Origin of the sequence: Klebsiella spallanzanii, assembly GCF_902158555.1 — a bacterium.
GTDB classification, from domain to species: Bacteria; Pseudomonadota; Gammaproteobacteria; order Enterobacterales; family Enterobacteriaceae; genus Klebsiella; species Klebsiella spallanzanii.
On the sequence record NZ_CABGGS010000034.1, the window covers coordinates 397,726 to 453,798 of the forward strand.

Here is a 56,073-nt window from a genome sequence, read left to right on the forward strand (position 1 = left end):
TAGCCAAATCCGGTATCGGTCAGAGTATTAGGGATCACCCTGACAATCGGCGTTTCAGCGCCAAACAGGGAGGACAGTTTTTCCAGCGTCACTCCGGCAATCAATGAAACAACCGTCGTTCCCCCCGTCAATTGCGAACGCGCACGGTCAGCCACCGCCGCCAGATCGTCCTGCGGACGGATCCCCAATACCACCAGAGAAGCGTCCGTTAATCCGCGCCCCTCCGGCAGCGAATAGAGGTTTTGCAGATAATCAACTCTCGTACCATCAATATCCTCCAGCGAGATCTCTTCCGCCCGCAGCGTGCCGTTATTTAATGAGGCGCGAATAATCGCCTCCGCCATCTGCCCGGCCCCGATAAAATGAACCTTTGCCATTATGCCTCCTGCTCTTCTGACTGATAAAAACGCAGCCGACAGACCGCGTCACCACGGGCCAGCGCGGTCTGTACATCTAACTTCAGTCCCGGGAATGCGTCGGTTAACGCATGGTCGCCTTCCATACAGATATCGCACAGCGTCTCAACTTCACGGGCATCGCGCCCCTGCTGTCGCCAGCAGTTGACGTAAGGGCAATAGTGAAACAGGACGATAAATTCCGTGCGGCTGGCACTGACGGGCTCCATCTCATAAACCTGAGATTCAAGACCGCGAGTAAACAGCCTGGCGAACGCTTCCAGATCTCGTTCATCGTGCATCTGCGCGCGTATCTTATGCCCAATATCCCGGCCATAATGACGAATCGCCTCACGGGCAAAATCATCAGTGATGTTACGCTGGCGGCTTTCATCAAGCAGATAACCGATAGTTGCGGCCCTTTTTTCGGTAATCGCACGCAGTGCCAGAGTGACTTCATCAGTTAAGGTTGCCACGTTATGCGCCGGTTTTGCGGTGATTTCGCTCATGCACTTATTCCCAGTCGGTATTGACTTTGACGTCATTGGCTCCCGGTAAGGCGTACACATCTTCGGCGTACCACTTACGTGAAAGCTCGGCGAGCGTGCCGTCCTTTTTCAGGGCCGCCAGTTGGCTATCAATCTCTTTGATCAACTGTGGATCGGTATTCTTTTTATATAAATAGACGTTAGGGAATAAGCCGACAGAATCCGAAGCTTTAAGGTTAAGATTGAGCGCCTTATTTAACGCCAGCAGCGCGCCAATAGGATAAATTGCCGCATCGTATTCGCCCGAAGCCACAGCTTTAAAAATATCAGCGGCAGACTGTTCACCATTCGGTTGCAGATTAATTTGCTGCGTCGGGTGCTTTTTATTGTAGTTTTCAATCACCGTATAGCGCGCATCGGTGGTATGAATCGGCACCAGTTTTTTCTTACCGCTGGCAAGATCGCCAAGATTATGAATATCGTTCTCGTTATTACGCACGATCAGACGTAAATCGCTGATCCCGGTCGGTTCACCGGAGTAGTCGTATTTTTCTGCCCGCTCTTTAGTGAGATAAAAGTGATCCGCCGCGAGGGTATAGGCCCCGGTAGATAAGCCGACTATCATTGCATCACGCGAGACCGCATTAAAATGAAATTTATAATTGGCCAGCCGCTGATCCAGCACCTTTAACAGATCGCCATCATAACCGGTAATAATATTGTTATCGTCAACAAAACTAAAAGGAAAACCGTTAGCATTCACCACCACTTCTACCGTTTTCGCCGTCGGGCTTTTTTCAGCAGCCTGCACAGCGCTAATTCCCATTGCCAGGAACAGAGAACTCACCAGTAACGTTTTATTTTTCAAAATACTTTCCCCAAAATGATAAAGTTGCCACTCTTTTTTGTACATCTCCTCGCCAGCGTGCACTCAGAGATATTTCTACGCTGCGCAATGCCCGGGCGATCGCCAGACACAACACGATGTAAATCACCAGCACCACGCAATATGCTTCGACAAAGTGGAAGCCGCGTGCGGCGGCAATGTTGGCTTTCGCCATCAGGTCGATAACGGTGATGGTATAAACCAGCGAGGTATCCTTAATCAGATCGATCAGCACGCTGGTGAAATTAGGCAGCGCGGATACGGCTGCCTGCGGAAAGATAATCCGCCGAAACTGGGTAAACCCGCTGACGCCAATCGACCAGGCGGCCTCCCGCTGCCCTTTATCAACCGCGTTCCATCCGGCGCGAAATGTCTCGGCAAAATATGCGCTAAAGATCAGTGACAGCGCGGTCACCGCCGCCACTAGCGGTGAGAGCTTATAGCTGAACATATTCTCCTGCGGGCCGCCAAACAGTCCGGCGGCAATCCACGGCCAGACATAAAAAAAGAAATAGAGCATCACCAGTACCGGTACCGAACGGCCAAAGGAGATGAATATCTTCGCCACATATTTAACGCCGGGTGTCTGGCGAATAATTACATATGCCAGCACTGCCCCCAGCAGGGTAGAAAAAAGTAGTGATAAGAGCGTTATCGCCAGAGTCACCGGTAGTGCGCTCAAAATAAAGGTAAAATTATCCCGAATGAATGCAAAGCTAAACATGTTAATCTGTCACTCCAGCAGGAACTGATATTTCTTTTCAATACGGGTGGTAAAATAGAGAATAATACTATTCAGCAACCAGTAGACGATTATCACGCTAATAAAGGCCGCAACCTGTTTAGCACCATAGCTATTTTGCGAGATCTTTTGTGCCCGACCAAAAACATCGACAATACCAATAATATTCACCAGAGAGGTCATCTTCACCAGATTGATTAAAAGATTACCAAAATTGGGAATGGCAATAATTAATCCCTGGGGGAAAATAATTCGCCGAATGCCAATGTGCCAGGGAATATTCAGGCTTCGAATCGCCTCCTTTTGGCCAATATCTATTGCATTCCATGCCGAGCGGATCATTTCGGCGAAATAAGGACTGATGCTGACCGAGATAGATAAAATGGCAAAGGTGGTATCGCCAACCAACAGCGGTGGAAGCGCCAGCGCCGTCAGAATCAGTTTGCCACCGAAGAAAAACAGCAGGATCAGCAGCGCCAGCGGTGCCCCGCGCAGAATATCGGTATACCCCTTTGCAACAATCCTGAGCGGCGTAAATCGACTAAATTGTAGCACCACAATAATCAGCGCCAGCATCAGCCCCAACAGCAATGATGCGAAGGTCATCCCGAGGGTGATCGGTAAATTCTCCAGCAGTTTGGGGATAATCTGGATGATATCCTGCCAGCTAAACAACGCGTTATTGTCCATCTTTAGCCTCAACCATGGTAGTGCAAGCGAGCCAGAAACGCCCGGGTTCGCCCCTGCTGCGCGGCACCAAATATCTGCTCCGCGGGCCCCTGTTCAACAATTTCGCCGTTTTCCATAAACACCACCCGAGAAGCCACCTGGCGGGCAAACTCCATTTCGTGAGTGACGATAATCATCGTCTGCCCCTCGGCGGCAATCGTCTGTATCAGTTCCAGCACTTCGCCGACTTTCTCCGGATCCAGCGCCGAAGTCGGCTCATCCAGCAGCAGTACAGCGGGGTTGATTGCCAACGCGCGGGCAATACCGATGCGCTGCTTTTGCCCACCGGAAAGGCTATGAGGATAGTGGTCTTTCTTATGCAGTAGCCCTACCTGTTTTAATAACCGTTCGGCAATGTTTTCAGCCTCCTGGCGCGATCGTTTTTTGGCATAAATCAAGCCTTCGGTGATATTTTGCAGTGCGGTAAGATTATGAAAAAGATTCCACGATTGAAAAACCATTGCGGTTTTGGCGCGTAGCTTTTCAATTTCCTTTTTACCCGCCTCTGCACAGTCCAGCGCCACATCATCTATTTTAATTTGTCCGCTATCAGCAGGTTCTAAAAAATTAAGCGTCCGCAACAGCGTTGTTTTTCCTGAGCCGCTAGGGCCAATAATGCAAATAATTTCGCCGGGATTTACGCTCAGTGAAACATCTTTGAGTACCCGCTCACCGGAAAAACTTTTACTGATTTTATCGAGAGTTATCATAATGAGATATTCGTGAATATATTTTCCAATCCGCCGCTTATAGACGTTTGTTGCTGTGTAAAAACTATATTGCTGCGGTTCAGGGGATAGCAAACAAGAAAAAAACATATCTAAAGTCGAAAAATAACTTTTTATATATTTGTTATGGTATTAAGTCCGGATTGTAACCAATGCATCACCATTCAGTGGGGTTAACACTGAAACGCCAAAATCATTCAATTTTTCTGAAAAAGATGCGCAAATTGTTTCGATTTTAATCACCGCATGCTCGGTCTATTATTTATCACATCGGGGCAACAACGCTCCAACACTGACAAAACACATAAGGAATACGACCATGAAATCCATCAAAACTTTCGTTGCAGTTGCTGCTCTCTCTATGATCTCTTTCGGTTCTTTTGCACAAAGCGTTAGCGCCAGTGCCTCAACTCTGGACCGCGCAGAAGCAAAAATCGCCGCTCAGGCAGCAGAACAAGGCGCGTCATACAAAATTACCAGCGCTCAGTTTAATAACCGCGTGCATATGACTGCTGAACTGACTAAATAAGATCGACAACATTGCCGGGCCGCCAAAAGAACAGGCGACAGCGACAACACGATGAAATAAGGAATTAAATATGAAAAAAATCAGCGTGGTCACCGCACTGCTTTTGGCCGCTACACTGTCATCTACCGTGATGGCCGCAGAGAATAGCTTTGCGCGACCAGAAGCAGGTTCAAATATAGATACCTCAGTACATCAGAACCATATTGATGTCAGCCATGCTTTCGATAAAGAGAGCCTGACGGCGGGTAATCTTCAGTAAGACATAGCAAAAGGGGCGCGCGGAAATATCCTCTGCGCTCCTTATTTTTTCTGCCAATTTGCCCACGGACTCTCTGTCGGGGCATCCGCAACGTCTGACGCCACATCCGTCAGCGAATCGATATACAGCTCCTCCACCTCTTTGCGCGCCCACGGCGTGCGGCGTAAAAACTTCAGGCTCGACTTAATACTCGGATCGCTTTTAAAGCAATTAATATTGATGCGCTTCGCCAGTTCAGCCCAACCATATTTAGCGACCAGCGCGTTGAGCAGGGCTTCCAGCGTGATACCGTGCAGAGGATCTTTTACGTGCTGCATGACCGTGTTTTTACCTGAATAGAAAAATTTCGCCCACCATACTGGCTCACGACGCCGTGCGCAACCCGACTCCCTCTCCTCTTAGCCAAAATTCGCAAAAGCACAGAACCCTGCGCAGACATAAATTAGAAAAGAACGTTATTGGTTGATTATTTTCGCTTAAGGCAAGCTGGTTTCAACCACCCGACTGAGGAATCGATCATGCGCTGTTGTTGTCCCCGAACTCTGAATCTGACTAAACGAAAATGCCTGAAAACCGCCTTCGGAGAACACAATGAACGCGACTACCTTACCGATACTGGATCTTGCCCGCTACGCAGACCCCGCTGACAAAGCGGCGTTCCTTGCCGACCTGCGCCACGCGGCGCGCGATATTGGCTTCTTTTATCTGATTAACCACGGCGTTGATGCCTCGCTGCAGCAGGCCGTCCAGCAGCAGTCCCGCGCTTTTTTTGCCCTTGCTGATGAACAAAAGCAGCAGGTGGCGATGATCCATTCCCCGCACTTTCGTGGCTACAACCGCGCTGCATCGGAATTAACCCGTGGTCAGCCGGACTGGCGCGAGCAGTTCGATATCGGTGCCGAGCGCCCGGCGCTCACGCTCAACGAACGCGCCCCGCGCTGGCAGCGCCTGCAGGGGCCAAATTTATGGCCCGAAGCCTTGCCCTCACTCAAACCGACATTGCTAACCTGGCAGCAGGAGATGACCCAGGTTGGGATCACGCTGCTGCGCGCGTTTGCCGAAGCACTGCACCTTCCGCAGGATGCCTTTGATGGCCTGTATGGCGATAAACCCAACGAGCATATCAAGCTGATCCGCTATCCGGGCCAGCAGGAGACGCAAAGCGCCCAGGGCGTCGGCGCGCACAAGGATTCTGGTTTTCTCAGCTTTCTGTTGCAGGATGAGCAAAAAGGCTTGCAGGTCGAAGTGTCACCCGACCGATGGATTGACGCCACGCCGCTGGCGGGAAGCTTTGTCGTGAATATCGGCGAGCTGCTGGAGCTGGCGACCAACGGCTATCTGCGCGCAACGGTGCACAGAGTGGTGTCGCCGCCTGCCGAGCAGCAGCGTTTGTCGATTGCTTTCTTCCTCGGCGCGCAGCTGGATGCTGTAGTCCCCGTTTATACGCTACCTGCCGAACTGGCCCGCGAAGCCCTCGGCCCGGATAGCGACCCGCAAAACCCGCTGCTGCGTGAAGTGGGCTGGAATTACCTGAAAGGACGTCTGCGCTCGCATCCTGATGTCGCTGAACGCTACTACCAGGATGTTTTTCGCGAACGCGCCGAGCAATTGATCGTGTAGACATAACAACAAACAAAAGGAATAAGATGATGAAATATGCCGCATTTAAACTGGCAGGGGTCGCACTGTCTCTCTCTCTGGCCTGGACTTCAGCCCAGGCCGCCGCGCTGCGAGTTGCCGCCGACCCGGTACCGCACGCTGAAATCCTGAACTACATTAAAAAAATCGATCCCAGCCTTGATTTGAAAATTGTCGAATTAACCAGCGGCGTGAATGCCAACGAGCTGCTGGCCAACGGCGATGTCGATGCCAACTATTTCCAGCATGTGCCCTATCTGAAGGATCAGGAGAAAGCGTTAGGCAAGACCTTTGCCGTCGCGGCGACCGTGCATATTGAACCGCTGGGTATCTACTCGCGCAAACATAAAGATTTTAAATCGCTGCCTGAGAATGCCACCGTAGCGGTGCCGAATAACACTACCAACCTGAGCCGCGCGCTGTTCCTGCTGCAAAGCCAGGGGCTGATTAAGCTGGCGGCAAAATTCACCGACCCGGCGACCACGCTGGCGACGCCGAAAGATATCGTCGAAAACCCGAAGCATCTGAAAATTCTTGAGATTGAATCACCGCAAATCCCGCGTTCGCTGGATGACGTCGACCTGGCGGTGATCAACGGTAACTACGCGCTGGAAGCCGGGCTGGTTCCGGCAAAAGACGCGCTGGGTCTGGAAAGCGCCACCAATAACCCATATGCCAATATCCTGGTGACCACGCCTGAGCTGGCGAACGATCCGCGCATCAAGGCGCTGGCCAAAGATCTCACTTCGCCGCAGGTCGCCGAATTTATGCGTAAACAATATAACGGATCGGTGATCCCGGTAGCCCCTCAGTCATGATTGAGGTTGTCGGGCTGAGTAAAACCTATGCCGGAACAGGCCGACCGGCGTTAAACGATGTCTCTCTGCAGGTGCCGAAAGGAGCCGTTTACGGCATCCTCGGACGCAGCGGTGCAGGCAAAAGTACGCTGATACGCTGCCTGAATTTGCTGGAGCGGCCCACTGCGGGCCGCATTATTGTGAACGGGAACGATATTACCCGGATGGATAAAAGCGCACTGCGCGAGTATCGGCTGCGCACCGGCATGATCTTCCAGCACTTTAATTTACTTCATGCCCGCAGCGTGGCCGACAATGTGGCGGTACCGCTGGAGATAGCCAAAGTGCCAAAAGCCGCCCGCCAGGCGCGCGTTGCCGAGCTGCTGGAGCTGGTGGGGCTGGCGGATAAAGCCGCCGCCTTCCCGTCTCAGCTTTCCGGCGGGCAAAAACAGCGTGTGGGCATTGCCCGCGCGCTGGCGGCAAGGCCGGATGTGCTGCTGTGCGATGAGGCGACCAGCGCCCTTGATCCCGAGACCACAACCTCGGTGCTTAGCCTGCTGGCGGACATCAATCAACAGCTGAACCTCACTATCGTACTGATTACCCATGAGCTGGAGGTGGTGAAAACCTTATGTGACCACGCGGCGCTGCTGGAGCACGGTGAAATTATTGAAAGCGGCAGAATTGCCGATCTGCTGGTGGCCCCCTGGTCGCGGCTGCGGCAATCGCTGCTGCACGATCCTCAGGCGGAGCGGGACTTCCTCGCCCGCCACGGTTTTCGCGGGAGGCCCTTATGCGGAGTAGCATGAGTTGGGAAGATCTTTGGCCGCTGTTGCTTCAGGGCACGGTAGATACCGTTTATATGGTCGGTCTGGCGGCGCTGTTTACCGTGCTGCTCGGGCTGCCGACCGGCGTGCTGCTGTTTGTCTCACGCCGCAACGGTCTTGCGCCCATGCCGAAGGTCAACGCCATATTGGGCGCGATTATCAACTTTGGGCGTTCTCTGCCGTTTATCGTTCTGCTGATTGCACTGATCCCGTTCACCCGGCTGATTATCGGCACCACTCTTGGCAGCACCGCTGCGGTAGTGCCGGTCACTATCGGCGCTTTTCCGTTCTTCGCTCGCCTGACGGAAAATGCGCTGGATGAGGTGGATTACGGGCGTATTGAGGCGATTTTATCGATGGGCGGCAATATCTGGCACGTCATCTTTAAATCGCTATTGCCGGAAGCGTTACCGACGCTGCTGGCGGGCATCACGTTGACCATCGTGATGCTGATCGGTTTCTCTTCAATGGCGGGCGTAATTGGCGGCGGCGGACTGGGGGACCTGGCGATTCGTTACGGTTATCAGCGCTTCAATAACGAGGTAATGGTCGGGACAGTACTGATTCTGGTCGCCCTCGTGCAGGGCGTACAGATGGTCGGCGACCGTCTGGTGCGCGGTTTAGCGCACCGACGTTAGCGGAACATGCGGTTTTCGCTATTGAAAACCGCTTTCGCTAATAAGGGTTTGAATCAGTTCCGCAGCCGAAAGCTCACGAATAAGATTAACGCCCTGTCCCGCCCAGTGAGCGCCGTACCGATTATCGCCGTGGGCCTTTGCCGCCGTCGCCAGCGCTTTCCCGACATCGTAAGCCACGGGATACGCCGGTACCGCGTGCAATTCTTTCATCTCGCGCCAGCCATTCGCAATACATCTTGCCGGACGCCCGGAAATCGCCGAGGTTAAAAAAGTCTGCCCATCGGCACAGTCTTTAATGGCCTGCCGATAACCCGCATCGGCGGCAGATTCCGGGCACAGCAGGAACGCCGTTCCGAGCTGTGCGCCCTCTGCGCCAAGGTTCATCACACTGTTAATTCCCGCGCCGTCCATAATGCCGCCTGCAGCAATGATCGGTAATTCCACCTGCTGTTTCAGCGCCTGAACCAGGGTAAACGTACTCATCTGTCCGTCAGCAGCCTGTGGGTCAAAAATACCGCGATGACCACCGGCTTCGTAGCCCTGCGCAACAACCATATCAATCCCCTGCGCTGAGGCCTGTTGGGCCTCTTCAACGCTGGTGACGCTCGCCAGGGTAACAATGCCCTTTTCACGCAGTTGGCGAAGTGTTTCTCGATCCGGAACGCCAAAATGGAAGCTCACCACCGCCGGGGCGAGGTCGAGCAGCAGCTCTGTCATCTGTGGATTCTGCTGAAAACTGAGATAAATTTCCGCCAGCGTTTCGGGGGGATGACGATTAAAACGGGCAAACTCGGGGCGCAATTGCTCAATCCACTGCGCCTCACGCTGAGGATCACGGATCGCAGGGTCGTGGCAAAACAGATTGACGTTAAACGGTCGCGTCGTTAACTGCCGGGTCCGGTTAATTAACGCTTCAGCCTGAGCCACCGTGGACGATCCCAGCCCCAGCGAGCCAAGCGCCCCGGCATGGCTCACCGCCGCCGCCAGCTCCGGCGTCGACACGCCCGCCATCGGGGCCTGAATAATGGGATAATCAATATCAAGCTGCTGCGTAAGCCGGTTGCTCATAGAGTGCCCTGTTAAAATTTGTGCGTTCAGGCAATAAAAATCTCTTTTAGAGATGATAAGATCAACATTATTTTCAAATTAAGAACAAAAATATGAACCACACCACATTACAGATTTTCAAAACGGTGGCGGAAGAACAGAGCGTCACCCGCGCGGCAAAGCTGCTGGGGCGGGCACAGTCCAATATCACGACCCGCATTCACCAACTGGAAGAAGAGCTGGGAGTCGAACTTTTTGCCCGCGGCAATAAGAAGATGCTGCTGTCGCCCGCCGGGGAGAACTTTTTGGGCTATGCCGTGAAGATCCTCAGCCTCGCCGAAGAGGCCAAACAGTCGCTGCATCCAGCCACGCCGGGGGGGAATTTACGTCTGGGATCGATGGACGCCACCGCCGCCAGCCGTTTGCCGCAGATCCTTCCCCGCTTTCACGCCCAGTGCCCGGAGGTGATTCTTACTCTCAAAACTCAGCCGACCCGCCAGCTTATCCAGCAGGTACTGGACGCCTCGCTCGATTGTGCGCTGGTGAGCCTGCCGCAGGCGGCCATCCCACCAGACGACCTTGAGTACCAGCCAGTCTTTAAAGAACAGCTGGTCATGATGCTCCCCGCCGACCAACAACGTTTTCGTTTTGCCGCTTTTCCGGACGGCTGTACCTATCGGGCAACAGGCGAGGCGTTTCTGGCTCAATCAGAGGAAGCAGACATTAAAATCCAGGATATCGGTTCCTATCACGCGATGCTCGCCTGCGTCGCCACCGGCGGCTACGCCTGCCTGCTACCGCAGAGCGTTCTTGATACGCTGAAATTGCCAGAAGGCAGCCTTGTACGCCCGGTTGGCGAAGCGCTAACTCAGCTAATCTGGCGCAAAGGCTATTCTTCTCCTGCCCTGAATTATCTACGCCAGCTTCTTCTATCAGCGTCCAACCTTTGAGTGCGTTCTGGCCCCTGCCGCGACCAGAGCGGCGGCGGCCAACAGCGCGACCGTCGCCGCACTTAGCGAAGGATTAAACGATCCGCTGCGGGCATACAGCGCCCCGGCAACCAGCGGGCCGATAATTTGCCCTACGCCATAGGTCGCGGTCATGGCGGCAACCATATTAAACGACACCAGGTGGTTCAGCCGTCTTCCCTGCGACAGCGCGATGGTCACCGTCCCCAGGAAGGTGAAACCAACCAGCAGCGCGCTCAGTATGCAAAAGGGTAACGAATGGCTCCACGCCGGAAGAATCACACCCGCGGCCTGGATCAGTAAATTGAGGGTAAACGCGCGACGGTAGCCGAGTCTGATAACCAGCCGATGCCAGATGAAACAGGACGGTACAGCGGCAAGTCCGAAGATGGCCCAGATCTGAACCGGGTCGATAGCCTCAAGGGAACCGCTGAGAAACAACGGAAGATAGGTGGCGGTGATAATATAGCCGAAACCGGCCAGGCCATAAATCAGCAGCAGTTTCCACGCTTCACTGACTCCCCCCTCTGCCCGCTCATTCTGTACGTTCTCAGCAGGTTTATAAGCGATAAGATAATTGGCCGGACTCAGCAATAAGCGCAGGGCCAGCACAAACAGTATGCCAGCGCTAATCGCGCATATCAGCCATATCTGCTGACTGGAAAGCGCAAGCGCCTTTCCCAGGGAGATAAATTCAGCCGACAGAAATATCCCCATCCCGACGCCGGAATAGAGTACCGGCGCGCCGTTATGGTGCTTCATATGCTGTAGCAGCCACAGCGAAGCGGCAATCAGCGTAACCGCACTCAACAATCCGGCAATGCCGCGTACTACGATAATCGCCAGCGGAGAAACCAAAAACGCCAGCAAAGCCATGCACAGCAGCGTTAGTAGCGCGGAAAGCAGACTTAACCATCTGGCATCTGCAGGTCTGGCCTTCGCCAGCAACAGCGCTCCGGCCAGATAGCCAGCGTAGTTTGCCGAAGCGGCAAGATTGCCTTCGCGCAGCGAGAGTATCTGCTCATTCAACATCAGCGGCAGGATCCCGGTATAGGCAAAACGGCCATAGCCCATACCAATAATCAGTACCACCGAACCGGCCAGCGCCAGTAGAAAAGCCTTTAGCTCCGGCCTGAGTTCGAAAACATTCACCCACCACCCCCAAATAATTCTCAAAAAAAGAATCATAAATAACTATAATTCTTATTTTATTATGATATCGGTTAACCCGACGCGCAAGTGACCCCATGCAGCAGCTCGAAACTCTGCATGACGAGAGACTTTACGGGAAACAAACGAGGATACTTCGGTGTGAAACGAAATGTGATCGTGATGAGAAAGCTCTTCACGGCAAATGTCTACTGTAAAAGCAGAATGTACTACTTTACGAGACGGACGTCAGGATGGTGCGGACTCGCCGCCTCATGAAATATATCGCTGAGCCAGCCGGGAATTTCCGCTTCCGTGAGGTCATCCGGGATGATGACCCCGTGCAGCGGCGAATATTTGCCTTCGCTGAGATCGACGCGGAAGACTAACCAGCGCCCAGCCTCGCGTTTTACACCAACGTGGCGACCAAATACGTTATAAATCAGCATGGTTGGACGACTGTTTCTCCTCACGCAGCCACGGGGTGACGGTGATCCCTGTCAGTAATCCTTCCGGGCTTAGCAGCCGCGTGACGGTCTGCCCCCACGGCTCCATACGATTATCGACCAGCAGGCGATACCCTCTGGCTTTCAGTACGTCGGTTGCCGAGTCGATATCGCGTACTTCAAACTCAATCCAGGCCTGCGGCACCGGCAGGTAGTCTGGCCAGATATCAGCGTCAAAACAGGAGCGCGCCGCCTGCGCCAGCGGCCACAGGGCAAAATGTTTTACTCCGCCCAGAGCGTCGTGCTCAGTCAGCAAATACTCTTCGTTACCAGGCATGGGTTTTAACGGTAACCCCAGCGCGCTGACGTAAAATTCGCGACTGGCTGCGGCCGGTTGCGTTATCGGCCCAAAGCCCGCGACAAACAGAACATCCATACCGGCTAAATCGTATTCCATACCCTCTCCTGTCATGGTCCGTGATGTATTAACAAATTTTATACTCTGTTACGCACCGCTTTCCCAGATTCCTCTTCTCTCATTACTATTTTTAGTGTGTTTGCCTGAATCATTGAGAAAGCGCATGGTCTGCTCGTCGCACCCGAGGCCGCTGCGCTATGCTTAGCGTCCCTTTGGTTTTAAATACTTAGCGTTATGGCCACTTCCTTCAGCACTACTCAGCTTAATCTGCGTATTATTTCAATCGTTGTCTTTACCTGTATCTGCTATCTCTCCATCGGCCTGCCGCTCGCCGTGCTGCCCGGCTATATCCATTATCAGTTGGGATATAGCACCTTTATTGCCGGGGTCGTTATCAGCCTCCAGTACATTTCAACCCTGGTCAGCCGCCCGCATGCTGGTCGCTATACCGATATCTGGGGAGCGAAAAAAGTCGTCAGCCTGGGGATTGTTTGCTGCATGCTCAGCGGATTATTCACGCTGCTCGCGGTACTCCTGCAATCCGTTCCGCTGCTGGCCGTCGCCGCGCTGCTGATTGGCCGAATTTTCCTCGGCGTCGGGGAAAGCTTTACCGCCACAGGCGCAACGCTGTGGGGAATCAAAACCTTGGGGGCTATCCACACGTCAAGGGTAATCTCGTGGAACGGCGTGGCGACCTACGTGGCGATGGCGGTTGGCGCGCCGCTGGGCGTGATGCTTAACGGCTATTTTGGCATCAGCGGATTTGCCATCGTGGTGATTCTGGTAGCAGTGGTTGGCCTGCTCTACGCCCGCACGCGGCAGGACGTCAGCGTGACGGCGGGTATCCGGGCGCCGTTTCATGTGGTGGTGCGTAAAATCTGGCCCTATGGGATGGGGCTGGCACTAAGTACCGTGGGATTCGGGGTTATCGCGACCTTTATTACCCTCTATTTTTCCTCCCATGACTGGCAAGGTGCCGCGTTTACGCTCTCCTTATTCAGCATCGGTTTTATCTGCATCCGTCTGGTATTAGGCAACACGATTACGCGCTATGGCGGCGTACCGGTGTCGTTAATCTGTTTCGTGGTCGAATGTCTGGGCTTGCTCATTATCTGGTATGCCCCCTCGGCGTGGATTGCCGGCGTTGGCGCGTTCCTTACCGGTTCGGGCTTTTCGCTGATCTTCCCGGCCCTTGGCGTTGAAGCAGTCAAGCAGGTAGAAGAGCAAAACCAGGGAACGGCCCTGGGTACCTATTCGGCATTTCTCGATCTGGCGTTGGGATTAACCGGCCCAATTGCCGGTTGGGTGGCCGGTTATTACGATCTGGAGACTATTTATTTGTTGGCGGCGGTAGTGGTCGCGCTGGCATTTATATTGATTTTGCGAATTTATCTGCAACAACGCGCTGGTTTGCAACGAACCTGAGGAATACTCTTCGACCGATGAGCGCCGCAAAAATTGGTAAAAATCTAAACAATATTTGACTGCAATTCGGCTTCCATGCCACCATCGCGTCAGCGCCCGGCAGGCGGCGCGATGGTGGTACGGGTGAATATCAGAGACCTCATGCTTAAGGTCCATGCCCGTCCTCAACCTGATTCTGGCGGGAATAAAGACATGCACCAAAGTTTTAATCAGCGCGTTCATTTCTATTACTGCATTCTGGTGGCGCTGAAAATACACGCAAAATCGAAGAAATCGGGCGGCGTCCGGGGGAAAAATAATTTCCTGCTGAAATGGCTGCGTAAAGCCCAGGACAACAATATATTCCACCCGGATATTACCAGCGAGATTGAATGGCTGCGCGGCAAAATCATTCAGGCTGGATATGATACTGACCTCGAGCCAATGCTGGACTTTGTCTACGCCACCGCCAAACGCGCGGAAGATCTCAAAAACGCCGACTGAGATTGCTGACCTCTCCGGAGAATTGCCCGGTGGCGGCTAACGCCTTACCGGGCCTACGAAAACCGAGCGACCTGGCCGAAGAGTTTATGACGTTAACGCTTTTTACGGTGCGTCAGCAGATACACCGCCGGGATCACCAGCATCGACAGCAGCGGCGCAGTGATCATCCCACCGATCATCGGTGCGGCAATACGCTGCATCACTTCTGACCCCGTACCGCCTCCCCACATAATCGGCAGCAGCCCGGCCATAATCGTCGCCACGGTCATCACTTTCGGGCGCACGCGCAGCACCGCGCCTTCATGAATCGCCTCGTTGAGCGTTCGCTCATCAAGCTGCCCGCGTCGTTTGGCTATCGCCTGGTTTAAATAGAGCACCATAATCACGCCGAATTCCGCCGCTACGCCCGCCAGCGCAATAAAGCCAACGGCGGCGGCCACCGACAAGTTATAGCCCAGCAGCCACAGCAGCCAGACGCCGCCTACCAGCGAAAACGGTAAGGTGCCCATGATCAGCAGCGCGTCTTTAACCTTACTGAAGGTGACATAAAGCAGGATGAAGATAATCATTAGCGTAAACGGCAATACGATTTTCAGCTTCGCCGTGGCGCGCTCCAGATACTCATACTGCCCGGACCAGGTCAGCGAGATGCCCTCCGGCAGCTTGACCTGTTTGCTGACTTCACGTTGCATCTCGTCAACGGCGGATTTGAGGTCGCGTCCGCGAATATCCACGTAGATCCAGTCCGACAGGCGGGCGTTTTCGCTTTTCAGCATCGGCGGCCCGTCGGTGATGGCAATATCCGCCAGCTCGGACAGCGCCACCTGCGCCCCGCTGCTGGTCACCACCGGCAGGTCGCGCAGCTTTTGCAGCGAGTCGCGCATTTCGCGCGGATAGCGGACGCTTATCGGATAACGCTCGCGCCCCTCAATGGTTTCGCCGATATTATCCCCACCGACAACGCTGGCGACCACCGATTGCAGTTCCTTCACCGACACGCCATAGCGGGCCGCTTTCACCCGATCGATATTAATATCGATATAGCGACCACCATCGAGGCGCTCAGCCAGCGCCGACGTGACGCCCGGTACGTTGCGTACGATACGTTCAATTTCCTCAGCGGTTTTTTCGATTTCCGCCAGGTTGTTGCCGTTCACTTTAATGCCGACCGGGCTTTTAATACCGGTCGCCAGCATATCCAGGCGGTTGCGAATCGGCGGTACCCAGACGTTGGCAATCCCCGGCACTTTCACCGTATTGTCAAGTTCGCTGATGAGCTTATCCATGGTCATTCCGGGCCGCCATTCGCTTTTCGGCTTGAACTGAATGGTGGTTTCCAGCATGGTCAGCGGTGCCGGGTCGGTCGCGCTATCCGCCCGACCGGCCTTACCGAACACGCTTTGCACCTCAGGGATGGTCTTGATCAGACGGTCGGTCTGCTGCAGCAGGCGTCCGGCTTCGCGGCTGGAAATCCCCGGCAGCGTGGACGGCATATACAGCAGATCGCCCTCGTCAATTTGCGGCAGGAATTCGCTGCCAAGCTGCGCCAGCGGCCACAGCGTGGCAACCAGCAGCAGACCGGCGGCGCCCAGCGTCGCTTTTGGCCACTGCAACACTTTATCCAGCAGCGGTTCATAGGCGCGAATCAGCCAGCGGTTGAGCGGATTGGCGGTTTCATCGGGGATTTTGCCGCGAATAAAATAACCCATTAACACCGGCACCAGCGTAATTCCAAGCCCGGCAGCCACCGCCATCGAGTACGTTTTGGTGAAGGCCAGCGGCGAGAACATCTTGCCTTCCTGCGCCTCAAGGGTGAATACCGGAATAAACGACAGAGTGATAATCAGCAGGCTGCAAAACAGCGCGGGCCCGACTTCCGATGCCGCATGCTGGGTTATCTGCCAGTAATCTGCCGAAGACGGTTGACGCTCAGGATGATCGTGCCGCCACTGCTCCAGCACCTTATGCATATTTTCAATCATCACGATTGCCGCATCGACCATCGCCCCGATGGCAATCGCAATCCCGCCAAGCGACATCATATTGGCGCTGACGCCCTGATAGTGCATCACAATAAACGCGCCGAGGATCCCCAGCGGCAGCGTGATCATCGCCACCAGCGCGCTGCGGAAATGGAACAGAAATAGCGAGCAAACCACCGCAACGACAATAAACTCTTCGATAAGCTTATGGGTCAGGGTTTCGACCGAATTTTTAATCAGTTGCGAACGGTCGTAGACCGGGACGATTTCGACGCCTGCAGGCAGGCTTTTTTGCACTTCCGCCAGCTTAGCTTTTACTGCATTAATGGTGGTCAGCGCATTTTTGCCCGAACGCATAATGATAATCCCACCCGCCACTTCGCCTTCACCGTTGAGTTCGGCGACGCCGCGGCGAATCGCCGGACCGCGGCGCACGCTGGCAACATCGGAAAGCAGCACCGGCACGCCGCTACGTGCGGCAATCACCACCTGATTAAAGTCTTCAACAGACTTCAGATAGCCGGTGGTGCGCACCATATACTCGGCTTCTCCCAGCTCCAGCACCGAGCCGCCCCCTTCCTGGTTAGCGCTCTGGATGGCGCTAATCACCTGCTCGTGCGTCACGTTCAATGCCCGCAGCCGGTCAGGATTAAGGACAACCTGATACTCTTTCACCATCCCGCCAACGCTGGCGACCTCTGAGACGTCAGGTACGGTTTTCAACTCATATTTGAGGATCCAGTCCTGAATCGCCCGCAGATCGCCGAGGCTGTGCTTACCGCTTTTATCGGTGAGCACGTATTCAAACACCCAGCCGACGCCGGTGGCGTCCGGCCCTAACGAAGCTTTCGCTTCCGGCGGCAGGCTGCTCTGGATTTGGCTCAGATACTCCAGCACGCGGGAGCGCGCCCAGTACGGGTCGGTGCCGTCATCAAACAGCACGTAAACATAGGAATCGCCGAACATCGAAAAGCCGCGTACGGTTTTCGCACCCGGTACCGATAGCATGGTGGTGGTCAGCGGATAAGTGACCTGGTCTTCAACAATTTGCGGCGCTTTGCCGGGATAGCTGACGCGGATGATCACCTGAGTATCGGAGAGATCCGGTAACGCATCCAGCGGTGCCTGCTGTACCGACCAGACACCCCAGGCGGCCATGAGTAGCGTCGCCAGTAGTACCAGCAGGCGGTTGCGCAATGACCAGCGGATAACGGCGGCAATCATGGCTGCTCCTTAGCGCCGTTCATCGGCATGATTGAGGTAACCCGCGCGCCGTCATCGGTCAGTGCAAAGCTAAACATGACCGATTCACCCGCGCGTATTTGCTGATGCTGCTGCGGCGTGATGGCAAAATCCATGGTCATCGCTGGCCACTTCAGTTCCGGGACCGGCTGATGCTCAATGGTGACCGATTCATCATTCAGCGCTTTGATAACGCCGTGCGTCGAGTACGTTTTAGCCTCCTCGCCCTCCTGAGCGGCGATTTGCGGCAGCGCGCTGCGCATGCTCGCTTCGGAATCAATCAGGAATTGACCAGAGGTGACCACTTTCTGGCCCTCTTCGAGGCCGGATTTAATCTCAACCACACCGTTCTGCGTACGCCCGGCGGTCACTTCGACCGGACGGAAATGACCTTCGCCGTCAGCAATCAGCACGCGATTGCTGGTGCCTGTCGCAATCAGCGCTTCTTCCGGGATAGTCAGAACGGCACTACCCTGATTCGCCTCAGCCAACTGGACGTTTAAGTACATTCCCGGCTTCAGTTGATGCTGAGGATTATTGAGCACCACGCGGGCCTTCAGCGTGCGGGTGGTGGCTTCGAGATCGGGAAGCAATTCGCTGATGGTCCCCTGAAACGCGGTACCAGGCCAGCTGCTGGTGGTCGCCGTCACGTGGCTGCCAACGCGCAGCAAGCTGGCCTGGCTTTCTGGATAATCAATCACTATCCATACCGGGTCGAGGCTCGCCAGCTCAAACAGCGGCTGGGTTGCGGTGACCTGCGCACCGGTGCGCACATCAAGCTTGCTGACATAGCCGTCGTGCGGAGCGCGAATGGTAATGCGGGTTTGCGGTTTGCCGCTGCGCTCAACGCTGCGGATTATCGCTTCCGGCATAAATTGCAGCTGAAGACGGCCGCGCGCGGCGGCGGTCAGCCCGCTATCGCCCAGCTGTTTCACCGCCAGATACTCCTGCTGCGCCGCCGCCCACTGCGGGATCCATAGCTCGGCCAGCACTTCGTTTTTCTTCACAAACTGCTGGGAGGCATTGACGTAGAGCTTCTCAATCAGCCCGTTGGCCAGCGCAGGAACGATTTCAACGCTGCGCTCGTCAATGGCGACGGTACCAAAAGCATTGAGCTTCAGCGCCAGCGTCTGGCGAGAAACGTCCGCCGTACGTACTCCCAGGTTTTGCTGTTGGCGTGCGCTGATCTGCACGCCCTTTGTATCATCGCCGCCGCCTTCATCGGCATAGCGCGGCACCAGTTCCATATCCATAAATGGCGATTTTCCCGGCTTATCAAAACGCGTACCGGGGGTCATCGGATCGTACCAGTACAGGACTTTGCGACCCGTTTCCGTCGCGGTTTCGCTGATGGAAGGTATCGAGGCGTTGCGGGCCCCCAGCCAGTACCCGCCCACGGCGGCGACAGCAACGGCCAGTGCGACAAGAGAAATAGCAGATTTAAGCTTCATTATTTAACATCCTGTGGAATAAGGTAGCGAATGGCAGCCCACGTATCGGCGAGCGCTTTCTCGGCATTGTTGCTGGCGATCTCCCCGCTCAGCAGATCGCGACGAGCAGATAGCAGTTCCGCCAGCGCAGAGCTGCCCGCGCGATACTGGGCATTGACGAGGTTCACTTTCTTGCGTAACAGCGGCAGGACTCCGCTTTGCTGGCGGTCGTAAATGGCTTTTGCGGCGTTATATTGTGAGATCAGCTGATACTGCTGCGCCTGATGTTCGCGCATCAATAAGGTCAGTTGATCATTCGCTTCGTAGGTGCGGGAGACATCGGCGGCATGGTCCTTATCCTGACGCTTGCCCTGGAAAATGGGCATATCGACGGTAAACATAACGCCGACCATATCGTCGTAATCATCCCCACGCCGGGCGTAATACACTTCAACGCCAACATCAGGGATCGCCGCCACTTCAGACTGCCCTGATTTCGCTTTCGCCAGATCGGCTTCCCGCGCGGCCTGAATCACTTCCGGGTGGCGCTTTATTCCTTCAATTAAGGTGGCTTCATCGGCCGGAAGGCGCTCGATGCGCGGCAGCGGGCCGGAAACATCGCGGACATCCTTACCGGTCAGTTGCATCAGGCGCGCCTGAGCGACCTGCACATCGCGACGCGCGTTATCCTGCTCATTTTTCATCGTATTCAGCGCCAGCTGAACGTCAAGCACGCTGCTGGGGCTGGCGCTGGCGCTACTGACGCCCGCCTTTTGTACGCCGATTTGCCGGGAGGTTTCGTTAATCAGCGTCTGGACCGAACGCAGCGATTTCTGCGCCACGGCGAGCGCCAGCCACGCCTGGGCGGTTTCTCGCTGCAGCCGGGCGCGAATCACATCGGCATTAGCGGCGGTTCGTCGCGCTTCGGCGGTTATCGAGTCAGCTTTACGTTCACGCTTGGTGCTGCTGACGTAGTCCTGCATCACGCCGACCCTCTGCATAGTCATGCCTTCACGGGTCAGGCGGCTGCCGTTGTTTCCGCCCAGCGGGACGTTCTCAATACCAAATTTCAACTTCGGGTCGGGAAGCTGCATGGCGGAATCCGCCATGTTTTCTAATGCGTTAACCTGATGATCGTTGGCAGACAGCTCGGCGGAGTAGCTTTCCGCTGCCGACAAGGCCTCCGCCAGCGTGGTCGCCCAGCCATTGGTGGAAATCAGCGACAGCAAAAGTGGCAGCCCCCAGGCCGCCTTATTTAAAATGTGCATAATGACTCCGACGTTATTGCGCAGTAATAGAAACGAGCGCGTAGCCGGAGTCAGTTTGACGGAAGGTAAAATTGACCTTTTGCCCTACCGCTAACTTTTCACCCTGGTAATCACCGAGCGTAAAGCTCATGGTCATCGCGGGCCAGCTCAGTTCCGCAACCGGAGTGTGGGCAATAGCGACAGCATTGTCGCGCCAGGCTTTAATCACTCCGCTTGCCGAATAAAGCGCGGTGGAATCATCCTGTTTATTCATTCCCGGCATATCCGCCATCGCGGACATATTATGCTGATGCATGGCGCTATCTTCAGCGCTGGCGGAAAATGAAGCGGCGGAAAAAGTCAGAACGCTGGTGATAATCAGAAAAATTGAGGATGAACGCATAATAAAATCTCCGAAAAAAACATAAAGTCGCCCGCAGACCGGGCAGATCTGATGGATGTTTTTAACGGTGTTTTATTCTCTGAAGCGACAGAAGCGTATTTCGGCCGGTGGGCCGGTGACCGGCGGCGTGTGCCAGTCCATACGTTCAGCGCAGCTCTCCTGCTGTGGGGAAACCACTAATAAAGCAGTTTCGCCGGGCAGCGCATTTAGCTGTAGCGAGGTAGAGGAATTAGGCTGGGCGGTATCCGGGTCGCAGTGCTTCTCACAGATGACTTTCTGACCGGCATTTTCCATACCCGGCATGCTCATCATGCCATCGACAATATGGTGAGTCTGGACCTGCGGCGCGACCGGTTGCTGTTGGCCACCGTGGTGCGCCGCAACGGCAAGCTGGAAGTTGAGCAGTAACCAACAGGCAATAACAAGCCCAGCGCGGATACGAAGCCTGCGCCGGGTTACTTGTTTAAATAAGGCCTGTAGTGACGGAATCATAGTTATATTCGCAATAAGACGACCGACGAATTAAATCACACTCGCCGGCAGAGTTAAATCATATTTCAGAAGGAAAACGGGGCATTAAATAGAATAAAGTTTCTCTATAAATATTTACACAGAACAGAGACGTAATGATTTGACCTTCCCCTTGGGGGAAGGTGTATGGGGGCAAGCTCATGTATTTAATTAATATCAAAAATGTTATTTATATGTGATTAAGATAATAGCATCGGGCACTTTCATAACGATAAGTGACGTTGTCACTATAATTTATCATATTGTTTCTGTTGCTTTGCGAGATAAGCATTGCCGTCTATGCTGATGGGCAAGTTTCTCATCACCGGAGCGCACTATGGCAGACTGGAATCCTTCACTCTATTTGAAATTTGGCGCTGAGCGCACACGGCCCGCTGCTGAACTTCTCGCCCGTATAGCCCATCACCCAGTGACGCTGGCGGTTGATTTGGGTTGTGGGCCGGGTAACAGCACCGCTTTACTACGCGATGCCTGGCCGGAGGCCAGGATTATCGGCGTTGATAATTCACCGGCAATGCTTGAAGAGGCCTCTCAGACGCTGCCTGACTGCCGGTTTGTCGAGGCGGATATCGCTACGTACCGTCCTGAACGTCCAGCTGACGTGATTTACGCCAATGCCTCACTGCAATGGCTGACGGATCATCAGCGGCTGTTTCCCTATCTGGTGAGCAACCTTGCACAAGGCGGCGTGCTGGCAGTGCAAATGCCCGATAACTGGCAGGAGCCTTCGCATACGCTGATGCGGCAGGTCGCGCAAGAGTTGGGCCATCCCGCCAGCGGCCGACATCCGCTGCCAGGCGTGCAGGAGTATTACGATATCCTGACCGCCAGCGGCTGCGAAGTGGATATCTGGCGCACAACCTATTACCACCCGCTGGCTTCACATCAGGCCATTATCGACTGGCTGCAGGCCACTGGGCTGCGACCGTTTTTGCAACCGCTTGATGAACAACAGCGCGAAGCTTTTCTTAAACGCTATCTGGAGCTACTTGAACAACACTATCCGTTACAGTGTAACGGAAAGGTGCTACTGTTATTTCCGCGCCTGTTTATTGTTGCACGGCGTGTATCGGGTGGCTGAGAAAGGGGTCACGGCGCCAGAGAAGGCGCCGTATCGTCTGATTTACCAGGAAAGGTGATGTACCAGGGAGAGATCCCAGGCGGTAGCCAACAGCGAAAGAAACATAATTAAATTAACAATCGTCTCGATGCGTTTTTCCATTTTTGCTTCTCCTGAGCCGTTTTCACCGGTTTTACAGGGAAAATCTTAATAATTTCTTAATCTCAGACTTTCAGAGCGTCATGCGGTAACGAACATAGTCATCAGCTGGCGTAAATTCATCATAAAGACGTCGGGCTGGATTGTCAGTTCTGGTGTGCCAGTACAAACGCGACCACCCTTTTTCTTTGCCTTCTCTTTGCAGAGTCTGCATTAGCGTTCTGGCGATGCCCCGCCCGCGCATCTGCGGGTCAACAAACAGATCTTCCAGATAGCAAATGGGCGTCTTCACCCATGTCCCTTCGTGAAGCACGCAAATCGCAAACCCAACGACCTCACCATCCGCCACGGCGACTCGCCCCAACACGGGCGAGGCAGAATCAAGCATACGTTGCCAGGTATATTCAGTGACGTCCTGCGGCTGCGGGCTGCCGTAAAATTCGGTGTAACCTTCCCACAGCTGTAACCACCGCGCTTTGTCTTGCTGGCCTGGTTCACGAATATTAATGACCATTAGTCCAACTCCTTATATGGATAAGCCATTATTTTCCGGTCAGATAATTTCTTCAAGCGCCTGGGACACAATTCATCTTTTTCTCTTAATTGCTCTCGGCTTGGCTGCCAGACGAAAATGGTACGATGTTGCAAACCTGCTTAAGAGTAAAAAAATAAAAGTATGTTGTAACTAACTTGAGAGCAAAACGAACCCGGCGGTGGCCGGGTTGATGATGGATGACAAATCGGCTTCAGGCGTTGTGCCCGGATTATTGCCGGGTGGCGGCTAACGCCTTACCCGGCCGGCAAAATCCGCCGTATTTCAGCGCTTAGCACAGCGGCTTAACGGCAGCGCGCATACCGTCGCGCAGAATAGCGTCCAGATCCCGCGTCACTTGCTCCACCAGCCCAGAAACTTTAGTCAGATCCTGCTCCCAGTGGGATTCCACGGACAGCACGGCTTTTACCAGTTCACTGGTACTGATTTGCGCATCGCGATGCTGAGCCCACAGCGCCTGGTAGCTCTCCATCCACTCAGCGTCATCCTGAACCGGGTAGCTCTCACCGTTACGCTCACCGCGATAAAACGCGATCAGCGCCGCCAGCGCAAAGGTCAGGCGCGCCGGGAGTTTGCCCTCTTTCTGCTGGCCAGCCAGCAGCTGCGGCAGAATGCGGGTACGGTATTTGGTCATCCCGTTAAGCGCAATAGAGAGCAACTGATGTTTGATATACGGGTTACGGAAACGCCCGGTCACCGCGCTGGCGAAAGATTCCAGCTCATCGCGCGGCAGGTCGAGAACCGGAATGATCTCTTCGTAAATCGCCTTTTCAACGAAAGAACAGATTTCCGCATCGTTCATCGCTTCGCCAACGGTATCCAGGCCAGCCTGGAAAGCCACCGGCACCAGCGCGGTGTGGGCACCGTTCAGAATCGCCACTTTACGCTCTTTGTACGGTTTAATATCGTCAACAATCAGCACGTTAAGCGGCAGCTTATCAAGACGCAGCTCTGCGGCCAGCGATTTCGGCCCCTGGATCACAAACAGGTAGAAGTGCTCTGCAGTATCGAGGAAACCATCTTTATAACCCAGCTGTTCTTCAATCTGTGCGGCTTCATCACGCGGATAGCCAGTCACGATACGGTCAACCAGAGTTGAGCAGAAAGCGTTGGCTTCATCCAGCCATGTCATAAAGGCTTCCGGCAGCGCCCACTCCTGCGCATAGCGTAGCACCAACTCACGCAGCGCTTCACCGTTATAATCGATCAGCTCGCAAGGGATAATGACCCAGCCTTTATCCGCTGCGCCGGAGAAGTGGCTATAGCGTTCAAACAGCAGGCGGGTCAGTTTTGCCGGATAGCTTACCGCGGGCGCATCCTCGAAACGGTCGCCCGCGTGGTAGCTAATACCGGCTTCAGTGGTATTGGAAAACACAAACCGCATATCCGGGTTGTGCGCCAGACGCAGCAGCTCATCGTAGTCCGCATAGGCGCTGATTTCGCGGTTAACCGAGCGAATCAGACGCGCGTCGCTGACCGCTTCCCCCTTCTCATTCAGACCACGAATGATCGTAGTATAGAGCCCCTCCTGGGTGCTGAGCGACGGCGGGAATGCGCTTTCAATCGGACGCACAATCACCACACCGGAATTCAGGTCGGTATGCTCGTTCAGCAGATCGATCTGCCAGTCGATGAACGCGCGCAGAAAGTTGCCTTCGCCAAACTGGATGATACGTTCAGGGTACTGCGCGCCCGGGAAGTCGCGACGGTTTAATGTTTTCACAATGGGTTCCCTCATAGAGTAGTCATACAACCTGAGTAATTGGTCCAATAAGTTATCAGGTTTTTACACGAGTGAAACCCTGTTTTGATCAAAGCTGTATGCAATATCAAATATATTACAAAAATTTATAGAATAGAGATGTTGCAGTCAGCTCACCGTCCGGCATTAGCGCATAGCGCGGAATTTCCCCGGCCTTTTCCCAGCCACACTGGACGTAGAAGTTTTCCGCTCCGCTGCCGGTAGCCGTATCCAGCACCAGTACGTTCTTTCCCTTTTCGCGGGCGATCTCTTCCAGCCGGGTCATCAGCCTGTTCGCCAGTCCCTGCCGGCGCGCATTTTGGTGAACCAGAAGTTTGGCGACGTCGGCGCGATGCGGCTGGTTTTCCGGTTGGTCGATAATTAACTGTACCGTACCAACGAGCTGCTGCTGCGCATTCGTCGCGGCGATGATAATGCGCTCCCCGGCAGCGACGCTCTGCGCCATTCGCCGCCAGAACGCCGTTGCGGTTTCCGCTGCAAAGGGCAGCATAAAGCTCACCGATGCCCCGCCGTTGACGCAGCTGACGAGGATGTCGGTTAACTGTGGAAGATGTTCGAGAATATCGTCACGCGTCAGCGTGCGTAGAGAAAAGGATGTGGACATTGATAACTCCCTGAAATAGACCACATCACTATGATTTTAACTAAAATTTAACACAAGAAAAATCATCATCAGATTTTCTTATACTGTGCCTTCTGCCAGCTTCTGCGCACAAATACGATTACGACCGGATTTCTTCGCCTGAATCATATAATCGTCGGCTTCCATCAATAGTTGGTTAAACAGATCCGTTACTTTCGAGGCTCCGATCGGTTGGCTCTTCAGGCCCATGCTGATGGTCAGCTGGATTTTGTTCTGCCCCCAGGTAAAGATCTGCGATTCGATGCCCTGGCGAATCCTCTCCGCCAGAATCGTTCCTTCCAGCTCTGATGAGGTCAGCGCAGCAACCGCAAACTCTTCCCCGCCAATGCGCGCCACCATGCCCTGGTCATCCACCAGTTGCCGCACCTGTTGGGCAAACTGGGCCAGTACGCAGTCGCCGCACTCATGTCCCCAGCGATCGTTAATCTGTTTAAAGCTATCGATATCCAGCACCATGACGGTTAATAGCTTGTCTGACGACAATGGTTGACGTTTTAGCGCTTCGCTTAACCCCGAGCGAGAATAGACCCTGGTCTGGAAGTCAAAATCAGCGCGCAGCGCCAGCTGTTTTACGAGGTTATTAATCGCCTCGACGCTGGAGGCGACAATCACCGGGCTAATCAACATCGCCGCGATCCCCAGACGCGTTGAGAACAGTTGCCACGGCTGCATCCGGGCATCAGGCGAGAGATGGATAAGCGAGTTGGCCACCAACAGGATTTCGCTAATCCCGGTGATGAAAGTCAGCAGGCAGGTCAGCGGTAATGGGTAGCGAATCGCACACCAGATCAGCGCCGGTAGCGGGAAAGTAATGCTTCCCGCGCCGCCCACCGCGACCCCTAGCGCTATCGACAGCACCAGCGCAATCGCCGGTAACAGCTGGCGCAGGCGAAAACGGCCGAACGCAGATGGGAGCGTAAGGGTTAAAATAAACGGCAGGATCAGCACGGCGGTAGAGAACTGTTCGCTAAACCAGTCAGCCAGTTGGGGAATAAAAGTGGCGCGTTCAACGTCTACCGATCCCAGCGCCCCCACAGCGGCGCACAACAGCGCCGCCAGCAGGCAGTAGCAAAACAGGCTTAGCGCATTAATGGGTCCCGGCATCGAATCTGCACGCCGCTTATCCCACAAAATGAGCTGTGCCAGGGTGACAATAAAGACAATATTGGAGAAATTAATCAGGAATGAGGCAAATCCCATTCCCCAACGCGAGGTTAAACCGTCATATACCAGCATAGCGGCAAAACAGACGGCATAGAAATAACTGCGATTTAGCCAGATATAACGCGCAAAAATCCCCGCCATTACCGCATTTAGCGGCCAGAAGAACGACAGCTCTTGCACCAGGCGCAGCATCGCGCCCAAAAAATGCAGGAGTAACGTTAAAGTGAACAGCACCAGCGCATCGCGCACGGGTTGTTCCTCACGAAACAGCGAGAATGACCGAATCGACAGTGGAAACATTCATGATTATCCGTCTAATTGTTTCAGGCAATTATTATGTTAATAATTAGTTAGCGGCTCATCATATCATGAGAATAATTATCAGGCATACACCGACGCCTGATGAATTATGGCCCTACGTGGTTGGGAGAATTCATCTGCAGAACCAGCCAGTGGTGAATCACCTGCACCACGTAGCGCTGCTCTTCTTCGCTGAGGCCGCGCCCCTGCGGGATCGCGTGCCACTTTTCCAGACAGCCACGGCAGCAGGTTGCGGTCGCATGCTGGGCAATAAACACCGGATGCCCGCGCATCGGCGTCTGTTTGCCGTCGTTAGGAATTTTCGCAGGCGCCAGCCGCTTCGCGATAAAATCCGCCGCGTGCTGGTCGATAACTTCCGCCCCCTTGTCATAACAATACTGTCGTTCTTTGACGCCGAGGTGAAAACGGGAACGAAAAGTCGAACGCTGTAACCGGGTAAACAGGCTTTCTATTGGCACCATCAGAACACCGACCTTCCCAATCTCTGAGTGAGTTTCTCCAGTAAAGCGATACCAGCCAGCGAGTTCCCGGCTTCATCAAGCTCCGGGCTCCAGACCGCAATCGCCATCTCCTGCGGGACGATGGCCACAATCCCGCCGCCGACGCCGGATTTGGCGGGTAAACCGACGCGCCAGGCAAATTCACCGGCGTTCTGATACATGCCGCTGGTCATCATCAGCGCGTTGACCTGCCGCGACTGAATCGGCGCGATAACCGGCGTCTCAAGGTGCGGGGCAATGCCGCGGTCGGCAAGAAACAGAAAGGTTCGCGCCAGCTCCACGCAGCTCATTTCCAGCGAACAGTAATGGAAATAGTTTTGCAGCACCGTAGCGACATCATTATGGAAGTTACCGAAAGATTTCATCAGCCACGCGATAGCGGCATTGCGCGCCGAATGGTCAAACTCTGAGCGAGCGACTACCGTGTCGTAGGCGATATCGCTCACCCCGCTCAGGCGACGAACAATTTCCAGCATCCGCTGACGCGGCGCGCTAAGGCGACTTTGCAGCATATCGCAAACCACCAGCGCTCCGGCGTTAATAAACGGGTTGCGCGGCTTGCCCTGTTCAATTTCCAGCTGCAATAGCGAGTTAAAAGGCTGGCCGGAAGGGTCCTTGCCTACGCGCTGCCAGATTTCCTCTTCCTGGTAGTGGTTCATCGCGACCACCAGGCTCAGGACTTTGGAGATAGATTGAATGGAAAAACGCTCGTGCGCATCACCAGCGCTATAGTGCTGACCGTCCACCGTACAGATGGCAACACCGAGCTTATCGCCGCTGACGCTGGCCAGCGCCGGAATATAGTCCGCCACTTTACCACGTCCAATCAGCGGCCTGACGTCAGCCAAAATGGCATCGAGCATTGCGTTATTTATTACCGTCGCCACGCGCGGCTCCTTGCCAACAACAAAATTCGGGCGGTAATTATAGGCGCACACGGAGTGAAGAAACAGCCTCTTTCTCTCCCTTCGGACCACACTTCAACGTTCACCGCTGATAAAAAACACATTCAGCCAACGTTACGGGTAATATAAAAGCATGCTGATAATTCCACCTCAACAAGGAAGCAAAGGGTTAATTCAATGGGCAAATCGCATACCGAAGTCAGTAAATTTTTAAGCTACGTATTACGCCACCAGCCAGAAGCCATTGGCCTGGTGCTCAATAGTGAAGGCTGGGCGGATATCGACGCATTGATTGCCTGCGCGGGAAGAGAAGGCGTAACGCTCGACAGGCCGCTTATTCAATCAGTGGTTGAAAGCAACGATAAAAAACGTTTTGCCATCTCAGCCGATGGTCAGTATATCCGTGCCGTTCAGGGGCACTCCTCCCGGCAGGTTGACATCACTTTTATTGCGGCAACGCCTCCTGAGTTTTTATTCCATGGCACCGCAACGCGATTTATTGATGCGATTCGTGAGCAGGGGTTGATTCCCGGTTCCCGGCAATATGTGCATTTATCGGACAATGCAGCGACCGCCGCTGAAGTGGGAAAACGTTACGGTAAGCCGATGGTATTAAAGATCAACGCCTTATCAATGCACGAGCAAAAGATTGCGTTTTATCAGGCAGAGAATGGGGTTTGGTTAACCGCGGCGGTGCCGGTGAAATTTATTGCAGCATGGAACCATCCCGAAGGCGGTGCCTGACGCGCCTGATCCAGGCTACAAAACCTACAAACCGCATAGACCCGTAGCCCGGGCGGGCGCATCGCGCCGCCCCCGGGCAGTTGTATGGTTAGCGACGGTCTTTCCACACGGTCTGCACGTTGCAGAACTCATGCAGGCCGAAGTGGGATAGCTCACGACCAAATCCGCTTTTCTTCACCCCGCCGAACGCCACACGGGCATCGCTGGCGCAGTAGCCGTTGATAAACACTCCCCCGCACTCCAGCTCGCTGGCGAAACGCTGAGCCTGCTCCTCACTGGTGGTATAAACCGTCGCAGAGAGGCCAAATTCACTATCGTTTGCCAGCGCCAGCGCGTGGTTGGCGTCTCGAGCTTCGGTGATAGTCGCCACCGGGCCAAACAGCTCCTGACGGAAACCCGTCATCTCAGAGGTGACGTTCCCCAGCACCGTTGGCGCATAGTAATTACCCGCGCCTTCGATTTTCTCCGCCCCCAGCAACAGCGTTGCGCCTTCTTTTAAGGTTGCAAGCACCTGCTCATGCAGCTCATCGCGCAGGTCGAAGCGCGCCATTGGCCCGACATAGTTCTGCTCATCGCGCGGATCGCCCATTTTCAGCGCGGCGACGGCGGCAACGAATTTCTGCGTAAAGGCGTCAGCAATCCCCGCTTCAACGATAAAGCGTTTTGCTGCGGCGCAGACCTGCCCGGTATTCTGATAACGACCAATCACCGCGGCTTTTACCGCCTCGTCGAGGTCGGCGTCGTTCAGCACGATAAACGGATCGGAGCCACCCAGCTCCAGCACGCATTTTTTCAACGCCGCGCCGGCCTGCGCACCAATAGCCTTCCCGGCCCGCACGCTGCCGGTGACGGTCACGGCGGCAATACGCGGATCGTTAATCATCTGCGAAACGCCGTCGTTAGTAGCATTAACCCAACCAAACACGCCGGTCGGGACGCCCGCTTGTGCGAAGATCTCACCAATTATCGCCGCGCTGCCCATCACGTTCGGCGCATGTTTGAGCAAATAGCTGTTACCTGCCAGCAGAATCGGTACCGCACCGCGCAGCACCTGCCACACCGGGAAGTTCCACGGCATGATAGCCAGAATGGGACCCATCGGGCGGAATTCAATCACCGCTTTATTGTCTTCAACCAGAGTCGCTTCGGTATTCAGCATCGCCGGACCATGCTCGGCATACCAGTCGCAAAGATTGGCTGATTTAGCGACTTCGCCGCGCGCCTGGGCAATCGGCTTGCCCATCTCAAGGCTAATCATTTGCGCCAGCTCTTCAGCGCGGACACGCATTGCGCTGCCGACGTTACGCAGCGCCGCCGCGCGGTTCGCCACGCTGACGTTGCGCCACTGGCGATAACCCTGGTCCGCAAGGGCAATCGCTGAATCAACCTGTTGTTCGGTCGCCCACGGCAGAGACGACACCATTTCACCTGTCGTCGGATTCACGGAAACCGCATGAGTTGCAGATAAATTCATCGTTTTTCTCTCTGTGTTGATTGCGAAGTGACCTTATTCTGGCTTACCCTACCGTTCATTAAAAATGAATAATATTAAGCAACTCATTCACGAAAGAAGAATACTATGGACCTGACCCAGCTTGAGATGTTTAACGCTGTCGCCAGCACCGGCAGTATTACCCAGGCCGCGCAGAAGGTGCATCGCGTGCCGTCTAACCTCACTACGCGTATTCGCCAACTGGAGGCAGATCTCGGCGTCGAGTTGTTTATCCGCGAAAACCAGCGCCTGCGCCTGTCGCCCGCCGGGCATAGCTTTTTACGCTATAGTCAGCAAATTCTGGCCCTCGTTGATGAGGCACGCATGGTCGTTGCCGGGGATGAACCCCAGGGGCTGTTTTCGCTCGGATCGCTGGAAAGTACCGCAGCCGTGCGTATCCCTACTACGCTGGCGCACTTTAATCAGCGCTACCCAAAGATTCATCTTGCCCTCTCCACCGGTCCCTCCGGCACCATGATCGACGGCGTTCTTGAAGGCAATCTTAGCGCGGCCTTTGTTGACGGTCCGGTGGTGCATCCGGGTCTTGAAGGGCTACCGGTGTTCCCGGAAGAGATGATGATCGTAGCACCAATGGGCCACCCGCCCATTGCTCGTGCCAGCGAAGTGAACGGAGCCAGCGTCTACGCGTTTCGCGCCAACTGTTCCTATCGACGTCATTTTGAGAGCTGGTTTCATGCCGATCGCGCCACGCCGGGTCGAATTCACGAAATGGAGTCCTATCACGGGATGCTGGCTTGCGTGATTACCGGGGCCGGACTGGCGCTGATCCCGCGCAGCATGCTGGAGAGCATGCCGGGCCATCAGCAGGTCTCCGCCTGGCCGCTGGCCGAAGAGTGGCGCTGGCTAACGACCTGCCTGGTCTGGCGTCGTGGAGCAAAAACTCGTCAGCTAGAAGCGTTTATAGCGCTGCTGAACGAAGATCGGCAAGCAGCTGTTTCTCCATTAAGATGAAATGGTAAGAGACTGACCTATTGTGCCCGCATTTTCCCGGAGGCGGCGCATGACGCGCCTTGTCCGGGCTACAAAATCCGCAAACCTTGCAACAAATTCGCACGATGCACCTGTCGTAAGGTAGCCCGGACAGATGCGCAGCATCGCCTCCGGGAAACTCGACAATCTTCTGCGCTCTTTTCCCGGGGGCGGCGCTTGACGCGCCTTGCCCGGGCTACGGGCACTTAACCACCATAGCTTTAACTTATAGCTTGCGCCCCCCCTTGCGCTACCCCCTTGAGGCGCAGTAATTTTGCGACACGATGTCTGTTATCAGGAAAAAATGATGAATACCAAAGCGCGTAAGGTGATGATTATCGGGGCCGGGAACGTCGGTGCCTCTGCGGCCTATGCCCTGTTGAACCAGAATATTTGCGAAGAGCTGATCCTCGTTGATCTGAACAAAGCCCGCGCCGAAGCTCACGCTCAGGATCTGAGCGATGCGGCGGCCTATATGCCAGGAATGATGACCATCTCCTCACGGGAAGCCAGCGACTGCGCCGATGTCGATATCGCGGTAATCACCGTTTCCGGCGGCGCGCTCAAACCGGGCCAGACGCGCCTTGACGAGCTGACCAACACGGCGAAAATCGTCAAAAGTATCATCCCGCAGATGATGAACGGCGGCTTCAACGGCATCTTTCTGATTGCCACTAACCCTTGCGACATTATCACCTGGCAGGTGTGGCAACTTTCAGGCCTGCCGCGCAGTCAGGTACTGGGCACCGGCGTCTGGCTGGATACCACCCGCCTGCGCCGGGTGCTGGCCCAGGAGCTGGACATCGGCGCGCAAAGTATCGATGCCTTTATCCTCGGCGAACATGGCGATACCCAGTTTCCGGTGTGGTCGCACTCGGCGGTCTACGGTTCAGCCATCGGCGACGTTTATCAAAAACATACCGGCAAAGCGTTGGACCGGGAGCTGATTGCCGAAAAAGTTCGCAAGCTGGGATTTGAGATTTACGCGGGTAAAGGCTGCACCGAATACGGCGTCGCCGGGACCATCGCTGAGATCTGCCGCAATATTTTCACCGGCAGCCATCGCGCGCTGGCGGTGTCGTGCATTCTTGATGGCGAGTATGGCGTGAGCGGCGCGGCGGCAGGCGTTCCTGCCGTACTGACGCAAAGCGGCGTGCAGCAGATTATTGAATTGCAATTAGCCGACGACGAGGCGGAGAAGTTCCGCCACTCTATTGAGGTGATTAAAGCCAATATCGCCCGTTTGCCGTAATCCGCGCTCCCGGCTAGTCAGCAATGATCAGCCGGGGATGAATATGCGCTAAGACCTCGCGCGTCTCTTCCGGCAGATGATTATCGGTGATGATATCGGTTAACGAGTCGAGATGGGTGATGTTAAACAGCGACCAGGCGCCGTATTTTGAGCTGTCCGCCAGCAGAATGCGCCGCCGGGCGTTCGCGATCAGGTCGCGTTTAAGTGCCGCTTTTTCTTCCGTTGGTGAAGTGACCCCCTTCTCCAGATCCCAGCCGTTGCAGCTGACAAAAGCCAGGTCAGGCCAGATATTTTGCAGCAGGCGGCGACCATGATCGCCAATACAGGACTGGCTGCTGTCATCAATGCGCCCGCCGATAATGGTCACTTCGATTTGCTTGAATTCGGATAAAAACAGAGCGATATGCAGATCGCTGGTGATCACTCGCAGCGGCAGATGAGTAATTTGCCGGGCAAGTTCAATCATCGTCGTCCCGGCATCAAGAACAATCGCGTCCCCGGCCTTGACTAACGCCGCCGCCGCGCTGGCGATGGCGTATTTTTCCTGCAGACTGCGCTGGGATTTTTCCTGCGTCGTCGGCTGGGAAGGAATAAACCGGTTAAGGGTCACGCCGCCGTGGGTTCGGCTGATTACCCCTTCCTGATCGAGTTTAATCAGGTCGCGGCGAATCGTCGCAGGCGACGCATTGGTCACCGCAACCAGCTGGTCGACTGTCACCAGATTATGGCTCTTCAGAAAATCCATAATCTGCTCTAACCGGTTATATCCCTTCATGTTATTCCTGTGCGATTTGCATGGCGAGCTCAATAGAGGTAGCCATGCTGTCAGACTTAGCTTTACCTGTCCAGGCAATATCAAACGCCGTGCCGTGGTCTGCGGATGTACGAATAAACGGCAGTCCGGCCGTAATATTCACCCCATCATAAAACCCGAGCAGTTTTAGCGGGATATGCCCCTGATCGTGATACATCGCCACCACCATATCAAACTGTCCTTCGTGGCACTGCATAAATACCGTATCCGGCGGGCACGGGCCGGTCACGTTCAGCCCCCTGGCCTTCATGGCCTCAACCGCCGGGCCAACGATGCGGATCTCTTCATCACCAAACAGGCCGTTTTCCCCGGCATGCGGGTTCACCCCAGCGACGGCAATGCGCGGATTGCTGAAACCCACCCGACGCAGGAAGCTGTCGGCGATACCCATCACCGTCTCAACGCGCGGCTGATTCAGGTTATCGAGGAATTTACGTAGCGCCACGTGAGTGGAGATATGGATAACTTTGAGTTTATCGGTATACAGCACCATGGCGTAGTCTTTGGTTTGCGTCAGATGCGCCAGCATTTCGGTATGCCCTGGGAAATTGTGCCCCCCCAGATGCAGCGCCTCTTTGTTCAGCGGCGCGGTAGCAATCGCAAAAACCTCACCGGCCATTGCCAGCTCGGTGGCTCGCTTAATGCAGCGGTACGCCAAATCCCCCGCCTGCGCCTGCACTTCCCCGGCGCGTAGCCCCGCCGGGTCGGCCAGCGGCTCGTCGATAACGTTAATGGTGTCCGGACTAAACTGCGCCTGCCCCGGATTATCAATGATTCGCAGCTCGGCGCGCGGGGTTATCTCCATCGCCAGAATCCGCCGCAGCGTCTGCACGCAGCCCACCACCACCACCGGCGCGCCGTTCAGTTTCCCCTCAATCAGGGATTTGATAATAATTTCCGGGCCAATGCCTGCCGGGTCACCCATCGTTACCGCAATGATGTTAGTCACTCATTTTCTCCTCAATAAAGTTCACGACTTCCAGCAGGGTCGTTTCCGTTCCGAATCCGCCTGCCTTGGTCATTACCGGCCACTGCCAGCAACTACCCAGAAAATTGCCGTACGGCACGCATTGCGCCACCCGACCTGTAATATGAAATCCGCTTGCGCCCAACGCCTGCGCGACGGCGATAGCCACGTCGCCGCCGGATAAATAGAGCGCTCCCGGCTGGCTTTGCGCGATGGCCAGTTCGCTGACCTGTGCCAGATAGGCGCAGATACGCTCGCCAAGCGCAGTACGGTCGACCCCGTGCCGCTGGCACAGGGCTTCAATGCTTTTTCGTGCTTCACTATCGGGGCGAGTGGTGACGACACAATGATTGTTTTCGCTCAACACCGCGATAATACGCTGAGCATCAAGTAAGGCATCGCCGCCAAAGGCCATGGCGACATCGATTTCTACCCGTGTGACGCGGGGATGCGCCTCAAGGCAGGCGACCTGCTGTTGAGCGATTTCGCTCATCGAGCCGACAACTGCCAGCAATGGACCGTGCCGCACAACGGCCAGGCTTCGCGCCAGGGCATCGCACAGTCCCGCAGACCCCACCAACAGCGCCCGCTGCGCTGATTCCGCCACGGCCATGATAATGACGTCCAGTTGAGCGTTATCATCTGCATCCACGATCAGCACGCGCGGTTCATTAACGGTTTGCGCCAGCGCATCCTCCAGCGTATCGACTGTCACCCGTGAACAGCGCGCATTGCTTTGCTGCGCCACCACGGTGGCGATATCCGCGCTGCTGACCGGCGTTTTTGGGTCGGTAGCAAACTCGGTTTCATCGACCGGCACACCGTGCACATAGCACCTGCCCTGTCGCGTCACCCGGCCTGCCGCCGGGAAGGCAGGAGCCAGCACCGCAATCGGGCAGTTGAGCGCCGTCATTGCCGCGTCCAGTTCAGCGCCAAGATTCCCGCGCAGCGTGGAGTCGATTTTTTTCACTGTCCAGCGTGGCTGAAAACGCGGCAAGGTCGTCTGTAGTAAATGTGTGACGCGCCTTGCTGCTTCTGCTGCGGGCTGTGCGCGGCTATCGCTATTAAGGATCAGCGCCTGCGCCTCTCCCTGATAGCTGGCGGCAAACGCGACTTCCGCCCGCATTCCCACCTCCGCCAGGCTGACCCCGGCGTCATTAGCGCCGGTGAAATCATCCGCCAGAACCAGCACCTTGTTATCACCGCTGCCCATCGTTTTCCCTTTTCTCGCTGTTCGAAATTGATAATGATTATATTCAATCACAATTGATTAAATGTGAGCAAGCTCAAGTTATTAAACCGCCGTATAAATTATAACTTCACCCCACAATGTGAGTGACCCGAATAACAGATGATTAAATTTAATCATCCATAAGACAGGAGAAAGAAGTGGCAACCATTAACAGTACTCTGATTAGCGGCGCGGGCGCATTTACCGCCTTGCTTCCGCTGCTGACAGGCAAACAGCGTGTTCTGCTGGTCACCGATGCCAACGTTGGCAAGCTCGATGCAGCACGGCAGATCCGTGCAATTCTGGAAGATGAGGGCCGTCAGGTACAGGTGATTGACTCTGTACCCGCCGAGCCGAGCCAGCACGATATGGCGCACATTCAGAGCCTGGTTGGCGCTACCCGGCCGGAGCTGATTGTGGGGATTGGCGGCGGCAGCGTCCTGGATGTGACCAAGCTGCTTTCCGTCCTGCTGCATCCCTGCTCGCCGGGGCTGAATGCGCTGCTTGAAGGTGAAAAGCCGCAGCAAAAAGTGACATCTTTATTAATTCCCGCGACAGCCGGAACCGGCTCAGAGGCCACGCCGAACGCGATCCTGGCGATCCCGGAACAGAATACGAAGGTGGGGATTATCTCCCCGGTGCTGCTGCCGGACTACGTTGCCCTGCTACCGGAACTGACCACCAGCATGCCCGCGCATATCGCCTCCTCTACCGGTATCGACGCGCTGTGTCATCTGATTGAGTGCTTTACCTCAACCGTTGCCAACCCGGTCAGTGATAACGCGGCGCTGATTGGCCTGCGCAAACTGGTACGCAATATCGAGCTTTCGGTGACCGAGCCGCAGAATCTGACCGCAAAGCTGGAAATGCTGTGGGCCTCATATTATGGCGGCGTGGCGATTAACCACGCGGGCACCCATCTGGTGCATGCCCTTTCCTATCCGCTGGGCGGCAAGTACCACCTGGCGCACGGCGTGGCTAACGCCATCCTTCTGGCACCCTGTATGAAGGTGGTGCGTCCGCACGCGGTGGCAAAATTTGCCGAAGTCTGGGATCTGATCCCTGACGCCGACCTGACGCTCAGCGAAGAAGAGAAATCTCATGCGCTGGTCGAGTGGCTTGCCGCACTGGTAAAACGCCTGCAACTGCCCGACAACCTGGCCGCGCTGGGCGTCCCGCAAGAAAGCATCGGAGAACTAAGTGAAGCGGCGCTTAACGTCAAACGCTTAATGAATAACGCGCCGTGCAGCGTTAACCAGGAGCAGGTCCAGGCGGTCTACCGCACCCTGTTTCCAGAACAATAACACCAGGGAAGAAATGATAATGAGCAATGCAATTACCGGCGTACTGACCGCCATCGTGACACCTTTTTCCGCCGATGGCGCAGTGAACATTCCGGCGCTGAAGCATCAGGTCCAACGCCAGCTGGTCGCCGGCAACGGTATTTTCTGCGGCGGCACCAACGGCGAGTTCTTTGTCCTCAATGAAGCTGAGAAAATCGCCGTCGCTAAAGCCTGCGTCGAAGAAGTGGCCGGCCGCGCGCCGGTCGTGGCGCATATCGGCGAGGTGTCGACTCGTGAAACCATCCGTTTAGGCAAACAGATTGAAAAACTGGGCGTTGACGCAGTATCGGTGATCACGCCGTGGTTTGTGCCGCTGAAGCAAGATGAGCTTATCACCCACTACACCGCCATCGCTGACGCCCTGAGCGTTCCGGTATTTCTCTACAACATACCGGCGCGTACTGGCAACACCATCGAACCGCAGACCGCGCGCACGCTGGCAAAACATCCGAACATTATCGGCGTCAAAGATAGCGCAGGCAGCTACGAAAGCCTGAAAGGTTTCCTTGATGCGGTGCGGGATATCACCGATTTTGACGTGCTGAACGGCCCTGACTCGCTGATTCATCAGGGCTTCGTTGACGGCTGCTCCGCCTGTATTTCCGGGCTGGCCAACGTTGCGCCGAAAGAGATCAACGCCATCTGGGCAAATTTTAAAGCGGGCGATATTGACGGCTCCCGTCAGGCTCAGGAGAGCGTGACCGGACTGCGTACCGATTTGTATAAAGTGGCGTTCTCGCCGGCCGCGGTGAAAAAAGCACTGCAGCTAATGGGCCATGAGGTTGGCGACAGCCGCTATGCGGTCAGCTTTACGCCAGCGCAGTGTGAGCAAATTAAACAGGTTATTGCTAAATATATTTCCTGACGATAACAGAAATAACTCCGGTGCTGTTTTAAACGAAAAGCAACACCGACAAGATTCAAGATTATATACCCTAAATAATTCGAGTTGCAGGAAGGCGGCAAGAGAGCGAATCCCCAGGAGCTTACTGGAGTAAGTGACTGGGGTGAGCGAGTGCAGCCAACGCGCATGCAGCTTGAAGTATGACGGGTATATACGACGTCTTACGTAGCGTAAGGGATGTTTTCAATGTTTATATGGATGCTTGACCCTGAAATATGGTTGACGCTGGTTACGCTCACCTTTCTGGAAATCATTCTTGGGGTCGATAATATTATTTTCCTCTCGCTGGTGGTAGCAAAACTTCCGCCACATCAGCAAAATATTGCCCGTAAGTTGGGATTAAGTGGCGCAATGGTCATGCGCGTGTTATTGCTGGTGTCGATTGCCTGGCTTGCACACATTACGGTTCCGTTGTTTACCATTGCAAATTTTGTGGTGTCGGTGCGCACGATCATTCTATTTGTTGGCGGTTGTTTCCTTATTTACAAATCGCTGCAGGAGATCCGCGGCGAACTGATGCAGGAAGAGGAGTCGCACGGCGGCAGTCAGCGTCAGCTCTCACTGGCAGGCGCTATCGTGCAGATCATGCTGCTGGATATTGTCTTCAGCCTGGATTCGGTTATTACGGCGGTCGGTTTGTCACAACATATTTTCATTATGATTACAGCGGTCATTATTGCCGTGGGGATCATGATGTTCGCGGCCAAAACCATCGGCGATTTTGTTAATAACACGCCGACCATGAAAATGCTCGCATTAACGTTTTTGTTACTCGTGGGAGTATTATTAGTCGCCGACAGTCTGGAAATTCATATTGCAAAAGGCTATCTCTATTTTGCTATTTTCTTCTCTTTGACGGTAGAGACACTCAATATCGTTCGTAACAAAAAAATCATTAAAGCTTCGCAGCAGGAAGAAGCTTACGACTCATTACAGCTCAATAAATAAGAACCCTACTGAAATAACGGAGTATGAATATGTCTGTAACCGCAATTCGTGACGGAATCATTTCTCAGGATGCACAAGATGCGCGCGTGGAAACCGCGATGCTACCGTCATCCTGCCCGCAAAACCATGCGGCCAACCTGCTGCCGCTGCCGGACGGCTCGCTGATGTGCGTGTGGTTCGGCGGTACCCAGGAAGGCGTAGCCGATATTTCGGTGTGGGGCTCGCGCCTGCCGCCCGCAAGCCGCCAGTGGAGCGATGCGGTCAAATTGTCCCACGATGCCAGCCGCTCCGAACAGAACCCAGTGCTGTTTCTGGCTCCGGATAACGTGCTGTGGTTACTGTGGACCGCGCAGATCTCCGGCAACCAGGATACCGCCATTGTGCGCTATCGTCAGTCGACCGATCTGGGCCAGACCTGGGGCGAGATTGCCACCCTGCTCGACAAACCCGGTACCTTTATTCGCCAGCCGATTACCGTTCTGAACAACGGTAACTGGCTGCTGCCAGTGTTTTATTGCCGCACTCAACCGGGCGAAAAATGGGTGGGTAACGATGATATCAGCGCCGTCAAAATTTCTTCTGACCAGGGCAAAACCTGGCGCGACGTTGAAGTGCCGCAAAGCCTCGGCTGCGTGCATATGAATATCACCGCGCTGCCGAGTGGCGTGCTGGTGGCGCTATTTCGCAGCCGCTGGGCCGACAACATCTACTACAGCCAATCGGTAGATAATGGCGAAAGCTGGTCGGTACCGGAACCCACCGAACTGCCGAACAACAACTCTTCTATTCAGGTGACTACCCTTGCCAGCGGCGAACTGGCGCTGGTGTTTAACCATATGAGCGCCGCTGGTGCCCTGGAGCGTCGCGCGTCCCTTTACGATGAAATCGACGATGGCGATAACAGCCGCAAAGAGCCGGAAGTCACCAGCGGCCGCTCGGCATTCTGGGGCGCGCCGCGTGCGCCAATGACCGTCGCTATTTCCGCCGATGGCGGTAAAACCTGGCCGTGGCAGCGCAATCTCGACGAAGGCGACGGCTACTGCATGACCAACAACTCGCTGGATAAACGCAACCGCGAATTCTCCTACCCGAGCATCAAACAGGGCGCTGACGGCACGCTGCACATTGCCTATACATGGTTCCGTCAGGCGATTAAATACGTGCACGTTTCACCTGAATGGGTGAAGGAGTCCACGCAATGATCGTTGGAAACCTTGACGCCCTGCCGCTGGCAGGGCTTCCCCCCGTGCTATGGGACATTCTTTCTCACCCGGAGACCACCCTCAAGGCATTAAACGCCAGGGAGGACGGTCGCTGGCAGCCGGAGGGCTGCCGCTGGTACTGCAATATCGGCGAGGCGCACACACAACCGGCCGCGCAACGCCACACCGAGTATCACCATCAGTGGGCGGATATTCAGGTCATGCTGTCGGGCTGCGAGGTGATTAATGCGGGAATGCGCAGCGTCGTGTGCGCCGAGGATGAGGAACTCAGGCCAGACCTGTTTATCACTCATGCTTGCCAGCATTCAGTAGCCATTACCCTGCGCGCCGGTGATTTTGCGGTCTTCCTGCCTGGCGAACCCCATCAGGCGCTGTGCGCGCCAGGCGCTCCGGCAGCAGTACGCAAAGCCGTGTTTAAAGTGCCGAGCGACATGCTGGAAGGGTAAATAATAAGGAGAAACAACAATGACAATGGAAATGATTCTGGCGCTGGGCATTCTGGTGCTAATGATAGTGCTTATCATGTCGGACAAAATGGCCTTTGGCGCCCCGCCGCTGCTGGCCTGTCTGCTTTTGGTTGTGACAGGGCTCTCCAACGTTCAGCAAGCCTTTGCCGGGTTTGTAAACTCAAGCGTTATCATGATCGCCGGATTTATGGTGGTGATGGCGGCGCTACAGAAAACGCGGCTCATCGGCAACGTAAAATCCGCGATGGTCAGTCTGGTCAATAAAGGCAGCTACAAGAGCTACGCTCTGCTGTTGGTCATCGTGATGATTGGCGCCAGCCTGGCGGGTACCGGCTCAACCGGTTATTACGTACTGATTCTGTCGCTGGTATCAACGATCCCTTATAGCAAGAAGTTACCAACCTCAAAGCTCATGATGCCTTTGGGCTTTGCGACCAACCATCCATTATTCCCGGTTAACGTCGCGCTGCTGTTTGGCGTCACCGCAACCGTGCTGCAAACCGCTGGCTTCACCGCAGAGATTTCGATGGTGAAATTTGCGCTGGTCAATCTGGTGATGTCGCTGGCCTTTTTGGCCTGGTGCCTGATCTCATACCGTTTTTTACCCGATCACCCCATTGCCGATGCTTCTGAGGAAGCAATGGCGGTGCGTGAAGAGGAAACCGTGACGCTGCCTGCATGGAAAGAGTACTGCACCGTCGGGGCATTTGCCGTTAGCGTTATCGGTATGATGCTGATGAATCAGCTTGGCAATATCGCCTATGTGGTTCCTGGCCTTGCCGCCGCATTTGTAATGACGATTAACGTCGTTGATTTCAAAGAAGTTCGCGACCATATGGGCGCGCCGGTTATCCTGATGATGGCGGGGGTTATTGGCGTTGCCGATGCGCTGGCGGGCACCGGATTTACGGCGATGGTGGGTGATGCAGTCGCGGGAGTTCTCGGCGCTAACGTATCTCCGTTCGTGTTTATTTTTATCTTTGCGCTGCTGACCAGTACCTGCGCCACCTTTACCGGTTCGAATATGGGTTCGGTGTATATCTTCGCCCCGATTGCCATCGCCGCCTGTACCAGCCTTGACCTCAACCCAACCGCTGCCGCTATTGCCGTGGTTATTTCAGGCTGGAACGGCGGCTATATGCCAATTGACGGGATGCCGGCCATGATTCTGGGAATGGGTAAATATAAACTGCCGGAGTTCTGGATATTCTCCGTGCCAATGTATTTAATTCGTATTCTGGCATTATGCGTCGGCGCTATTGTGATATTTCCGATGTAATTATTAAATAAATACAGTTCTGGTATGAACCGATAGTGGCTCTGATTTTTCGTAGAGTACGCAGGATACTTTCGCCCGCAATGCCTTGCCGGGCATGGGATCGACTGATTTATTGCCGATCCCGTCTTATTTTATTGACTATTTAGCGTAGCCTTATCACACCGTTTAAATACGTCACCGCCTGACCACCCATTAATACTCTTCCCCCTTTCAGCTCGCAGCGAATATCGCCACCGCGTGCTGAAACCTGCCGCGCGAGCATGTGGGTTTTGCCCAACTTCGCGCTCCAGTATGGAATGAGCATGGTATGCGCAGAACCGGTTACCGGATCTTCCCATACGGCTTCACCCGGTGAGAAAAAGCGGCTGACAAAGTCATATTCACCGTCGCCTGCAGCGGTAACCGTCACTTTATGTTCTCCGGGGATCATCGCCGAAATATTTGGCCGCACGGCTTCCACCTGCTCACGAGACGCCAGTTCGATAACCCATGCACGCCCTTTACGGGCGTGCAGGTAGCTATCAATCCCCAGCGCAGAGAGCATATCCGCAGGCGGCTCATGCTCTTCAGTTTCTCCAGACGGGAAATCCAGAGTGAGCCAGTCGCCTTCTCGGCTCACGGTCAAACGACCGGAAGCCGTAGCGAAATGAACCGCCGCATCGGGAAAATCAAGGTGATGAAAAATCACGTGCGCACTGGCAAGCGTGGCATGACCGCAGAGATTGACCTCGTTGCGGGTGGTAAACCAGCGCAGCGCAAAACCATCACTTTCGGGCACCACAAATGCGGTTTCCGACTGGCTATGTTGCTGAGCCATTTTTAGCAGCAAGTCGTCTGGTAGCCACTTATCGAGCAGACATACCGCCGCTGGATTACCGGCAAAAGGCTGCTCGCTGAAAGCCGCAACCAGATACACAGGGATGTCTGTCACCGGTCCTCCTTAACGCAGCGTAATCGTGCCAATTAAATAGGTCGTCGCCTGACCACCGATAAGCACCCTTTCGCCCCGCCACTGGCAGCGCAGATCGCCGCCGCGTGCCGAAAGCTGACGCGCCTGCATTTCCGTTTTGCCGAGCTTTTCACCCCAGTACGGGATCAGCATGCTGTGCGTTGAACCGGTTACCGGATCTTCCGATATCGACTCACCAGGGCAGAAGAAGCGGCTGACAAAGTCATATTCTTCATCCGCGGCGCTAATGCAGACCATTTTGCCCAGTTGCTGAAGTCGCTGCATATCCGGACGCACGGCTTCAACCTGCTGGCGGCTGCTTAAAATCACCAGATAATCGCGCGCCACGCGAACTTCCTGCGCTTCGCTTACCCCCAGACCGGCAAATAGCTCCGCTGGCGGTTGCTCAACGACCGTCGTCGCCCAGGCCGGGAAATCCAGCGTCAGCCAGTCGCCGCTGCGCGTTACGCGAAGTTCGCCGACAAAACGGGTGCTGAATACAATCGTCGATGACGGATGGTCAAGATATTCAAAAATGACGTGCGAAGCCGCAAGTGTAGCGTGGCCACAAAGGTTAATCTCATACTGGGTGGTAAACCAGCGCAGCTCATACCCTTCATCCGAACGCACGAAAAACGCCGTTTCTGACTGATTATGCTGCTGGGCCATTTTCAGCAGCGTTTCGTCCGGTAGCCATTCGGTCAGTGGGCAAACCGCCGCCGCGTTGCCGCCAAAGCTCTGGTTGCTGAACGCATCGACCAGATAAAAATCAATTTCCTGCATTATTTTGCCCTTTCATTTTTTTTACTTATCGACAACATGACATAAACGAACGAAATGCACACGTTTTATAGAAAAATTAATCTGTTAGTTTCTTTAACCACCCCAAAACAAAAATGAGACACAGGTCACAAAATGATTGTATTTGCAGCAGCAATCGTTTTAAGATCGTCCCACTTCTTTCCTCTTAGTAACCAGCCCTGAATTTATGATGACAAATACGGTTTCACGCAAGGTCGCGTGGCTTCGCGTAGTCACGCTTGCGATTGCGGCATTTATCTTTAATACCACCGAGTTTGCGCCCGTGGGCCTGCTGTCGGATATCGCCGATAGCTTCGGCATGGAAACGGCGCAGGTTGGGATCATGCTGACCATCTACGCCTGGGTCGTCGCCCTGATGTCGCTGCCTTTTATGCTACTGACCAGCAAGATGGAGCGCCGTCGCCTGCTGGTAGGGCTGTTTATTTTGTTTATTGCCAGCCACGTGCTGTCGTTTCTGGCATGGAACTTTAACGTGCTGGTTATCAGCCGTATTGGTATCGCTTTTGCCCATGCGGTGTTCTGGTCGATAACCTCAGCGCTGGCTATTCGTATGGCCCCGCACGGCAAGCGCGCTCAGGCACTGAGCCTGATTGCTACCGGTACCGCGCTGGCAATGGTCTTCGGTATTCCGATTGGCCGTATCGTCGGGCAATACTTTGGCTGGCGAACCACCTTCCTGGTGATTGGCCTTGGCGCGCTGGTAACCCTGGCTTGCCTGGTCAAACTGCTGCCCAAACTGCCGAGCGAGCACTCTGGTTCATTGAAAAGCCTGCCGGTGCTGTTCCGTCGCCCTGCGCTGCTCAGCATCTATCTGCTGACGGTGATTGTGGTCACCGCTCACTATACCGCCTACAGCTATATTGAACCCTTTGTGCAGACGGTAGCCGGTTTAAGCGGTAACTTCGCCACCGTGCTGCTGCTGACTCTTGGCGGTGCGGGTATTGTCGGCAGCATCCTGTTTGGTAAGCTTGGCAACCGCCATGCTTCCGGCCTGATCAACGCCGCCATCGGCCTGCTGCTGGCCTGCCTGCTGCTGCTGTTACCTGCGTCGCATAACGCCAACCATCTGATGCTACTCAGCGTCTTCTGGGGCGTGGCGATTATGATTATTGGCCTGGGCATGCAGGTGAAGGTCCTGGCGCTGGCGCCGGATGCCACCGACGTGGCGATGTCGCTGTTCTCGGGGATCTTTAATATCGGTATCGGCGCTGGCGCGCTGGTCGGCAGTCAGGTCAGTACCCAGCTTTCGATGGCCTCCATTGGCTATGTCGGAGCGATCCCGGCGCTGGTCGCGCTGGTGTGGGCTATCGTGATTTTCCGCCGCTGGCCGGTGTCACTGGAAGATCAGCAACCGCACCACTCCTGATTATTTGAGTAAAAAAGCCTGCCGGTCGCAAGAAAGGCAGGCTTATGCTGCTAACAGACTTGTCTGTCTCTTACATCCCTTAATGCTGGTATTTCCACTCCGCAAGCTTCGGCAAAAGCAGCCTCGGCACCCGCAGTCAGCGGTGTATTCCAGGGGAGAGTTCGCCACGGACTACCGTTCTGCTTCAGCAGATTGTTAAGCGCTTTTTTAAACAGGTAATGAGAAATCATGTGTCGTTTATCCGTAGACTTCCAGTACCAGCGAGCCAACAGAAACTGCTGCGCCACTTCATGCCAGCTGTGGTACTGCTCCTGTACGCGCACCGCCGCCAGCGTCGCAAAGCTGACCATTTCCCGTTCGCTAATATAGCCAACCTGCGCGCCGCAGTTGCATAGCATCACAAAGCGCACCATATCCCAGGCGCAGAAGTTCACCTGACGAACGTTGCGCCGATTTTTTCTCGCCACCCGCAGTTGCCACAGACGCTCTTTGGCATCGCTACCTAATTTTGCATCGTGCTTTAATTGCCGCGAAAAAGCGGCATACTCTTCAGCCGGGATTTTACTATCGCGTTTAATTTGCTCTTCATAATCGACGCGGTGCCCCGCCTGAAGCAGACTGAGAAGCTGTTCAAGCAGCGTTTCACGGTCATAAACGCCCCACATACCGGCGAGAGATTCCACTTCATTCTGGTATTGTTTGCGGGCCTCTTGTGGATCGCTATCCACGACCCGTTTAGCCCAATGGTAGTCGCTGACTATCGCATAAGGCGCGCCGACGGCCATCGCCCAACGTTCCGAGGCTGGCATCCCATGCAAAGACTCATCTTCGCACAGCGCTCTAAAACGTCGATGTCCACCAAAAACCACCCCGTAGCCTATCCAGAAAAGAACCACCAGCCCCAACAGCACGAGTATGGTAAGCGTATAAAGCGCATATTTGCCAATCCGTAACCAGGCACCTGGCTCCGAAAAAACCGGTTTAGACAGGGTTACCTCCATTGAAGAACCGGCCAAAGTCGCGGGCTCGGCTATTGAACCTGTGCTTTTTTTAACCGGTGCGGGGTAATTCTTTTGTTGCTCCTCAGCCCGCTGATATAAAGCGGTCAGTTGATTGTCGACATCATCCGGGAGCCGCCCGGTTTTCTCGTATTCACGTAAAAGAGACAAATCTACGGCACTAATACGCCATTTCTTGTCGTCGCCCCGCAACAGATCCAGCGGAACGCTCTTTATACTAAAAGAAAATGACGCCTCCGTTTGTGCATGATCGCCATCAACAACCGTCGAATGAATATGATTTAAAGCAGGAAAGCGTTTGGTGCAGGTTTTGGGGGATTCTTGCCAAAACTCTTGTAGAGGACCGACAAGCGCGGGAGTAAACACATCTTGCAACTGCGCCTTACGATCGCCCGCCGACTTTTGCTCTGAGTTTCGGTTGAGTACATTGGCGCCAGGCTTAATTTGTTGATTACACAGCACAAGGTGCGCCTGTGCCACCACGTGAGAAATTGCCGACCTGTCCTGCGCCAGTTGATCGCCGATCTGCGCTTTCTCGCTATTATCACTACTATCGCAGGCGGTAAAAAAAATGAGGGGGGCTAACAGAAGGATGTTCTTAATAGAGGAAAAACGGCTCATTTATCAAATCCATATCGCCTTAACGGCAAAATCCATATATTGAAATAAAACGCCTGCTTCTCAGATACAGCGCGCAGCCGCATCATGCCTGATGCGGCTTTTCCCTTCCCTGAGGTCGGGCGGCCAGTATATTACGCCCCTACGTGATAAGTGGAAATAATCTCCAGCACACCATTAATAATAAACTGCACGCCCATACAGACAAGCAGGAAGCCCATCAGGCGGGAAATGGCTTCAATGCCGCCCTTACCTACCAGACGCATAATCGCCCCGGAGCTGCGCAGGCAGCCCCACAGGATGATCCCGACTAAAGCAAACGTCACCGGTGGCGCTACCAGCACCACCCAATCCGGGAAGTTAGCGCCGTGCTTTACCGTCGACGCTGAACTGATAATCATGGCGATAGTGCCCGGACCTGCGGTGCTCGGCATCGCCAGCGGGACAAAAGCAATATTGGCCGTCGGTTCGTCTTCCAGCTCTTCTGATTTCAGCTTAGCTTCCATCGAATGATGCGCTTTCTGCTGCGGGAACAGCATGCGAAAGCCTATAAAGGCGACGATCAGACCCCCGGCAATACGCAGCCCGGGAATCGATATTCCGAAGGTGTTCATCACCACCTGACCGGCATACCATGCGACCATCAGGATGGCGAACACATAGACCGAGGCCATCAGCGACTGGCGATTACGCTCGGCATTATTCATATTCCCGGCCAGGCCCAGGAACAGCGCTACGGTGGTCAGCGGGTTCGCCAATGGTAGAATCACTACCAACCCCAGGCCTATCGCTTTAAAAAGATCCATCATAGTGAATTAAGGTCCTGTAAATTATTGGATTATCAAAAAATGTCGCATGCGGAGTATATCGTCTGTTGCCCGATTGTACCCGTTCCCCGGTAAACGCATTCATCATTCAGTTAAATCATAAGACAACAAGGCACAGTAGAGTGACCTGCATCACAACTATTCGTTTTAGCAAATCGTGTCATCGGGCAATTCATCAGGTTGACTTATATTTGCCTAGGCAATAATATCTGCCGCAACTAAGTCATTGCCTGGGCAACCATCGTGAAAAGTACAAGTGACCTGTTTAACGAAATGATCCCCCTTGGTCGCTTGATCCAGATGGTTAACCAGAAGAAAGATCGTCTGCTCAACGACTACCTCTCACCGATGGATATTACGTCCACCCAGTTTCGGGTGCTCTGTTCCATTCGTTGCGAAGTGTGTATTACCCCCGTTGAGCTGAAAACCGTGCTCTCGGTCGACCCAGGCGCAATGACGCGCATGCTCGATCGCCTGGTCTGTAAAGGCTGGATTGAACGGTTACCCAACCCCGCTGACAAGCGTGGCGTACTGGTGCAGCTAACATCAGACGGCGCAGCCCTTTGTGAGCAATGTCATCAGGTTGTGGGTCAGAAATTGCACCAGGAACTAACAAAAAATCTGTCGGCAGACGAAGTGGCCACTCTTGAGTGTTTGCTCAAAAAAGTTCTGCCGTAATAAGAAGAGGTAAGATGATGTCCAGACGCAATAACGACGCCATCACTATCCATAGTATTTTGTCGTGGATCGAGGATAACCTGGAATCGCCCCTGTCGCTGGAGAAGGTTTCAGAGCGTTCAGGTTACTCCAAGTGGCACCTGCAAAGAATGTTTAAGAAAGAAACCGGCCACTCGCTGGGCCAGTATATTCGCAGTCGTAAGCTGACCGAGATAGCGCAGAAGCTCAAGCAGAGCAACGAGCCTATCTTATACCTGGCAGAGCGTTATGGCTTTGAATCGCAGCAAACGCTGACGCGGACTTTCAAAAACTACTTCGATGTTCCGCCGCACCAGTACCGCATGACTAACGTGCCGGGCGAGTCGCGCTACCTGCTCCCACTGAATAACTGTTGTTAACCGCCTGCAAAAAGACGTATTGAGGAAATCATGAAACTATTCGCTTCCGCCGCCATCGTGCTATTGGCGCTGGTCTCCAGCCAGAGTTTCGCGGAGCAAACCACCACTCCGGTTCGTCACAACAATCGGGATGCGATGATTATTCCTTCCGAACATAATGATTCGCCGTTTGATTTCAATCACATGGCCTCGGGCAGTGATAAATCAGATGAACTTGGCGTACCGTATTACAACCAGCAAGGCCTGTAAAATCCCTTTTAGCCCCGGCAACGGGGCTTTTTTTATCCTCGCGCTATACCCGGCCGCACGATCCGCAGGCCGAACACGTTGATATACAGCCCGGCCATAATCAGCACCGCGCCCAGCAATTGCACACCGTTTAGCGTCTCGCCGAGCAGCAGCGCGGCGCTGGCCATCCCGACCACCGGCACCAGCAGCGACAGCGGCGCCACGCGCCAGGTCTCATAGCGTCCGAGTAGCGAACCCCAGATCCCGTAGCCAACAATGGTGGCAATAAACGCCAGGTACAGCAGCGACAGGATTGTCAGCAGGTCGATATGCAGCAGGCTTTCCACCATCACCTGCGGGCCATCGAGGAACCACGAGGCCAGCATAAACGGCAGCACCGGGATCAGCGCGCTCCACACCACCAGCGACATAATCGGCGGCCTGCTCGCATGCGACATGATTTTTTTGTTGAAAATATTGCCGCAGGCCCAGCTCAGCGCCGCCGCCAGCGTCAACATAAAGCCCACCAGCGGTACGTGCTGGCCGCCAAGGCTGGCTTCAACCAATACCAGTACCCCAAAAATCGCCAGCGCGATTCCCGCCACCTGTTTACCCTGTAAACGTTCGCCAAAGATAAATGCCCCGAGAATAATGGTGAAGAAGGCCTGAGCCTGCAGCACCAGCGATGCCAGCCCGGCAGGCATGCCCAGGCTAATGGCGCAAAACAGAAATGCAAACTGACCGAAGCTAATCGTCAGCCCGTAGCCCAGCAGCAGGCGCAGCGGGATCTTTGGCCGAGCGACAAACAGCAGCGCCGGAAAGGCGACCAGCAAAAAGCGTAGTCCGGCGAGCATCAGCGGCGGCATGTTATGCAGCCCCAGCTTGATCACCACGAAATTCAGCCCCCATACCACCACGACCAGCAATGCCAGCAGCCCGTCTTTACGCGTCATACCCTGCCTCGGTTGTTATTGGAATTTTTGTGAACAAAATCAAACTACAGAATAATTCGACCGCCGCCTAGATCATTATTTTCGGTAGGTCGTTGCCGTGCTTTTCATCACCGATGGGAACTATACAAGCCTCGGTTAGCGTGCTATTTGTGATCGGGACAACAAAAATAACATCACATCAGGCAAGGAAAAAATGATACCGACACTCAGGCGCTCAACCGCAGCGCTGCTGGCTTCGTCGTTGCTGTTAACTATTGGTCGTGGCGCAACGTTACCTTTTATGACTATCTACCTCACCCGCCAGTACCAACTGGAGGTAGATAAAATCGGCTATGCGCTGTCAACTGCGCTGATCGTCGGCGTACTGTTCAGCATGGGTTTTGGCATTTTCGCCGATAAGTTCGACAAAAAGCGTTACATGACCATCGCGGTACTGGCGTTTATTGGCGGTTTTGTTGCTATTCCGCTGGTCAATAGCGTTGCGCTGGTCGTGTTTTTCTTCGCGCTGATTAACTGCGCCTACTCGGTATTCTCTACCGTGCTGAAAGCCTGGTTCGCCGACGTGCTGTCGCCGGAAAAGAAGGCGCAGATTTTTTCGCTCAACTATACCTTTCTCAACATTGGCTGGACCGTCGGCCCCCCCATCGGCACCCTGTTAGTGATGCACAGCATTAATCTGCCGTTCTGGCTGGCGGCGGGCTGCGCCGCGCTGCCGCTGGTGTTTATTCAGCTATTTGTGCAACGTACAGCGGCCGCCATTGCTCAGGATAATGCCATCCAGTGGTCACCTTCGGTGCTGTTGCGCGATCGGGCGCTGCTGTGGTTTACCCTTTCCGGCCTGTTAGCTTCTTTCGTTGGCGGCTCTTTCGCTTCCTGTATTTCCCAGTACGTGCTGGTGGTTGCCGATAGCGATTTTGCTGAGAAAGTCGTCGCCGTGGTGCTGCCGGTCAACGCCGCCGTGGTAGTGGCGCTACAGTACGCGGTTGGGCGTCGCCTGACCGCCCGCAATATTCGTCCGCTAATGACGTTTGGTACGGTGTGCTTTGTGCTCGGGCTTGGCGGCTTTGTGATTTCTGGTAATAGCCTGCTGCTGTGGGGCGTTTCAGCTGCGGTATTTACGCTCGGAGAGGTTATCTACGCACCTGGTGAATATATGCTAATTGATAACATTGCTCCGCCGGGTATGAAAGCCAGCTACTTTTCCGCCCAATCGTTGGGCTGGTTAGGGGCGGCATTTAACCCGATGCTGACCGGCACTATATTGACCCATCTGCCGCACTGGTCGCTGTTTGTGATATTGATGCTGGCTATTATTGCTGCATGGTTAATGATTTTCCGCGGTATGAACGTGCGCCCGTGGAACGGTAGCGCGACCGTCAGCGCCTGAACCCAGGCAACGCGCGGCTGTCAGGTTGCTGTCGTGTCTCTGTCGGGTTCCGATCGTGGTGCCCGATGGTTCGCTCGATAACACTCCATCTCAGGTTTTCACCCGGAGATAGAAAGATGAACAGTAGCAATCAGGTTAAACAATTACGTTTGCAGCGTGCCTGGTCACAGGAGCAGCTCGCCGAACTGGCCGGACTTAGCGTGCGGACCATTCAGCGTATTGAGAACGGCGATCGTCCAGGACTGGAAACGCTGAGCGCTCTCGCGGCGGTATTTGAAGTGAACGTCGCCGAGATTAGCGGCGATTCGCCGGAGGGCCATGAAGAGTCGCTGGACTTACGCATTGAGGAAGCCAAAGAACGCGTTGAACAGGAGAGCGGCTTTTACCGTTCGTTGACGGTGGCGGTAGTGGTGTGCGCCCTGTTGGCGGTGCTGAACTGGCTAACCGGTCCGGAGAGCTACTGGTCTGCGTGGGTGGCGATTATCTGGGGGGCGCTACTGGCGGTAAAAGGACTGCGTCTGTTTGTCCTGGGCGAATGGCTCAAAAACTGGCGTCAGGCGCGGTTGCAGCGGCTGTTGCGCAAGTAGCCCTTTGGACGACGCTGCGCGCTTCTCCCGGGGGCGGCGCTCGACGCGCCTTGCCCGGGCTACGAGTCCGTGCGGGATGGGGTTTGGTAGCCCGGACAGATGCGCAGCATCGCCTCCGGGAAATGCACCAATCCTCTGCGCGTTTTCCCCGGGGGCGGCGCTTGACGCGCCTTGCCCGGGCTACGAGTCCGTGCGGTTTGATATCCGGGAATGGCTAGATGGTGACCATTCCGCGAACCCCCTCGGCTTCCATATCGCCACCGTTGCCCTGTTGAATGATCGCTCCTCGCGACATCACCAGGTAGCGGTCCGCCAGCCCGGCGGCAAAATCATAGAACTGCTCAACCAGCAGGATCGCCATATCACCGCGATTCGCCAGTTGGCGGATCACCTCGCCAATCTCCTTAATCACCGACGGCTGAATTCCCTCCGTTGGTTCATCAAGGATCAACAGCTGCGGGCGGCTGGCCAGCGCGCGGCCAATCGCCAACTGCTGCTGTTGACCGCCGGATAGGTCACCACCGCGTCGCTGCTTCATGGTTTTCAGTACCGGAAACAGCTGATAGATCTCTTCCGGTACCGTCCGCGCGTCGCAAGCGGGAAAGCGCGATAGCCCCATCAGCAGGTTCTCTTCCACCGTCAGGCGCGGAAAAATCTCGCGCCCTTGCGGAACGTAAGCGATCCCGGACTGCACCCGCTGGTGTGGCTTGCGGTGAGTGATATTCTTCTCCTGCCACAATACTTCGCCGCTGCGCGCCGGAACAAGCCCCATCAAACATTTCAGCAACGTGGTTTTCCCCACCCCGTTACGCCCGAGCAGGCAAGTTATCTCCCCCTGACGGGCAGCAAAATCTACCCCGCGCAGAATATGGCTGCCGCCATAATATTGATGTAACTGATTAACCTGTAGCATCCGCGCTCCTTAGCGTCCGAGATAAACTTCTATCACCTGTTCGTTGGCCTGCACTTCGCGCAGCGACCCTTCCGCCAGCACCTGCCCCTGATGGAGCACCGTCACCCGGTCGGCGATGGTCTCGACAAACCCCATATCGTGTTCGACAACCATCAGCGAATGCTGCCCGGCCAGGGTGCGGAACAGCTCGGCGGTATACTCCGTTTCGGCGTCGGTCATCCCGGCGGCGGGTTCATCCAGCAGCAGCAGGTGCGGCTCCTGGACCAGCAGCATACCGATCTCAAGAAATTGTTTTTGCCCGTGCGACAACAGTCCGGCCGGTCGAGAACGTTCGCCCTCCAGCCGCAGCAGACGCAAGGTTTCGCTAATTCGGTCAGCCTGTTCGCTGTTCAGGCGCGCCCGCAGGCTGGCCCACACCGATTTATCGCCCTTCATCGCCAGCTCGAGGTTTTCCGCGACCGTCAGCGCCTCAAACACCGTCGGTTTCTGGAACTTACGGCCAATGCCCTGACGAGCGATGGCGATAGGATCGAGGGTCATTAAATCTACCGATTGATCGTAAAGCGCCCTGCCGCTCTGCGGGCGGGTTTTGCCGGTGATCACGTCCATTAACGTGGTTTTCCCGGCACCGTTAGGCCCAATCACGCAGCGCAGTTCACCGACGCCAATCTGCAGTGACAGGTTGGTCAGCGCCTGAAAGCCGTCAAAGTTGACGTTAATCTGCTCCAGTTGCAGCACCGGATCGGTCTGCTCACGAAATCGGTCAGTCGGCTGCTGACGAGTAAAAAGCGCTTCATCCGATTGCATCAGCGGTCTCCTTTACGCAGCAGGCCAATCACTCCGCGCGGTAAAAACAGGGTCACGATAATAAAAATCAGCCCAAGAAAGAGCTGCCAGTATTCCGGCATTGCCACGGTAAAATAGCTTTTCGCGCCGTTGACCAGGCCTGCGCCAAGCACCGGGCCGATTAAGGTCCCGCGGCCCCCCAGCGCCACCCAAATCGCCGCTTCAATAGAGTTGGTTGGCGACATTTCGCTGGGGTTGATGATCCCGACCTGCGGCACGTATAGCGCGCCCGCCAGGCCGCACAGCACCGCCGACAGCGTCCACACCAAAAGCTTAAATCCGCGTGGGTCGTAGCCGCAGAACATCAGGCGGTTTTCGGCATCGCGCACCGCCGTCAGTACCCGACCAAATTTGCTTTGTGCCAATACATAGCCAATCCACAGAGTGAGCAACAGCAGCAGCACCGTCGTCATAAACAGCGCCGCCCGGGTGCTGATAGCGGTGACGGGGAAACCGAGCAGCGTGGTAAAGCCGGTAAAACCGTTATTACCGCCAAAACCGGTTTCGTTACGAAAAAACAGCAGCATTCCGGCGTAGGTCAGCGCCTGGGTCATAATCGAAAAATAGACCCCTTTGATTTTTGAGCGGAAGGCAAACCAGCCGAAAACCAGCGCCAGTAGTCCGGGTACCAGCACTACCAGCAGCATCGCCCAGGCAAAATGCTGGGTGCCCCACCAGAACCACGGTAGCTCGCTCCATGACAGAAACGACATAAAAGCCGGTAGCCCATCGCCTGCCGCCTGACGCATCAGATACATGCCCATGGCATAGCCGCCGAGGGCAAAAAAGATCCCATGGCCGAGCGATAGCATTCCGGCGTAGCCCCAGACCAAATCCAGCGCCACGGCAACAATGGCGTAGCAGAGGATCTTCCCGGTGAGCGTCAGAAGCCAGGTGGAAACCGCCAGCGGATGTGTGGCGGGCAGCAGCGCCAGAAACGGCATACTCAGCAGGCCCAGCAATAACAGAACACCGAGCCATCGCAGCGGACGCGGCGCTTTGCGCGCCAGCGTTAAGGTAATGGGTTGGCTCATCAGTCAATAACCCTCCCTTTGAGAGCGAACAGTCCCTGCGGACGTTTCTGAATAAACAGGATAATCATCACCAGAATCAGGATTTTGCCCAGTACCGCGCCCATCTGCGGTTCAAGGATTTTGTTAAAGATCCCCAGGCCAAACGCCGCCGCCACGCTACCGGCCAGCTGTCCGACGCCGCCGAGCACCACCACGAGGAACGAATCGATAATATAGCCCTGACCGAGTTCCGGCCCGACGTTGCCGAGCTGCGACAGCGCCACGCCGCCCAGTCCGGCGATGCCGGAGCCAAGACCAAACGCCAGCATATCCACGCGTCCGGTAGGCACCCCACAGCAGGCCGCCATCGCGCGGTTTTGCGTCACCGCCCGCACATTCATCCCCAGCCGGGTTTTATTCAGCGTCAGCCAGGTGAAGAGCAGCACCAGCAGCACAAAAGCCAGTACCGCCAGCCGGTTCCACGGCAGGATAAGATTCGGTAGCACCTGCACGCCGCCGGAGAGCCACGCCGGGTTGGCCACTTCGACGTTCTGCGCGCCAAATAGCATCCGCACCAGTTGGATCAGCATCAGGCTGATACCCCAGGTCGCCAGCAGCGTCTCCAGAGGACGCCCGTAGAGATGGCGAATAACGGTACGCTCCAGCGCCATACCAATAACGCTGGTTACCAGGAACGCCACCGGCAACGCAATCAACGGATAAAAAGCCAGCCACTGCGGAGCCAACTGCGCCAGCGCCTGTTGAACCAGCCAGCAGCTATAAGCGCCAATCATCAGCATCTCCCCGTGGGCCATATTGATGACCCCCAGCAGACCATAGGTGATCGCCAGGCCGAGTGCGGCAAGCAGTAAAACAGAACCCAGCGACAGCCCCATAAACGCCTGACCGAGAATATCCCCCAGCAGCAGGCGATGCTGGATTTTGCTCAGACTCTCCTGCGCCGCAGCGCGAATCGCCGGGTTGGCTTCATGTTGGACATCAGTAAATGGCGTCAGCAGCGCCTGGGTTTCCGGATCGCCAGAATGACCGAGCAGTTCGATAGCCGCCAGCCGCTGCGCGGACTGGGGGCTGGCAAGCTGCAGGCGAGCAAGCGCAATTTCCAGCTGTGATTTCACCGTGCTATCGGTTTCCACCGTCAGGCGCTGTTCTAAAATACCCACCATCTCTGGCGTCGCTTCGCGCTGAAGCGTTTTCGCCGCGGCGGCCCTTTCAGTGACGTTGTCACTTACCAGCAAATGAGTAGCCAGCGCACCTGCCACCAGATTACGCAGACGGTTGGTCAGGCGTATCGGTTTTGTAG

General features: G+C 55.0%; 60 protein-coding genes (2 of these 60 cut by a window edge). 25 read left to right on the forward strand and 35 right to left on the reverse strand.

Going from position 1 to position 56,073, the window contains the following annotated elements:
* The 6 genes in view from FN082_RS19855 to FN082_RS19880 are tightly spaced (at most 9 nt apart) and all read right to left on the reverse strand, a layout consistent with a single transcriptional unit that may run on beyond the window.
* On the reverse strand, positions 1-377 hold the start of the coding sequence (locus FN082_RS19855; protein ID WP_142982216.1) for a pyrroline-5-carboxylate reductase family protein. 412 nt of this gene lie to the left of the window's left edge; the window shows 377 of its 789 coding nt (coding positions 1-377); its start codon is at positions 375-377; its stop codon lies off the left edge, out of view.
* On the reverse strand, positions 377-904 hold the full coding sequence (locus FN082_RS19860) for an L-2-amino-thiazoline-4-carboxylic acid hydrolase (RefSeq protein WP_139539883.1): 528 nt from the start codon (positions 902-904) through the stop codon (positions 377-379). Before FN082_RS19860 ends, FN082_RS19855 begins: the two co-directional genes overlap by 1 nt.
* A 4-nt stretch (positions 905-908) precedes the next feature.
* Positions 909-1,751: a transporter substrate-binding domain-containing protein gene (locus FN082_RS19865; protein WP_142982217.1), complete on the reverse strand. Its 843-nt coding sequence runs from the start codon at positions 1,749-1,751 to the stop codon at positions 909-911.
* Positions 1,741-2,493 carry an amino acid ABC transporter permease gene (locus tag FN082_RS19870; RefSeq protein ID WP_142982218.1) on the reverse strand — a complete coding sequence of 251 codons (753 nt, stop codon included), beginning with the start codon at positions 2,491-2,493 and terminating at the stop codon, positions 1,741-1,743. The genes FN082_RS19865 and FN082_RS19870 overlap by 11 nt, the downstream gene beginning before the upstream one ends.
* A 9-nt stretch (positions 2,494-2,502) precedes the next feature.
* Positions 2,503-3,201 (reverse strand): ABC transporter permease subunit, encoded by a 699-nt coding sequence (locus FN082_RS19875; RefSeq protein ID WP_142982219.1) that lies wholly within the window; start codon positions 3,199-3,201, stop codon positions 2,503-2,505.
* 8 nt (positions 3,202-3,209) lie between these two features.
* Complete coding sequence (locus FN082_RS19880; protein WP_142982220.1) at positions 3,210-3,950, reverse strand: amino acid ABC transporter ATP-binding protein; 741 nt, start codon at positions 3,948-3,950, stop codon at positions 3,210-3,212.
* Between the two features lie 337 nt (positions 3,951-4,287).
* On the opposite strand from FN082_RS19880, the gene FN082_RS19885 reads away from it, so the two are divergent.
* A complete protein-coding gene (locus FN082_RS19885; protein ID WP_110274717.1) occupies positions 4,288-4,497 on the forward strand; it encodes a YdgH/BhsA/McbA-like domain containing protein in 210 nt (69 codons plus the stop codon).
* 70 nt (positions 4,498-4,567) lie between these two features.
* Positions 4,568-4,756, forward strand: coding sequence for a hypothetical protein (locus FN082_RS19890; protein WP_110274718.1), 189 nt, complete (start codon positions 4,568-4,570; stop codon positions 4,754-4,756).
* Between the two features lie 41 nt (positions 4,757-4,797).
* Here FN082_RS19890 and FN082_RS19895 read toward each other — a convergent pair whose 3' ends face one another.
* On the reverse strand, positions 4,798-5,073 hold the full coding sequence (locus FN082_RS19895) for a VF530 family protein (RefSeq protein WP_142982221.1): 276 nt from the start codon (positions 5,071-5,073) through the stop codon (positions 4,798-4,800).
* 274 nt (positions 5,074-5,347) lie between these two features.
* Here FN082_RS19895 and FN082_RS19900 point away from each other — a divergent pair, with 274 nt between their 5' ends.
* From FN082_RS19900 to FN082_RS19915, 4 genes are read left to right on the forward strand one after another with little or no spacing between them, the layout of a single operon-like run.
* Positions 5,348-6,376, forward strand: coding sequence for an isopenicillin N synthase family dioxygenase (locus tag FN082_RS19900; RefSeq protein ID WP_142982222.1), 1,029 nt, complete (start codon positions 5,348-5,350; stop codon positions 6,374-6,376).
* Between the two features lie 29 nt (positions 6,377-6,405).
* The gene (locus tag FN082_RS19905; protein ID WP_142982281.1) at positions 6,406-7,212 is read left to right on the forward strand and encodes a MetQ/NlpA family ABC transporter substrate-binding protein; all 807 of its coding nucleotides are present in this window, start codon (positions 6,406-6,408) and stop codon (positions 7,210-7,212) included.
* The gene (locus FN082_RS19910) at positions 7,209-8,000 is read left to right on the forward strand and encodes a methionine ABC transporter ATP-binding protein (protein ID WP_142982223.1); all 792 of its coding nucleotides are present in this window, start codon (positions 7,209-7,211) and stop codon (positions 7,998-8,000) included. Before FN082_RS19905 ends, FN082_RS19910 begins: the two co-directional genes overlap by 4 nt.
* Positions 7,997-8,656 carry a methionine ABC transporter permease gene (locus tag FN082_RS19915; RefSeq protein ID WP_180349619.1) on the forward strand — a complete coding sequence of 220 codons (660 nt, stop codon included), beginning with the start codon at positions 7,997-7,999 and terminating at the stop codon, positions 8,654-8,656. Before FN082_RS19910 ends, FN082_RS19915 begins: the two co-directional genes overlap by 4 nt.
* Before the next feature lie 18 nt (positions 8,657-8,674).
* Here the strand turns inward: FN082_RS19915 and FN082_RS19920 are convergent, their stop codons facing one another.
* Positions 8,675-9,724, reverse strand: a complete 1,050-nt coding sequence (locus FN082_RS19920; RefSeq protein ID WP_142982224.1) for an NAD(P)H-dependent flavin oxidoreductase — start codon at positions 9,722-9,724, stop codon at positions 8,675-8,677.
* A 92-nt stretch (positions 9,725-9,816) separates the two neighbouring features.
* Here FN082_RS19920 and FN082_RS19925 point away from each other — a divergent pair, with 92 nt between their 5' ends.
* Positions 9,817-10,653, forward strand: a complete 837-nt coding sequence (locus FN082_RS19925) for a LysR substrate-binding domain-containing protein (RefSeq protein WP_142982225.1) — start codon at positions 9,817-9,819, stop codon at positions 10,651-10,653.
* On the opposite strand, the gene FN082_RS19930 is transcribed toward FN082_RS19925, so the two are convergent.
* From FN082_RS19930 to FN082_RS19940, 3 genes are all read right to left on the reverse strand, one after another.
* A complete protein-coding gene (locus FN082_RS19930; protein ID WP_139539895.1) occupies positions 10,636-11,823 on the reverse strand; it encodes a YbfB/YjiJ family MFS transporter in 1,188 nt (395 codons plus the stop codon). The genes FN082_RS19925 and FN082_RS19930 overlap by 18 nt on opposite strands.
* A 227-nt stretch (positions 11,824-12,050) precedes the next feature.
* Positions 12,051-12,269, reverse strand: a complete 219-nt coding sequence (locus tag FN082_RS19935) for a DUF7661 family protein (protein ID WP_142982226.1) — start codon at positions 12,267-12,269, stop codon at positions 12,051-12,053.
* Complete coding sequence (locus FN082_RS19940; protein WP_139539897.1) at positions 12,256-12,723, reverse strand: VOC family protein; 468 nt, start codon at positions 12,721-12,723, stop codon at positions 12,256-12,258. Before FN082_RS19940 ends, FN082_RS19935 begins: the two co-directional genes overlap by 14 nt.
* Before the next feature lie 195 nt (positions 12,724-12,918).
* On the opposite strand from FN082_RS19940, the gene FN082_RS19945 reads away from it, so the two are divergent.
* Positions 12,919-14,109 carry an MFS transporter gene (locus FN082_RS19945; protein ID WP_142982227.1) on the forward strand — a complete coding sequence of 397 codons (1,191 nt, stop codon included), beginning with the start codon at positions 12,919-12,921 and terminating at the stop codon, positions 14,107-14,109.
* Positions 14,110-14,301: 192 nt separating this feature from the next.
* Complete coding sequence (locus FN082_RS19950) at positions 14,302-14,592, forward strand: hypothetical protein (RefSeq protein ID WP_025105740.1); 291 nt, start codon at positions 14,302-14,304, stop codon at positions 14,590-14,592.
* Positions 14,593-14,684: 92 nt separating this feature from the next.
* Here FN082_RS19950 and FN082_RS19955 read toward each other — a convergent pair whose 3' ends face one another.
* From FN082_RS19955 to FN082_RS19975, 5 genes are all read right to left on the reverse strand, one after another.
* On the reverse strand, positions 14,685-17,798 hold the full coding sequence (locus FN082_RS19955) for an efflux RND transporter permease subunit (RefSeq protein ID WP_142982228.1): 3,114 nt from the start codon (positions 17,796-17,798) through the stop codon (positions 14,685-14,687).
* On the reverse strand, positions 17,795-19,267 hold the full coding sequence (locus tag FN082_RS19960; protein WP_142982229.1) for an efflux RND transporter periplasmic adaptor subunit: 1,473 nt from the start codon (positions 19,265-19,267) through the stop codon (positions 17,795-17,797). Before FN082_RS19960 ends, FN082_RS19955 begins: the two co-directional genes overlap by 4 nt.
* Entirely contained in the window at positions 19,267-20,514 is a 1,248-nt protein-coding gene (locus FN082_RS19965) for a TolC family protein (protein WP_142982230.1), read from the reverse strand. The genes FN082_RS19960 and FN082_RS19965 overlap by 1 nt, the downstream gene beginning before the upstream one ends.
* 13 nt (positions 20,515-20,527) lie before the next feature.
* Entirely contained in the window at positions 20,528-20,896 is a 369-nt protein-coding gene (locus tag FN082_RS19970) for a copper-binding protein (RefSeq protein WP_139539902.1), read from the reverse strand.
* A gap of 72 nt (positions 20,897-20,968) precedes the next feature.
* Positions 20,969-21,388, reverse strand: a complete 420-nt coding sequence (locus FN082_RS19975; RefSeq protein WP_139539903.1) for a hypothetical protein — start codon at positions 21,386-21,388, stop codon at positions 20,969-20,971.
* A gap of 355 nt (positions 21,389-21,743) precedes the next feature.
* Between FN082_RS19975 and tam the strand changes: the two genes are divergently transcribed.
* Positions 21,744-22,508 (forward strand): trans-aconitate 2-methyltransferase, encoded by a 765-nt coding sequence (tam, locus tag FN082_RS19980; protein WP_139539904.1) that lies wholly within the window; start codon positions 21,744-21,746, stop codon positions 22,506-22,508.
* A gap of 211 nt (positions 22,509-22,719) precedes the next feature.
* Here the strand turns inward: tam and FN082_RS19990 are convergent, their stop codons facing one another.
* From FN082_RS19990 to glsB, 6 genes are all read right to left on the reverse strand, one after another.
* Complete coding sequence (locus tag FN082_RS19990) at positions 22,720-23,160, reverse strand: GNAT family N-acetyltransferase (RefSeq protein ID WP_139539906.1); 441 nt, start codon at positions 23,158-23,160, stop codon at positions 22,720-22,722.
* Positions 23,161-23,470: 310 nt separating this feature from the next.
* Positions 23,471-24,922, reverse strand: coding sequence for a tagaturonate reductase (locus FN082_RS19995; protein ID WP_139539907.1), 1,452 nt, complete (start codon positions 24,920-24,922; stop codon positions 23,471-23,473).
* 115 nt (positions 24,923-25,037) lie between these two features.
* The gene (locus FN082_RS20000; protein ID WP_139539908.1) at positions 25,038-25,565 is read right to left on the reverse strand and encodes a GNAT family N-acetyltransferase; all 528 of its coding nucleotides are present in this window, start codon (positions 25,563-25,565) and stop codon (positions 25,038-25,040) included.
* A gap of 78 nt (positions 25,566-25,643) precedes the next feature.
* Positions 25,644-27,068, reverse strand: coding sequence for a GGDEF domain-containing protein (locus FN082_RS20005; RefSeq protein ID WP_180349620.1), 1,425 nt, complete (start codon positions 27,066-27,068; stop codon positions 25,644-25,646).
* Between the two features lie 107 nt (positions 27,069-27,175).
* The gene (locus FN082_RS20010) at positions 27,176-27,550 is read right to left on the reverse strand and encodes a DUF4186 domain-containing protein (protein WP_139539909.1); all 375 of its coding nucleotides are present in this window, start codon (positions 27,548-27,550) and stop codon (positions 27,176-27,178) included.
* A complete protein-coding gene (glsB, locus tag FN082_RS20015) occupies positions 27,550-28,476 on the reverse strand; it encodes a glutaminase B (RefSeq protein ID WP_139539910.1) in 927 nt (308 codons plus the stop codon). Before glsB ends, FN082_RS20010 begins: the two co-directional genes overlap by 1 nt.
* Positions 28,477-28,671: 195 nt before the next feature.
* Between glsB and FN082_RS20020 the strand changes: the two genes are divergently transcribed.
* Complete coding sequence (locus FN082_RS20020; RefSeq protein ID WP_139539911.1) at positions 28,672-29,238, forward strand: RNA 2'-phosphotransferase; 567 nt, start codon at positions 28,672-28,674, stop codon at positions 29,236-29,238.
* Between the two features lie 88 nt (positions 29,239-29,326).
* Here FN082_RS20020 and sad read toward each other — a convergent pair whose 3' ends face one another.
* Positions 29,327-30,712, reverse strand: a complete 1,386-nt coding sequence (sad, locus tag FN082_RS20025) for a succinate-semialdehyde dehydrogenase (protein ID WP_139539912.1) — start codon at positions 30,710-30,712, stop codon at positions 29,327-29,329.
* Between the two features lie 105 nt (positions 30,713-30,817).
* Here sad and ptrR point away from each other — a divergent pair, with 105 nt between their 5' ends.
* Positions 30,818-31,702, forward strand: coding sequence for a putrescine utilization regulator PtrR (gene ptrR / locus FN082_RS20030; RefSeq protein WP_139539913.1), 885 nt, complete (start codon positions 30,818-30,820; stop codon positions 31,700-31,702).
* Positions 31,703-32,027: 325 nt separating this feature from the next.
* A complete protein-coding gene (locus FN082_RS20035; protein ID WP_139540109.1) occupies positions 32,028-32,972 on the forward strand; it encodes an L-lactate dehydrogenase in 945 nt (314 codons plus the stop codon).
* A 13-nt stretch (positions 32,973-32,985) separates the two neighbouring features.
* On the opposite strand, the gene FN082_RS20040 is transcribed toward FN082_RS20035, so the two are convergent.
* From FN082_RS20040 to dtnK, 3 genes are read right to left on the reverse strand one after another with little or no spacing between them, the layout of a single operon-like run.
* On the reverse strand, positions 32,986-33,747 hold the full coding sequence (locus tag FN082_RS20040; RefSeq protein WP_139539922.1) for a DeoR/GlpR family DNA-binding transcription regulator: 762 nt from the start codon (positions 33,745-33,747) through the stop codon (positions 32,986-32,988).
* Between the two features lies 1 nt (position 33,748).
* A complete protein-coding gene (locus FN082_RS20045; RefSeq protein WP_139539923.1) occupies positions 33,749-34,735 on the reverse strand; it encodes a D-threonate 4-phosphate dehydrogenase in 987 nt (328 codons plus the stop codon).
* The gene (dtnK, locus tag FN082_RS20050; RefSeq protein ID WP_142982231.1) at positions 34,728-35,966 is read right to left on the reverse strand and encodes a D-threonate kinase; all 1,239 of its coding nucleotides are present in this window, start codon (positions 35,964-35,966) and stop codon (positions 34,728-34,730) included. The genes FN082_RS20045 and dtnK overlap by 8 nt, the downstream gene beginning before the upstream one ends.
* 176 nt (positions 35,967-36,142) lie before the next feature.
* Between dtnK and FN082_RS20055 the strand changes: the two genes are divergently transcribed.
* The 6 genes from FN082_RS20055 to FN082_RS20080 all read left to right on the forward strand — a co-directional run bounded on the left by FN082_RS20055 (position 36,143) and on the right by FN082_RS20080 (position 42,148).
* Positions 36,143-37,288: an iron-containing alcohol dehydrogenase gene (locus tag FN082_RS20055; protein ID WP_142982232.1), complete on the forward strand. Its 1,146-nt coding sequence runs from the start codon at positions 36,143-36,145 to the stop codon at positions 37,286-37,288.
* A gap of 19 nt (positions 37,289-37,307) precedes the next feature.
* Positions 37,308-38,192 carry a dihydrodipicolinate synthase family protein gene (locus FN082_RS20060; protein WP_142982233.1) on the forward strand — a complete coding sequence of 295 codons (885 nt, stop codon included), beginning with the start codon at positions 37,308-37,310 and terminating at the stop codon, positions 38,190-38,192.
* A gap of 225 nt (positions 38,193-38,417) precedes the next feature.
* The gene (locus tag FN082_RS20065; protein WP_142982234.1) at positions 38,418-39,179 is read left to right on the forward strand and encodes a TerC family protein; all 762 of its coding nucleotides are present in this window, start codon (positions 38,418-38,420) and stop codon (positions 39,177-39,179) included.
* Between the two features lie 29 nt (positions 39,180-39,208).
* Complete coding sequence (locus FN082_RS20070) at positions 39,209-40,381, forward strand: sialidase family protein (protein ID WP_142982235.1); 1,173 nt, start codon at positions 39,209-39,211, stop codon at positions 40,379-40,381.
* Entirely contained in the window at positions 40,378-40,848 is a 471-nt protein-coding gene (locus tag FN082_RS20075) for a YhcH/YjgK/YiaL family protein (RefSeq protein WP_139539929.1), read from the forward strand. The genes FN082_RS20070 and FN082_RS20075 overlap by 4 nt, the downstream gene beginning before the upstream one ends.
* Positions 40,849-40,867: 19 nt before the next feature.
* On the forward strand, positions 40,868-42,148 hold the full coding sequence (locus FN082_RS20080) for an SLC13 family permease (protein ID WP_142982236.1): 1,281 nt from the start codon (positions 40,868-40,870) through the stop codon (positions 42,146-42,148).
* 142 nt (positions 42,149-42,290) lie between these two features.
* Here the strand turns inward: FN082_RS20080 and FN082_RS20085 are convergent, their stop codons facing one another.
* Both FN082_RS20085 and FN082_RS20090 read right to left on the reverse strand, forming a co-directional pair.
* A complete protein-coding gene (locus tag FN082_RS20085; protein WP_142982237.1) occupies positions 42,291-43,079 on the reverse strand; it encodes a PhzF family phenazine biosynthesis protein in 789 nt (262 codons plus the stop codon).
* Between the two features lie 9 nt (positions 43,080-43,088).
* Positions 43,089-43,880 (reverse strand): PhzF family phenazine biosynthesis protein, encoded by a 792-nt coding sequence (locus tag FN082_RS20090; protein ID WP_142462453.1) that lies wholly within the window; start codon positions 43,878-43,880, stop codon positions 43,089-43,091.
* A 205-nt stretch (positions 43,881-44,085) separates the two neighbouring features.
* Here FN082_RS20090 and FN082_RS20095 point away from each other — a divergent pair, with 205 nt between their 5' ends.
* The gene (locus FN082_RS20095; RefSeq protein WP_139539933.1) at positions 44,086-45,285 is read left to right on the forward strand and encodes a sugar transporter; all 1,200 of its coding nucleotides are present in this window, start codon (positions 44,086-44,088) and stop codon (positions 45,283-45,285) included.
* Between the two features lie 50 nt (positions 45,286-45,335).
* Here the strand turns inward: FN082_RS20095 and FN082_RS20100 are convergent, their stop codons facing one another.
* The gene (locus FN082_RS20100; protein ID WP_142982238.1) at positions 45,336-46,925 is read right to left on the reverse strand and encodes a DUF1266 domain-containing protein; all 1,590 of its coding nucleotides are present in this window, start codon (positions 46,923-46,925) and stop codon (positions 45,336-45,338) included.
* A 131-nt stretch (positions 46,926-47,056) separates the two neighbouring features.
* Complete coding sequence (locus FN082_RS20105; RefSeq protein WP_139539935.1) at positions 47,057-47,731, reverse strand: MarC family NAAT transporter; 675 nt, start codon at positions 47,729-47,731, stop codon at positions 47,057-47,059.
* Positions 47,732-47,992: 261 nt separating this feature from the next.
* Between FN082_RS20105 and marR the strand changes: the two genes are divergently transcribed.
* Genes marR through marB form a run of 3 tightly spaced genes read left to right on the forward strand, consistent with a single transcriptional unit; the run spans position 47,993 to position 49,074 of the window.
* A complete protein-coding gene (gene marR, locus FN082_RS20110) occupies positions 47,993-48,427 on the forward strand; it encodes a multiple antibiotic resistance transcriptional regulator MarR (RefSeq protein WP_139539936.1) in 435 nt (144 codons plus the stop codon).
* Positions 48,428-48,444: 17 nt separating this feature from the next.
* Positions 48,445-48,825, forward strand: coding sequence for an MDR efflux pump AcrAB transcriptional activator MarA (gene marA, locus FN082_RS20115; RefSeq protein WP_139540110.1), 381 nt, complete (start codon positions 48,445-48,447; stop codon positions 48,823-48,825).
* Between the two features lie 30 nt (positions 48,826-48,855).
* Positions 48,856-49,074, forward strand: coding sequence for a multiple antibiotic resistance protein MarB (gene marB / locus FN082_RS20120; protein ID WP_112214277.1), 219 nt, complete (start codon positions 48,856-48,858; stop codon positions 49,072-49,074).
* Between the two features lie 32 nt (positions 49,075-49,106).
* Here the strand turns inward: marB and eamA are convergent, their stop codons facing one another.
* The gene (gene eamA / locus FN082_RS20125; RefSeq protein ID WP_139539937.1) at positions 49,107-50,006 is read right to left on the reverse strand and encodes an O-acetylserine/cysteine exporter; all 900 of its coding nucleotides are present in this window, start codon (positions 50,004-50,006) and stop codon (positions 49,107-49,109) included.
* A 193-nt stretch (positions 50,007-50,199) separates the two neighbouring features.
* Between eamA and ydeE the strand changes: the two genes are divergently transcribed.
* Together ydeE and FN082_RS20135 are read left to right on the forward strand one after the other, a co-directional pair.
* Positions 50,200-51,393 (forward strand): efflux MFS transporter YdeE, encoded by a 1,194-nt coding sequence (ydeE, locus tag FN082_RS20130; RefSeq protein ID WP_139539938.1) that lies wholly within the window; start codon positions 50,200-50,202, stop codon positions 51,391-51,393.
* Between the two features lie 116 nt (positions 51,394-51,509).
* Positions 51,510-51,980 (forward strand): helix-turn-helix domain-containing protein, encoded by a 471-nt coding sequence (locus FN082_RS20135; protein WP_139539939.1) that lies wholly within the window; start codon positions 51,510-51,512, stop codon positions 51,978-51,980.
* Positions 51,981-52,194: 214 nt separating this feature from the next.
* On the opposite strand, the gene urtE is transcribed toward FN082_RS20135, so the two are convergent.
* The 4 genes in view from urtE to urtB are tightly spaced (at most 9 nt apart) and all read right to left on the reverse strand, a layout consistent with a single transcriptional unit that may run on beyond the window.
* Positions 52,195-52,893, reverse strand: a complete 699-nt coding sequence (gene urtE, locus FN082_RS20140; protein WP_142982239.1) for an urea ABC transporter ATP-binding subunit UrtE — start codon at positions 52,891-52,893, stop codon at positions 52,195-52,197.
* Between the two features lie 9 nt (positions 52,894-52,902).
* Entirely contained in the window at positions 52,903-53,700 is a 798-nt protein-coding gene (urtD, locus tag FN082_RS20145; protein WP_139539941.1) for an urea ABC transporter ATP-binding protein UrtD, read from the reverse strand.
* Entirely contained in the window at positions 53,700-54,773 is a 1,074-nt protein-coding gene (gene urtC, locus FN082_RS20150) for an urea ABC transporter permease subunit UrtC (protein ID WP_142462457.1), read from the reverse strand. Before urtC ends, urtD begins: the two co-directional genes overlap by 1 nt.
* Positions 54,773-56,073, reverse strand: the 3' portion of a protein-coding gene (gene urtB, locus FN082_RS20155) for an urea ABC transporter permease subunit UrtB (protein WP_142462458.1). The gene runs 274 nt beyond the window's last position; 1,301 of the gene's 1,575 nt are visible here — the last part of the coding sequence; its start codon lies beyond the right edge, outside the window — the gene reads right to left on this strand; its stop codon occupies positions 54,773-54,775. The genes urtC and urtB overlap by 1 nt, the downstream gene beginning before the upstream one ends.

Excerpts from the sequence above, each read along its gene's own strand:
- FN082_RS19860 (WP_139539883.1), bottom strand. The coding sequence starts at position 904 with ATGAGCGAAATCACCGCAAAACCGGCGCATAACGTGGCAACCTTAACT.
- FN082_RS19870 (WP_142982218.1), bottom strand. The coding sequence starts at position 2,493 with ATGTTTAGCTTTGCATTCATTCGGGATAATTTTACCTTTATTTTGAGC.
- FN082_RS19875 (WP_142982219.1), bottom strand. The coding sequence starts at position 3,201 with ATGGACAATAACGCGTTGTTTAGCTGGCAGGATATCATCCAGATTATC.
- FN082_RS19880 (WP_142982220.1), bottom strand. The coding sequence starts at position 3,950 with ATGATAACTCTCGATAAAATCAGTAAAAGTTTTTCCGGTGAGCGGGTA.
- FN082_RS19885 (WP_110274717.1), top strand. The coding sequence starts at position 4,288 with ATGAAATCCATCAAAACTTTCGTTGCAGTTGCTGCTCTCTCTATGATC.
- FN082_RS19890 (WP_110274718.1), top strand. The coding sequence starts at position 4,568 with ATGAAAAAAATCAGCGTGGTCACCGCACTGCTTTTGGCCGCTACACTG.
- FN082_RS19895 (WP_142982221.1), bottom strand. The coding sequence starts at position 5,073 with ATGCAGCACGTAAAAGATCCTCTGCACGGTATCACGCTGGAAGCCCTG.
- FN082_RS19900 (WP_142982222.1), top strand. The coding sequence starts at position 5,348 with ATGAACGCGACTACCTTACCGATACTGGATCTTGCCCGCTACGCAGAC.
- FN082_RS19905 (WP_142982281.1), top strand. The coding sequence starts at position 6,406 with ATGAAATATGCCGCATTTAAACTGGCAGGGGTCGCACTGTCTCTCTCT.
- FN082_RS19910 (WP_142982223.1), top strand. The coding sequence starts at position 7,209 with ATGATTGAGGTTGTCGGGCTGAGTAAAACCTATGCCGGAACAGGCCGA.
- FN082_RS19915 (WP_180349619.1), top strand. The coding sequence starts at position 7,997 with ATGAGTTGGGAAGATCTTTGGCCGCTGTTGCTTCAGGGCACGGTAGAT.
- FN082_RS19920 (WP_142982224.1), bottom strand. The coding sequence starts at position 9,724 with ATGAGCAACCGGCTTACGCAGCAGCTTGATATTGATTATCCCATTATT.
- FN082_RS19925 (WP_142982225.1), top strand. The coding sequence starts at position 9,817 with ATGAACCACACCACATTACAGATTTTCAAAACGGTGGCGGAAGAACAG.
- FN082_RS19935 (WP_142982226.1), bottom strand. The coding sequence starts at position 12,269 with ATGCTGATTTATAACGTATTTGGTCGCCACGTTGGTGTAAAACGCGAG.
- FN082_RS19940 (WP_139539897.1), bottom strand. The coding sequence starts at position 12,723 with ATGGAATACGATTTAGCCGGTATGGATGTTCTGTTTGTCGCGGGCTTT.
- FN082_RS19945 (WP_142982227.1), top strand. The coding sequence starts at position 12,919 with ATGGCCACTTCCTTCAGCACTACTCAGCTTAATCTGCGTATTATTTCA.
- FN082_RS19950 (WP_025105740.1), top strand. The coding sequence starts at position 14,302 with ATGCACCAAAGTTTTAATCAGCGCGTTCATTTCTATTACTGCATTCTG.
- FN082_RS19955 (WP_142982228.1), bottom strand. The coding sequence starts at position 17,798 with ATGATTGCCGCCGTTATCCGCTGGTCATTGCGCAACCGCCTGCTGGTA.
- FN082_RS19960 (WP_142982229.1), bottom strand. The coding sequence starts at position 19,267 with ATGAAGCTTAAATCTGCTATTTCTCTTGTCGCACTGGCCGTTGCTGTC.
- FN082_RS19965 (WP_142982230.1), bottom strand. The coding sequence starts at position 20,514 with ATGCACATTTTAAATAAGGCGGCCTGGGGGCTGCCACTTTTGCTGTCG.
- FN082_RS19970 (WP_139539902.1), bottom strand. The coding sequence starts at position 20,896 with ATGCGTTCATCCTCAATTTTTCTGATTATCACCAGCGTTCTGACTTTT.
- FN082_RS19975 (WP_139539903.1), bottom strand. The coding sequence starts at position 21,388 with ATGATTCCGTCACTACAGGCCTTATTTAAACAAGTAACCCGGCGCAGG.
- tam (WP_139539904.1), top strand. The coding sequence starts at position 21,744 with ATGGCAGACTGGAATCCTTCACTCTATTTGAAATTTGGCGCTGAGCGC.
- FN082_RS19990 (WP_139539906.1), bottom strand. The coding sequence starts at position 23,160 with ATGGTCATTAATATTCGTGAACCAGGCCAGCAAGACAAAGCGCGGTGG.
- FN082_RS20000 (WP_139539908.1), bottom strand. The coding sequence starts at position 25,565 with ATGTCCACATCCTTTTCTCTACGCACGCTGACGCGTGACGATATTCTC.
- FN082_RS20005 (WP_180349620.1), bottom strand. The coding sequence starts at position 27,068 with ATGTTTCCACTGTCGATTCGGTCATTCTCGCTGTTTCGTGAGGAACAA.
- FN082_RS20010 (WP_139539909.1), bottom strand. The coding sequence starts at position 27,550 with ATGGTGCCAATAGAAAGCCTGTTTACCCGGTTACAGCGTTCGACTTTT.
- FN082_RS20020 (WP_139539911.1), top strand. The coding sequence starts at position 28,672 with ATGGGCAAATCGCATACCGAAGTCAGTAAATTTTTAAGCTACGTATTA.
- sad (WP_139539912.1), bottom strand. The coding sequence starts at position 30,712 with ATGAATTTATCTGCAACTCATGCGGTTTCCGTGAATCCGACGACAGGT.
- ptrR (WP_139539913.1), top strand. The coding sequence starts at position 30,818 with ATGGACCTGACCCAGCTTGAGATGTTTAACGCTGTCGCCAGCACCGGC.
- FN082_RS20035 (WP_139540109.1), top strand. The coding sequence starts at position 32,028 with ATGAATACCAAAGCGCGTAAGGTGATGATTATCGGGGCCGGGAACGTC.
- FN082_RS20040 (WP_139539922.1), bottom strand. The coding sequence starts at position 33,747 with ATGAAGGGATATAACCGGTTAGAGCAGATTATGGATTTTCTGAAGAGC.
- dtnK (WP_142982231.1), bottom strand. The coding sequence starts at position 35,966 with ATGGGCAGCGGTGATAACAAGGTGCTGGTTCTGGCGGATGATTTCACC.
- FN082_RS20060 (WP_142982233.1), top strand. The coding sequence starts at position 37,308 with ATGAGCAATGCAATTACCGGCGTACTGACCGCCATCGTGACACCTTTT.
- FN082_RS20065 (WP_142982234.1), top strand. The coding sequence starts at position 38,418 with ATGTTTATATGGATGCTTGACCCTGAAATATGGTTGACGCTGGTTACG.
- FN082_RS20070 (WP_142982235.1), top strand. The coding sequence starts at position 39,209 with ATGTCTGTAACCGCAATTCGTGACGGAATCATTTCTCAGGATGCACAA.
- FN082_RS20075 (WP_139539929.1), top strand. The coding sequence starts at position 40,378 with ATGATCGTTGGAAACCTTGACGCCCTGCCGCTGGCAGGGCTTCCCCCC.
- FN082_RS20080 (WP_142982236.1), top strand. The coding sequence starts at position 40,868 with ATGACAATGGAAATGATTCTGGCGCTGGGCATTCTGGTGCTAATGATA.
- FN082_RS20090 (WP_142462453.1), bottom strand. The coding sequence starts at position 43,880 with ATGCAGGAAATTGATTTTTATCTGGTCGATGCGTTCAGCAACCAGAGC.
- FN082_RS20095 (WP_139539933.1), top strand. The coding sequence starts at position 44,086 with ATGATGACAAATACGGTTTCACGCAAGGTCGCGTGGCTTCGCGTAGTC.
- FN082_RS20100 (WP_142982238.1), bottom strand. The coding sequence starts at position 46,925 with ATGAGCCGTTTTTCCTCTATTAAGAACATCCTTCTGTTAGCCCCCCTC.
- FN082_RS20105 (WP_139539935.1), bottom strand. The coding sequence starts at position 47,731 with ATGATGGATCTTTTTAAAGCGATAGGCCTGGGGTTGGTAGTGATTCTA.
- marA (WP_139540110.1), top strand. The coding sequence starts at position 48,445 with ATGTCCAGACGCAATAACGACGCCATCACTATCCATAGTATTTTGTCG.
- marB (WP_112214277.1), top strand. The coding sequence starts at position 48,856 with ATGAAACTATTCGCTTCCGCCGCCATCGTGCTATTGGCGCTGGTCTCC.
- eamA (WP_139539937.1), bottom strand. The coding sequence starts at position 50,006 with ATGACGCGTAAAGACGGGCTGCTGGCATTGCTGGTCGTGGTGGTATGG.
- ydeE (WP_139539938.1), top strand. The coding sequence starts at position 50,200 with ATGATACCGACACTCAGGCGCTCAACCGCAGCGCTGCTGGCTTCGTCG.
- FN082_RS20135 (WP_139539939.1), top strand. The coding sequence starts at position 51,510 with ATGAACAGTAGCAATCAGGTTAAACAATTACGTTTGCAGCGTGCCTGG.
- urtE (WP_142982239.1), bottom strand. The coding sequence starts at position 52,893 with ATGCTACAGGTTAATCAGTTACATCAATATTATGGCGGCAGCCATATT.
- urtD (WP_139539941.1), bottom strand. The coding sequence starts at position 53,700 with ATGCAATCGGATGAAGCGCTTTTTACTCGTCAGCAGCCGACTGACCGA.
- urtC (WP_142462457.1), bottom strand. The coding sequence starts at position 54,773 with ATGAGCCAACCCATTACCTTAACGCTGGCGCGCAAAGCGCCGCGTCCG.